58 protein-coding genes and 1 pseudogene (1 of these 59 only partly in view) are annotated in these 57,671 nt (G+C 34.9%); 32 read left to right on the top strand and 27 right to left on the bottom strand.

Annotated elements, in window-relative coordinates; genetic code table 11:
- Positions 1-639: the 5' portion of a hypothetical protein gene (locus tag G600_RS0103745; RefSeq protein WP_027430737.1), read on the bottom strand. 198 nt of this gene lie to the left of the window's left edge; only the first 639 of its 837 coding nucleotides appear in the window; the start codon lies at positions 637-639; its stop codon lies beyond the left edge, outside the window.
- Positions 640-774: 135 nt separating this feature from the next.
- On the opposite strand from G600_RS0103745, the gene der reads away from it, so the two are divergent.
- From der to rsfS, 29 genes are all read left to right on the top strand, one after another.
- Positions 775-2,103 carry a ribosome biogenesis GTPase Der gene (gene der / locus G600_RS0103750; RefSeq protein WP_027430738.1) on the top strand — a complete coding sequence of 443 codons (1,329 nt, stop codon included), beginning with the start codon at positions 775-777 and terminating at the stop codon, positions 2,101-2,103.
- Positions 2,103-2,768, top strand: coding sequence for a glycerol-3-phosphate 1-O-acyltransferase PlsY (gene plsY, locus G600_RS0103755; protein ID WP_027430739.1), 666 nt, complete (start codon positions 2,103-2,105; stop codon positions 2,766-2,768). The genes der and plsY overlap by 1 nt, the downstream gene beginning before the upstream one ends.
- Positions 2,761-3,771, top strand: coding sequence for an NAD(P)H-dependent glycerol-3-phosphate dehydrogenase (locus G600_RS0103760; protein ID WP_027430740.1), 1,011 nt, complete (start codon positions 2,761-2,763; stop codon positions 3,769-3,771). Before plsY ends, G600_RS0103760 begins: the two co-directional genes overlap by 8 nt.
- 145 nt (positions 3,772-3,916) lie before the next feature.
- Positions 3,917-6,400 (top strand): LuxR C-terminal-related transcriptional regulator, encoded by a 2,484-nt coding sequence (locus G600_RS0103765; RefSeq protein WP_027430741.1) that lies wholly within the window; start codon positions 3,917-3,919, stop codon positions 6,398-6,400.
- A gap of 45 nt (positions 6,401-6,445) precedes the next feature.
- Complete coding sequence (rsmD, locus tag G600_RS0103770) at positions 6,446-7,006, top strand: 16S rRNA (guanine(966)-N(2))-methyltransferase RsmD (protein ID WP_027430742.1); 561 nt, start codon at positions 6,446-6,448, stop codon at positions 7,004-7,006.
- A 1-nt stretch (position 7,007) separates the two neighbouring features.
- Positions 7,008-7,496 carry a pantetheine-phosphate adenylyltransferase gene (gene coaD, locus G600_RS0103775; RefSeq protein ID WP_027430743.1) on the top strand — a complete coding sequence of 163 codons (489 nt, stop codon included), beginning with the start codon at positions 7,008-7,010 and terminating at the stop codon, positions 7,494-7,496.
- Positions 7,497-7,512: 16 nt separating this feature from the next.
- Entirely contained in the window at positions 7,513-8,130 is a 618-nt protein-coding gene (locus G600_RS0103780) for a hypothetical protein (RefSeq protein ID WP_027430744.1), read from the top strand.
- Positions 8,131-8,251: 121 nt separating this feature from the next.
- Entirely contained in the window at positions 8,252-9,631 is a 1,380-nt protein-coding gene (locus G600_RS0103785) for an RsmF rRNA methyltransferase first C-terminal domain-containing protein (protein ID WP_027430745.1), read from the top strand.
- 8 nt (positions 9,632-9,639) lie between these two features.
- Complete coding sequence (locus G600_RS0103790; RefSeq protein ID WP_027430746.1) at positions 9,640-10,431, top strand: pseudouridine synthase; 792 nt, start codon at positions 9,640-9,642, stop codon at positions 10,429-10,431.
- A gap of 98 nt (positions 10,432-10,529) precedes the next feature.
- A complete protein-coding gene (locus G600_RS0103795) occupies positions 10,530-11,084 on the top strand; it encodes a hypothetical protein (protein WP_027430747.1) in 555 nt (184 codons plus the stop codon).
- 39 nt (positions 11,085-11,123) lie between these two features.
- Complete coding sequence (locus tag G600_RS13700; protein WP_034245426.1) at positions 11,124-12,161, top strand: RluA family pseudouridine synthase; 1,038 nt, start codon at positions 11,124-11,126, stop codon at positions 12,159-12,161.
- The gene (locus G600_RS0103805) at positions 12,119-12,652 is read left to right on the top strand and encodes a Holliday junction resolvase RecU (RefSeq protein ID WP_027430748.1); all 534 of its coding nucleotides are present in this window, start codon (positions 12,119-12,121) and stop codon (positions 12,650-12,652) included. The genes G600_RS13700 and G600_RS0103805 overlap by 43 nt, the downstream gene beginning before the upstream one ends.
- A 123-nt stretch (positions 12,653-12,775) precedes the next feature.
- Complete coding sequence (locus G600_RS0103810; protein WP_027430749.1) at positions 12,776-13,258, top strand: hypothetical protein; 483 nt, start codon at positions 12,776-12,778, stop codon at positions 13,256-13,258.
- A 205-nt stretch (positions 13,259-13,463) separates the two neighbouring features.
- A complete protein-coding gene (gene hisZ / locus G600_RS13705) occupies positions 13,464-14,675 on the top strand; it encodes an ATP phosphoribosyltransferase regulatory subunit (protein WP_034245428.1) in 1,212 nt (403 codons plus the stop codon).
- Positions 14,676-14,698: 23 nt separating this feature from the next.
- Positions 14,699-15,349, top strand: coding sequence for an ATP phosphoribosyltransferase (gene hisG, locus G600_RS0103820; protein WP_027430750.1), 651 nt, complete (start codon positions 14,699-14,701; stop codon positions 15,347-15,349).
- 90 nt (positions 15,350-15,439) lie between these two features.
- Entirely contained in the window at positions 15,440-16,729 is a 1,290-nt protein-coding gene (hisD, locus tag G600_RS0103825; protein ID WP_027430751.1) for a histidinol dehydrogenase, read from the top strand.
- A 58-nt stretch (positions 16,730-16,787) separates the two neighbouring features.
- Positions 16,788-17,390: an imidazoleglycerol-phosphate dehydratase HisB gene (gene hisB, locus G600_RS0103830; RefSeq protein WP_027430752.1), complete on the top strand. Its 603-nt coding sequence runs from the start codon at positions 16,788-16,790 to the stop codon at positions 17,388-17,390.
- A gap of 86 nt (positions 17,391-17,476) precedes the next feature.
- Complete coding sequence (hisA, locus tag G600_RS0103835; protein ID WP_027430753.1) at positions 17,477-18,568, top strand: 1-(5-phosphoribosyl)-5-[(5-phosphoribosylamino)methylideneamino]imidazole-4-carboxamide isomerase; 1,092 nt, start codon at positions 17,477-17,479, stop codon at positions 18,566-18,568.
- A 90-nt stretch (positions 18,569-18,658) separates the two neighbouring features.
- Positions 18,659-19,915, top strand: coding sequence for a ribonuclease E/G (locus G600_RS0103840; RefSeq protein ID WP_027430754.1), 1,257 nt, complete (start codon positions 18,659-18,661; stop codon positions 19,913-19,915).
- Positions 19,896-20,402, top strand: coding sequence for a phosphatase PAP2 family protein (locus G600_RS13710; protein ID WP_051195348.1), 507 nt, complete (start codon positions 19,896-19,898; stop codon positions 20,400-20,402). Before G600_RS0103840 ends, G600_RS13710 begins: the two co-directional genes overlap by 20 nt.
- A gap of 119 nt (positions 20,403-20,521) precedes the next feature.
- A complete protein-coding gene (locus G600_RS0103850; protein WP_027430755.1) occupies positions 20,522-21,916 on the top strand; it encodes a family 4 glycosyl hydrolase in 1,395 nt (464 codons plus the stop codon).
- Between the two features lie 130 nt (positions 21,917-22,046).
- On the top strand, positions 22,047-22,355 hold the full coding sequence (gene rplU / locus G600_RS0103855) for a 50S ribosomal protein L21 (protein WP_027430756.1): 309 nt from the start codon (positions 22,047-22,049) through the stop codon (positions 22,353-22,355).
- A 20-nt stretch (positions 22,356-22,375) separates the two neighbouring features.
- The gene (locus G600_RS0103860; protein ID WP_027430757.1) at positions 22,376-22,702 is read left to right on the top strand and encodes a ribosomal-processing cysteine protease Prp; all 327 of its coding nucleotides are present in this window, start codon (positions 22,376-22,378) and stop codon (positions 22,700-22,702) included.
- A gap of 5 nt (positions 22,703-22,707) precedes the next feature.
- Positions 22,708-22,992, top strand: a complete 285-nt coding sequence (gene rpmA, locus G600_RS0103865; RefSeq protein ID WP_027430758.1) for a 50S ribosomal protein L27 — start codon at positions 22,708-22,710, stop codon at positions 22,990-22,992.
- A 161-nt stretch (positions 22,993-23,153) separates the two neighbouring features.
- On the top strand, positions 23,154-24,452 hold the full coding sequence (obgE, locus tag G600_RS0103870) for a GTPase ObgE (protein ID WP_027430759.1): 1,299 nt from the start codon (positions 23,154-23,156) through the stop codon (positions 24,450-24,452).
- A 73-nt stretch (positions 24,453-24,525) separates the two neighbouring features.
- Positions 24,526-24,834, top strand: a complete 309-nt coding sequence (yhbY, locus tag G600_RS0103875; protein ID WP_027430760.1) for a ribosome assembly RNA-binding protein YhbY — start codon at positions 24,526-24,528, stop codon at positions 24,832-24,834.
- On the top strand, positions 24,834-25,439 hold the full coding sequence (nadD, locus tag G600_RS0103880; protein ID WP_027430761.1) for a nicotinate-nucleotide adenylyltransferase: 606 nt from the start codon (positions 24,834-24,836) through the stop codon (positions 25,437-25,439). Before yhbY ends, nadD begins: the two co-directional genes overlap by 1 nt.
- Before the next feature lie 17 nt (positions 25,440-25,456).
- The gene (yqeK, locus tag G600_RS0103885) at positions 25,457-26,047 is read left to right on the top strand and encodes a bis(5'-nucleosyl)-tetraphosphatase (symmetrical) YqeK (RefSeq protein WP_027430762.1); all 591 of its coding nucleotides are present in this window, start codon (positions 25,457-25,459) and stop codon (positions 26,045-26,047) included.
- Between the two features lie 45 nt (positions 26,048-26,092).
- Positions 26,093-26,449: a ribosome silencing factor gene (rsfS, locus tag G600_RS0103890; protein WP_027430763.1), complete on the top strand. Its 357-nt coding sequence runs from the start codon at positions 26,093-26,095 to the stop codon at positions 26,447-26,449.
- Between the two features lie 109 nt (positions 26,450-26,558).
- Here the strand turns inward: rsfS and lexA are convergent, their stop codons facing one another.
- Positions 26,559-27,179 carry a transcriptional repressor LexA gene (lexA, locus tag G600_RS0103895; protein ID WP_027430764.1) on the bottom strand — a complete coding sequence of 207 codons (621 nt, stop codon included), beginning with the start codon at positions 27,177-27,179 and terminating at the stop codon, positions 26,559-26,561.
- A gap of 213 nt (positions 27,180-27,392) precedes the next feature.
- On the opposite strand from lexA, the gene G600_RS14940 reads away from it, so the two are divergent.
- From G600_RS14940 to G600_RS0103910, 3 genes are all read left to right on the top strand, one after another.
- Positions 27,393-27,818, top strand: a complete 426-nt coding sequence (locus G600_RS14940; RefSeq protein ID WP_051195349.1) for a LysM peptidoglycan-binding domain-containing protein — start codon at positions 27,393-27,395, stop codon at positions 27,816-27,818.
- Between the two features lie 155 nt (positions 27,819-27,973).
- Positions 27,974-29,122, top strand: a complete 1,149-nt coding sequence (locus G600_RS0103905) for a DEAD/DEAH box helicase (protein WP_027430765.1) — start codon at positions 27,974-27,976, stop codon at positions 29,120-29,122.
- Positions 29,123-29,439: 317 nt separating this feature from the next.
- A complete protein-coding gene (locus G600_RS0103910) occupies positions 29,440-30,492 on the top strand; it encodes a tyrosine-type recombinase/integrase (RefSeq protein WP_027430766.1) in 1,053 nt (350 codons plus the stop codon).
- A gap of 109 nt (positions 30,493-30,601) precedes the next feature.
- On the opposite strand, the gene G600_RS0103915 is transcribed toward G600_RS0103910, so the two are convergent.
- The 25 genes and pseudogenes from G600_RS0103915 to G600_RS0104030 form a co-directional block, all read right to left on the bottom strand.
- Positions 30,602-30,997, bottom strand: coding sequence for a methylglyoxal synthase (locus tag G600_RS0103915; RefSeq protein WP_027430767.1), 396 nt, complete (start codon positions 30,995-30,997; stop codon positions 30,602-30,604).
- A gap of 121 nt (positions 30,998-31,118) precedes the next feature.
- Positions 31,119-32,294, bottom strand: coding sequence for an FtsW/RodA/SpoVE family cell cycle protein (locus G600_RS0103920; protein WP_242826345.1), 1,176 nt, complete (start codon positions 32,292-32,294; stop codon positions 31,119-31,121).
- Positions 32,295-32,305: 11 nt separating this feature from the next.
- Positions 32,306-32,590: a cell division topological specificity factor MinE gene (gene minE, locus G600_RS0103925; RefSeq protein WP_027430769.1), complete on the bottom strand. Its 285-nt coding sequence runs from the start codon at positions 32,588-32,590 to the stop codon at positions 32,306-32,308.
- A gap of 33 nt (positions 32,591-32,623) precedes the next feature.
- Entirely contained in the window at positions 32,624-33,424 is an 801-nt protein-coding gene (minD, locus tag G600_RS0103930; protein WP_027430770.1) for a septum site-determining protein MinD, read from the bottom strand.
- 151 nt (positions 33,425-33,575) lie between these two features.
- Positions 33,576-34,280 carry a septum site-determining protein MinC gene (locus tag G600_RS0103935; RefSeq protein ID WP_027430771.1) on the bottom strand — a complete coding sequence of 235 codons (705 nt, stop codon included), beginning with the start codon at positions 34,278-34,280 and terminating at the stop codon, positions 33,576-33,578.
- Positions 34,281-34,502: 222 nt separating this feature from the next.
- On the bottom strand, positions 34,503-37,253 hold the full coding sequence (locus tag G600_RS0103940) for a penicillin-binding transpeptidase domain-containing protein (protein ID WP_027430772.1): 2,751 nt from the start codon (positions 37,251-37,253) through the stop codon (positions 34,503-34,505).
- On the bottom strand, positions 37,237-37,770 hold the full coding sequence (mreD, locus tag G600_RS0103945) for a rod shape-determining protein MreD (protein WP_027430773.1): 534 nt from the start codon (positions 37,768-37,770) through the stop codon (positions 37,237-37,239). The genes G600_RS0103940 and mreD overlap by 17 nt, the downstream gene beginning before the upstream one ends.
- Before the next feature lie 60 nt (positions 37,771-37,830).
- Entirely contained in the window at positions 37,831-38,679 is an 849-nt protein-coding gene (gene mreC, locus G600_RS0103950) for a rod shape-determining protein MreC (RefSeq protein WP_027430774.1), read from the bottom strand.
- Positions 38,680-38,705: 26 nt separating this feature from the next.
- Positions 38,706-39,719 (bottom strand): rod shape-determining protein, encoded by a 1,014-nt coding sequence (locus tag G600_RS0103955; RefSeq protein ID WP_027430775.1) that lies wholly within the window; start codon positions 39,717-39,719, stop codon positions 38,706-38,708.
- A 42-nt stretch (positions 39,720-39,761) separates the two neighbouring features.
- Positions 39,762-40,445 carry a RadC family protein gene (gene radC / locus G600_RS0103960; RefSeq protein WP_051195350.1) on the bottom strand — a complete coding sequence of 228 codons (684 nt, stop codon included), beginning with the start codon at positions 40,443-40,445 and terminating at the stop codon, positions 39,762-39,764.
- 35 nt (positions 40,446-40,480) lie between these two features.
- Entirely contained in the window at positions 40,481-40,741 is a 261-nt protein-coding gene (locus tag G600_RS0103965) for a DUF4321 domain-containing protein (RefSeq protein ID WP_027430777.1), read from the bottom strand.
- 116 nt (positions 40,742-40,857) lie between these two features.
- Positions 40,858-42,105, bottom strand: coding sequence for a methionine gamma-lyase family protein (locus tag G600_RS0103970; RefSeq protein ID WP_027430778.1), 1,248 nt, complete (start codon positions 42,103-42,105; stop codon positions 40,858-40,860).
- Between the two features lie 52 nt (positions 42,106-42,157).
- Positions 42,158-43,117 (bottom strand): tRNA (adenosine(37)-N6)-dimethylallyltransferase MiaA, encoded by a 960-nt coding sequence (gene miaA / locus G600_RS0103975; protein ID WP_027430779.1) that lies wholly within the window; start codon positions 43,115-43,117, stop codon positions 42,158-42,160.
- 7 nt (positions 43,118-43,124) lie between these two features.
- Positions 43,125-45,086 (bottom strand): DNA mismatch repair endonuclease MutL, encoded by a 1,962-nt coding sequence (mutL, locus tag G600_RS0103980; RefSeq protein WP_027430780.1) that lies wholly within the window; start codon positions 45,084-45,086, stop codon positions 43,125-43,127.
- Between the two features lie 210 nt (positions 45,087-45,296).
- On the bottom strand, positions 45,297-47,951 hold the full coding sequence (gene mutS, locus G600_RS0103985) for a DNA mismatch repair protein MutS (RefSeq protein ID WP_027430781.1): 2,655 nt from the start codon (positions 47,949-47,951) through the stop codon (positions 45,297-45,299).
- A gap of 27 nt (positions 47,952-47,978) precedes the next feature.
- Entirely contained in the window at positions 47,979-49,448 is a 1,470-nt protein-coding gene (gene miaB / locus G600_RS0103990) for a tRNA (N6-isopentenyl adenosine(37)-C2)-methylthiotransferase MiaB (protein WP_034245432.1), read from the bottom strand.
- Between the two features lie 11 nt (positions 49,449-49,459).
- Positions 49,460-50,038 carry a 5-formyltetrahydrofolate cyclo-ligase gene (locus tag G600_RS0103995; protein ID WP_027430783.1) on the bottom strand — a complete coding sequence of 193 codons (579 nt, stop codon included), beginning with the start codon at positions 50,036-50,038 and terminating at the stop codon, positions 49,460-49,462.
- A gap of 186 nt (positions 50,039-50,224) precedes the next feature.
- Positions 50,225-50,491, bottom strand: a complete 267-nt coding sequence (locus G600_RS0104000; RefSeq protein WP_027430784.1) for a DUF896 domain-containing protein — start codon at positions 50,489-50,491, stop codon at positions 50,225-50,227.
- 27 nt (positions 50,492-50,518) lie between these two features.
- Positions 50,519-51,760 (bottom strand): hypothetical protein, encoded by a 1,242-nt coding sequence (locus G600_RS0104005; protein WP_027430785.1) that lies wholly within the window; start codon positions 51,758-51,760, stop codon positions 50,519-50,521.
- Positions 51,761-51,773: 13 nt separating this feature from the next.
- Positions 51,774-52,625 (bottom strand): glutamate 5-kinase, encoded by an 852-nt coding sequence (proB, locus tag G600_RS0104010; RefSeq protein ID WP_027430786.1) that lies wholly within the window; start codon positions 52,623-52,625, stop codon positions 51,774-51,776.
- An 82-nt stretch (positions 52,626-52,707) separates the two neighbouring features.
- On the bottom strand, positions 52,708-54,369 hold the full coding sequence (locus G600_RS0104015) for an NAD(P)/FAD-dependent oxidoreductase (protein ID WP_027430787.1): 1,662 nt from the start codon (positions 54,367-54,369) through the stop codon (positions 52,708-52,710).
- Positions 54,350-55,645 carry an aminoacetone oxidase family FAD-binding enzyme gene (locus tag G600_RS0104020; protein ID WP_027430788.1) on the bottom strand — a complete coding sequence of 432 codons (1,296 nt, stop codon included), beginning with the start codon at positions 55,643-55,645 and terminating at the stop codon, positions 54,350-54,352. The genes G600_RS0104015 and G600_RS0104020 overlap by 20 nt, the downstream gene beginning before the upstream one ends.
- A 47-nt stretch (positions 55,646-55,692) precedes the next feature.
- The gene (cdd, locus tag G600_RS16225; protein WP_330361977.1) at positions 55,693-56,112 is read right to left on the bottom strand and encodes a cytidine deaminase; all 420 of its coding nucleotides are present in this window, start codon (positions 56,110-56,112) and stop codon (positions 55,693-55,695) included.
- A pseudogene (gene ybeY / locus G600_RS16230) lies at positions 56,104-56,610 on the bottom strand (rRNA maturation RNase YbeY); the annotation flags it as partial. The pseudogene ybeY and the gene cdd, both read right to left, overlap by 9 nt.
- A gap of 50 nt (positions 56,611-56,660) precedes the next feature.
- Entirely contained in the window at positions 56,661-57,665 is a 1,005-nt protein-coding gene (locus G600_RS0104030; protein WP_027430789.1) for a PhoH family protein, read from the bottom strand.
- Positions 57,666-57,671 lie beyond the last annotated feature (6 nt).

The following is a 57,671-nucleotide window of genomic DNA, read 5'->3' on the forward strand; positions in this document are numbered from 1 at the left end:
GTTTAAAACAACTGCCATATTAGCAAGCATCTCATCTGTTACAGAATCTGTATTTGTCTGGATTGCAAAATTGTAAATGTAGCCATTAGCTACTGTATAATACTTTGTTGCGTAAACAACCACACCTTCAGTAGTAGTTGAAATGTTATATGTCATAAAATAGGGCTGATCATTAAAGTATTCTATGCCGCTATCTAAAATCTCTTCTTCCTTATATTCTGTCTCTAAATTGGATTCTGATTCGATGTAGGAATCAAATAGACTATTTAAATCACTTTCGGATAAAGTGTTAAAATCGGATAGAGACTCATTTGCCTTAACACCAGTAATTGCAAGTTCATAGGTCATATCTGCATCTACAGCTTCTAAGTAACAATTGTTGGCTATCATAGAAGTCTGGACTTCTGAGGCGTCTGAGGCACCAATTAATTCTAGATAGGAATTGTTATTAGTAGTAGACTGTGTAAAGCAAATCAGCTCACTTGGAACTTCTATCTTTAAATTGATGGCGGAAAATTGTAAGCTCTTCGTGTCTGTATCCGCAAAGCTTGTAACTTTGTTAAAATTTAAGAAGGACACCGTGAAAATTCCAACCATTAAACATGATAAAACTCTTCTTTTTATTTTGTTAAACTTCATCAAAAACCTCCCAGAAATCAACTAGTTTCAATAATCGGTATAATATCATAGACCTTTACAAAAAGCAATTAAACTGATATTATAAATCAGTATATTTACATTAAAAATTTATTAATAAGATTAGGATGAATAATTATGAGTAAACCTATTGTAGCTGTTGTCGGAAGACCTAATGTTGGTAAATCAACATTGTTTAATTGTCTTTGTGGGCAACAGATTTCTATTGTTAAGGATACTCCTGGTGTTACAAGAGATAGAATTTATGCCGAGGTTACTTGGCTTGATAAATCATTTACACTTATTGACACAGGTGGTATCGAACCAGATTCAAAGGATATTATTTTATCCCAGATGAGAGAACAGGCACAGATTGCCATTGATACTGCAGATGTCATTGTATTTATGACAGATGTTAAGCAGGGCTTAGTTGATTCAGATGCTAAGGTGGCAGATATGCTTAGACGTTCACATAAGCCAGTTGTACTTTGTGTTAACAAGGTAGATAACTTTGATAAGCTTATGCCTGATGTCTACGAATTTTATAACCTTGGAATTGGCGATCCAATGCCAATTTCTGCTATTAGTAAGTTAGGTCTTGGTGACCTACTTGATGAGGTTATTAAGCATTTCCCAGAGGATTCTAATACTGAGGAAGAAGATGATAGACCAAAGATTGCCGTTATTGGTAAGCCAAATGTTGGTAAGTCTTCCCTTATTAATAAGCTTATGGGAAAGAACAGAGTTATTGTAAGTAATATAGCTGGTACTACAAGAGATGCTATTGATACAGTAATTAAATACAATAAGAAAGACTATGTATTTATTGATACTGCTGGTCTTAGAAGAAAGAGTAAGATTAAAGAAGATCTTGAACGTTTCTCAATCATTAGAACAGTGGCAGCAGTGGAGCGATGTGATGTGGCTATTTTAGTTATTGATGCAACTGAAGGTGTTACAGAACAGGATGCTAAGATTGCTGGTATTGCCCATGAAAGAGGTAAGGGTGTTATTATTGCCGTTAACAAGTGGGATGCCATTGAGAAGAACGATAAGACAATTTATGAATTTACTAATAAGATTAAAGATACATTGTCATTTATGCCATATGCGGAAATTATGTTTATTTCAGCACTGACAGGACAACGTCTAGCTAAGATTTATGAGTTAGTAGATGAGATCATTGACCATCAGACAATGCGTATACCAACTGGTGTACTTAACGAAATCTTAACAGAGGCTGTTGCTATGAAGCAGCCACCTTCAGATAAGGGTAAGAGACTTAAGATTTATTACATGACTCAGGTTTCTGTTAAACCACCAACCTTTGTTATGTTTGTTAATGACAAAGAATTAACTCATTTCTCATATACAAGATATATTGAGAATAAAATTAGAGAATCCTTCGGTTTTAGAGGAACTCCAGTAAGATTTATCAACAGAGAGCGTAAGGAGAAAGACTTGTAATGTTAGCACGAATATTATGTTTAGTTTTAGGATATCTTTTAGGTTCTATAATCCAGGGCGGATATTGGCTTGGAAGATTTAATCACATTGATATTAGAAAATATGGTAGCGGAAACGCTGGTACAACAAATGTTATGCGTACCTTAGGTAAGAAATATGGCTTCTTAACTTACTTTTTAGACATTTTCAAAGTAATACTTGCAGGAATCATTGTTAACTTCTGCATAGCGCCACATTTTAACGTATCAGAATTATTATTATTCTTATATGCCGGCTTTGGTACAGTACTTGGACACAACTTCCCATTCTATTTAGGCTTCAAGGGTGGTAAGGGTATTGCAGCAACTTCAGGACTTGTAATTGCACTTATACCTTTCCCTCATTATTGCTTTGCATTTACACTTTTTGGACTTATTACATTCCCATTAGTGTTATTTACAACAAAGTATGTAAGCCTTGCATCCCTAATTGGAATTGCTGGTTTCTTTATTGAATTTGTAATTTGGGATTTAGTTGGTTTCCTACCACTAAACGGAACTGAACATGTAGAAAGCTGCATTATAGTATTCTTATTTGCTGCACTTGGCTTTATTAGACATGCGGCTAACATAAAACGACTTATTAATGGAACTGAAAGAAAGATGGGAGAGAAAAAGAATGGCTAAAATCAGTATTATGGGCGCCGGAAGCTGGGGCTTAGGATTATCTATTTTACTAAACAACAATGGACACGAAGTAACAGTTTGGTCTGTATTTGAAGAGGAACTTGATGTATTAAGAAAGAACCACGAGAATACAAAGTGCCTTCCTGGAGTTAAGATTCCAGAGAATATTAAATTTAACGGTAACACTAAGGAAGCAGTAGAATCTGCTGATATCTTAGTGCTTGCAGTTGCATCTCCTTATACAAGATCAACAGCCAAATTACTTGCTCCATATGTTAAAGATGGACAGTATATTGTAAATGTTGGTAAGGGTATTGAAGAAAGCACTCTTATGACTTTATGCGATGTAATAAAGGATGAAATTCCACAGGCTACAGTAGCTGTACTTTCAGGACCAAGCCACGCAGAGGAGGTTGGTAGAGGTATTCCTACAACTTGCGTTATTGGTACTGCAAAGAAGGAGGATGCAATTTTCTTACAGAACATCTTCATGAGTGATGTATTTAGAGTATATATTAGTCCAGATGTGCTAGGAATTTGCCTTGGAGGCTCACTTAAAAATGTTATCGCCCTTGCAGCAGGTATCGCTGATGGCCTTGGCTATGGTGATAATACTAAGGCAGCCCTTATTACTAGAGGTATTGCTGAAATCAGCCGTTTAGGTCTTGCTATGGGAGCTAAGGTTGAGACATTTGCTGGTTTATCAGGTATTGGAGACTTAATCGTTACTTGCGAGAGTATGCATTCTCGTAACAGACGTGCAGGTATCTTAATCGGTAAAGGTTACACAAAAGACCAGGCTATGGAAGAAGTAAAGATGGTGGTAGAAGGCGTTTATTCCGCTAAGGCAGCCCTTTTACTTGCTAAAAAATATAACGTTTCAATGCCAATTGTAGAGCAGATTAACAAGGTGCTCTTTGAAGATATGAATGCTTCTCTTGCAGTTTCTGAGCTTATGCTTAGAGATAAAAAGATCGAAGCAGATAGTATTTCATGGGAATAAAAAAGTAGGTTGTGAAATAGGACTAATGTGTCATTAGTCCTATTTCATTAGGTATAATGGTATAGATTACCCATTTTTTTATACTAAAATTTGGTTTATACTTTTATATATTGGAAGAAATGTTATGAAGAGAGGATAGTTATACATGGCGCATATTAAACAATTACTAAACAGAGCTTATATTTCTAATCGTTTAAAGGATAAGTTAAGCTCATTTGAGCAGTACAGATACAATTTTATCTGTGCGCCAACAGGGTATGGTAAATCTATTGTTTGCCGTACATTTTTTAAGAATTACCCAGGCTACACAATCCTTTGGATTGATGCAGACACATCAAAGGAGATTTTCTGGAACAATCTATGCAATGCTATTAAGCTTGTTAGCCCAACACATGCAGCACAATTTTCTAATTTAGGATTTCCTACAACAGAAGAGGAAGTTAACGAGCTTTGCTCATTAATGTCTAACTTAACTAACGAAAGAGCACAGACAGTTGTTGTTATTGATAACTTTGATAAAGTCTTTGACGATAATCTTGCAACATTCTTTAAGATAAACTACGCTGCGACTACACCAGGTCTAAAGTATGTATTTCTTATACATGAATTACACTATCAAGATATTATCAATTTAATTACTAAGAATGAAATCGGATGTATTGATAAGAGTGACTTAAGCTTCGTGCCTGAGGACATTTATGATTATTTTAGATTAAATGAAATTATAGTTGATATTGAAATTGCTAAAGACATTTACAATAAAACAATTGGTTGGCCATATATTGTAGAACTTTATATGGATCATGATGGAGATAAGGCAAAGACTTCATCAAGAGAGAACCTTGATAATTTTATTGAAACTAACATATGGTATAACTTAGACGATTCACTAAGAGATTTCTTAATTAATCTCTCAGTATTTCATAAATTTACAATTAGCCAGTGCGTTGCACAGACTAAGCTAGATGAAAGAACATGTCTAGAATATTTAAGAAAAGTCTCACTTATAGACTATGATAAATTATCTAGAACTTATAGCTTTAATCCTGTATTTAAGAACTTCATGCAGAAGGTCTTTAAGGAAAAGCCAAAGGATACAATTAAGGAAATTACTATGAGAGCAGCGGATACATACCTCTCTAATAGCGATTTTTTCTATGCAATTAAGCTTTATAATGAGTCTAATGAGTATGGAAAGATTTATACTTGCGATGCAACCCTTAGTAGCCTTTATAGCTATATTATTCGTGAGAATAAGGATATGTTCTTTAATGTTGCCAACCAGTATTGGAAGGTAGACAAGAAGGGAAAGTATGAATTTTCAATTATTATGTGCTTTGCTATGTTCTTATATAACGAGAAGAACACAATGGAGGCCTTAATTAAGGATATTGAAAATGATATCAAGAACGATGTTTTAGTAGATGAGATTCAAAAGAACTCATACCTTGCTGAAATTCAGTATATCAATGCTTTCTTTACTTATAATGATTTTAACAAGATGAATGAGGACTTTAAAAAGGTTACATATCTTACAAAGTCACCTCTAAATCTTATTTCATCACAGTATCCATTCAGTTTTGAAAGCCCTTCTATTATGGCTCTTTACCATAGAAGAATCGGCGGATTAGATGTGGAGATGTTCTCACTTGAGGATTGCGCACCTAATTATTATAGAATTACTAATGGACACGGTAAGGGCTTTGAAGCTTTAATGAAGGCAGAAAGTCTTTACAATAGAGGTGAGATAGATGGTGCTGAAATTCTTTGTCATAAGGTTATTTATATGGCAGATAGTAGGAACCAGCATGATATCTATATTGCAGCTAACTTCCTTATGGCACGTATTTCCATTTATCATGGAGCTAATGATGCCTACAAGGAATACATGAACAATATTGAATTTAGACTTACATCTAATGAAGATGCAGCTAACAACTTATCTAAGATGGTGGATGTGTGCAAGGCATTTATCTATACTGACTTAGATGAGGTTGATAAGATAAGCAACTGGCTAAAAGATGAGAAGAGTATTGAAGATCATGCTAACTTCATTTCCCTTAGTTATGTAAATGTTGCATTGTGTAAATACTTAATTCTTACAGAGGAGTATCATCACTTCCTTGGAATTAGTGGACAGTTAATCGGCTTAAGTAAGTTATTCTCTTACATAGTGCCAAGAATTTACACATACATTTTCCTTGCAATCGCTAATAACGAAACTAATGATTCTGAAAAAGCTAAGAGATTCTTACTTGAGGCTATGGAATTAGCTGTTCATGATAGAATCATTATGCCATTCGTTCAGAACTATTCATACATTGGCGATATGCTTGATGAAATCACAATTAGCAAGACTTTATCACCTTTTGTAAAGAGCATTAATAAGCATGCTAAGAACTATGAAAAGGGTGTTAAGACAGTTAAGAAGGCCGGAAGAATGTTAGCAGATTACGGCCTAACAGTAAGAGAAGCTGATGTTGCAAAGCTTGCCGCACAGCGTCTTACAAACAAAGAAATTGCAGAGCAGTTATTTATTGCAGAAAGTACTGTTAAATCTAATATGAAAGTTATATTTAACAAGTTGGGCATTAATTCAAGAGGCGATTTAAAGAATTTCTTTGAATAATGTCGAGGCCAGATAGCTTTCTAGCGAGAACAAGAAAGGACACATATGAGAGTTATTGCAGGAAGTGCTAGACACCTCCCTCTTAAAACCATTGAGGGACCAGGAACAAGACCTACAACTGATAGAATAAAGGAAACCTTATTTAATATTCTACAATCAGATATCGTAGGATCAAATTTTCTAGACCTCTATTCTGGTAGTGGGGCTATTGGAATCGAGGCTTTAAGCAGAGGTGCTAAAAGTGCTACATTAGTTGAAAATGCAAAAAATGCTTGTGGGGTTATTAAGGACAATTTAGCATTTACAAAATTAGCAGATAAGGCTAACTTAATGGAATGCGATTGTTTATCAGCAATAAATCGTCTTAAGGGCGGTGAAATATTTGACATAGTATTCATGGATCCTCCATACGGAAAGGACTATGAGTTTGAGACATTAAAGGCAATTAAGCAGGCAGGAATAGTTGATGAATATTCAATTATTATTGTTGAAGAGGCCCTTGATGTTGACTTAGACTATGCAGAAGAGCTTGGCTTTGAATTAGTTAGAGCTAAGACTTATAAGACAAATAAGCATTTATTCTTTAAACTAAAGGGAGACAAATAAAGTGAAAAAAGCAATTTATCCGGGCAGCTTTGATCCGGTAACATTAGGTCACTTAGATATTATCGAGCGTTCAGCAAAATTAGTAGACCACCTTATTGTAGGAGTACTAAATAACAAGGCTAAAACACCATTGTTTTCAGTAGATGAACGTGTTAATATGTTAAAAGAAGTAACAAAGCACATTCCAAATGTAGAAGTATTATCATTTAGTGGACTTTTAGTGGAATTTGCTAAAGAACACGAGGTTAATGCTATTATTAGAGGCCTTCGTGCTGTAACAGATTTTGAATACGAACTTGCAATGTCACAGACAAACAAAGTGGCTGCGCCAAGCATTGACACTGTATTCCTTAATACAAGTCTTGAATATGCTTACTTAAGTTCAAGCATTGTAAAAGAGATGGCAATGTATAATGGGGACATCTCAAAATTTGTTCCAGAATATGTTATTGATAAAGTAAATGAAAAATATAATGCATCAAATAATTAGTTGAGGGAGAGAGAGTATGAGCAGAATTGAACAGATGATTAGCGACATTGAAAGTTATATCGACAGCTGTAAGTTCTATGGTTTATCAAAGAACAAGATTATTGTTGATAGAAGTGAAATGGAAGAGATGTTAAAAGAGCTTCGATTAAAGACTCCAGAAGAAGTTAAGAAGTACCAAAAGATTCTTAATAACAAGGATGCCATTATTGCAGATGCAAAGGAACAGGCAGAGGCTATTTTAAGAACAGCACAGGTTCAGACAGAGGAACTTGTTAATGAACACGAGATTATGCAGAGAGCTTACGCTCAGGCTAATGAACTTATTGAGACTGCTACAGCTCAAGCTCAACAAATACTTGATAGCGCAACAGGAGAAGCTAACGACATTAGATACGGCGCAATGCAGTATACAGACGATATGTTAGCTAAGTTACAGTTTATTATTGAACACTCAATTAGAGATAATAAGCAGAAGTATGAGTCATTACTTAATGGCTTAGAAGACGTTTTATCTGTTGTTAATAACAATAGAAACGAATTAAAGGGTGCCACAGATGATACTGCTGAAGTAGCAGCAGAGACAGCTGAGACAAAGGCACAGAAATTAGATGATGAATCTGAAGAAGATTTATAATATTTTATAAGACATTATAATACATATACTAAAGCGATTGCTAAGCTATGAGCTTTGGTATATGTATTTTTTTGAAGAAAATGTATTTCTATTTTTTAGCAGTAATTTAAAGGAGTAGCTTATGAATTTACCAGAGAAATATCTAGCTTCCATGAAGGAAATGCTAGGCGATGATTTTGAAAGCTATCTTAACAGTTTTGATGACACAAGACTTTATGGTTTAAGAGTTAATAATTTAAAAATTTCCACAGAGGATTTCTTAAAGATTTCCCCATTTAAACTAAAGCCAATTCCTTGGATTGAAAATGGCTTTTATTATGAAGAAGATGACAAACCAGCAAAGCATCCATATTACTTTGCAGGTCTTTACTATATACAGGAGCCAAGTGCTATGACTCCAGCTAACGTCTTACCTATAAACAAGGGCGACGTGGTTTTTGATATGTGTGCAGCCCCTGGTGGTAAGTCCACTGAACTTGCTGCAAAGCTTGATAATACTGGCTTACTTATTACTAACGACATTAGTAATTCAAGAACTAAGGCTCTTTTAAAAAATGTAGAAGTTAACGGAGACAATAAAATCTGCGTCTTAAATGAAGATCCTAAGCAAATTAAGGATAGATTCTCTGAGTTCTTCGATAAGATTTTAATTGATGCCCCATGTTCTGGTGAAGGTATGTTTAGAAAGGACAACAAGCTAATTAAAGCTTGGGAAAAGACAGGTCCTGAAGTTTATGCTGAAATTCAAAGAAGCGTTATTATGTCAGGTGCAGAAATGCTAAAGCCAGGCGGAATGATGCTTTATTCAACATGTACTTTTAGTAAGCTTGAAGATGAAGAGACAATTAAGTATCTCTTAACTAATAGAGATGACTTTGAACTTGTAGATATTAAGCCATACGAAGGCTTTTCACACGGCTTTGAGGAAAGTGATTCTGACAAGGAAATGAACATTTCTAAGACTGTAAGAATTTTCCCTCACAAGATGGAAGGGGAAGGTCATTTCGTGGCTTTACTTAAGAAGAAGGGCGAACTTGACCCTGATAATAATATACATTTTGTAAATCCAGGCTTTAATAATAAGGTTCCAAAGGAAGTTACTGATTTCCTTGATTCCTTTAACTTTGACTACGATAGCAAATATATCAATATCCGCGGTACATACTGTTATCTCGTTTCAAAGTATATGCAGGAGGAGAAGGGCCTTCGTATTATTAGAAATGGCTTACTTCTTGGTGAAATTAAGAAGAATAGATTTGAACCTAGCCAGGCTCTTGCTATGGCCCTTAAATTAAAGGATTATCCAAATGTAATTGATTTGGATGTAAATGATGAAAGAGTCGTTAAGTACTTAAAGGGTGAAACTCTTGACTGCGACGACTTTACAGATGTTAAAAACGGCTGGGTATTAATTGGCGTTTCTGGTTACCCTCTTGGTTGGGGTAAGTTTAACAACGGCCAGGTTAAGAATAAATACCTTGCAGGTTGGAGATGGATGTAGGAGATTATATGTTAGTAAGACTAGATAAACACTTGGTGGAAGCTTCTGTGGGAACAAGAAGTCAGGTAAAAGAGCTTATTAAGAAGGGCAGAATTTCTGTTAATGGCAACAATAAGCTAAAAGCTGAATTAAAAATTGATAACGAGAAGGATAAGATTTTCTTTGATGGGCAAGAAATAATTCTAAAAAGATTTGAGTATTTCATGCTTAATAAGCCGGCAGGAGTAATTTCAGCAAGTAGAGATAAAAATGCAAAAACAGTAGTGGACTTAATTGTAAATAAAACAAGAGCAGATCTTTTCCCTATTGGAAGACTAGATAAGGACACTCACGGTCTTGTAATTATCTCAAATGATGGAGAGCTAGCCCACAAGATGTTATCTCCAAAAAAGCATGTAGAAAAAACTTACTTTTTAAAGGCGAGAGGCGAGATAAAAACTGAAGTCGTAGATACATTTTTAAAAGGAATAGTTTTAAAGGACTCTTCAAAAGAAGAGGGCAGCTTTAAAACCCTTCCAGCTAGGCTTGAAATCCTAGAAACAACAAGCGAAGCCCTTGATTATGTGGACGAAGATAGTAGAGAAGAACGCCACTACGAGGGCAAGCTTACCGCTTGTAGGATAACAATTAAAGAGGGCAAGTACCATCAGATTAAGAAAATGTTTAGAGCAGTGGAGTCTGAAGTCCTTTATTTACAAAGAGTTTCCATGGGAAATTTAGAGTTAGACCCTAGCTTAGCAGAAGGCGAATATAGGGAATTAACAGAAAAAGAATTAGAGGATTTAAAGGCATTGGTTTAGGCCTTAGTTTAAGCGCAAGTTTAGGCTTTAACCTAGGCTTTCTTTAACTTGATATAAAGCGGGCTTTAACTAAAATTTAGAACTAAGGGGATGTAATAATGGAAAAGGGACAAAAAGGATATATTGATCATAAGAAGAAGCTAAATTTAGGGATTTGTATTGGCTTTGTTTTTGTAATAATTTTACTATATGTTATTGGTTTATTAGTGTTTAAAACAAGAAATAACTACTGTACTTTAGTGGCTGTAATCTTAGTTTTACCCTTTGCAAAATTCTTAGTTAACCTAATAATATGCTTTAGAGCTAAGGCTATAGATAAGGATTTTTATGAAAAAATAAGAGCTACAAATTACCCACATACGGATTTTGATTTAATACTATCTAATAAGCAAAACCCTGTATCCATCGAGGCTCTAGCCCTTGATAATAACACTCTTTATCTTTATACAAGAGAGAAAATTGATGAGAATTTCCTAAGAACTAACATAAAGGACTTCTTGTCTAATGTTAAGATTGATGCAAATGTAAACTTTATATCTAGTGAAGAAAAATTCATAAAAGAACTTAAGAGCTTAAATCTTAAGAATAGAGATGAAAAGGAAATCGCTAGAACTAAGTATTTAGAGAAGCAAATTTTAAATATGTGCGTGTAATGCGTAACATTTTTATTAATAAATTTACAAGGAAGAACTATGAAAGAAATAATTATAAGTAATAAGAACGCTAACCAAAGGCTAGATAAATACTTATGCAAGTATTTATCCAATGCGCCTCTTAGCTTTATTTATAAAATGCTTAGAAAAAAGAATATTACTCTTAATGGTAAAAAAAGTGATGGCAAAGATCTCCTAAAAAAAGACGATGTCATTAAAATCTTTTTCTCAGAGGAAACTCTAGAAAAATTTACAAAGGGTGAAGATAGCGGTAAAGATAACAAAATTTCTAGCTACTATAATAAGATTTATAAGGACTTAAAGGTGATATATGAGGATGAAGATTACATTTTCATAGACAAACCAGTAGGCCTTCTTACTCAAAAAGCTAAGAATGATGATGTTTCTTTAAATGAGCTTCTTATTGCTTATTTAATTAAGAATGGTAATCTTAAAATAGAGGATTTAGATACCTTTAAACCTAGTGTTTGTAATAGACTTGATAGAAACACTTCAGGAATTGTAGCCTGCGGTAAAACTATTAAGGGTTTACAGGAATTATCAAAGGGCTTTAAAGATAGAACTTTTGATAAATACTATATTACTGTGGTTTCTGGCGTATTAACCAAGTCTGAAACTATATCTGCTAAATTAACTAAGGATAATAAGTTAAATAAAGTAACTGTAAATAATATAAACAGTAAAGCTACTGACAATTACGATGCAAACACAGAATATATAAAGACAAAGTATACTCCAATTGACAATAATGGAGAACTAACTCTTTTAAAGGTTAAGCTAATTACTGGTAAAACGCACCAGATTCGAGCTCATTTAGCTTCAATTAATCACCCACTTATTGGAGATTATAAGTATGGGGATAATAAGTTAAATGATTATTTTAAGAAAAAATATCAGTTATCTAGTCAGTTACTTACAGCCTATGAACTTAAATGCAACTTAAATAATAATGACTATACTATAAAGAGTGAAATACCAAAACTCTTTTTATCTATACTTAAAGGAGAGGGATTATGGGAACCTGGAATTCAAGAGGACTTAGAGGAGAAGCACTAGAAGAATTCATTAATATATCCATTGATAAATATAAGGAAAAAGGCCTTGCTTTGATTCAAAAAATACCTACACCAATTAAGCCTGTGAAAATGGATCAAAATACAAGACAGATAACTCTAGCCTATTTTGATCAAAAAAGTACAGTAGATTATATCGGTATAGTTCAAGGTATTCCTATTTGTTTTGATGCTAAAGAATGTCAAACAGATACTTTTCCCCTAGCTAACATCCATCAGCATCAGATTGACTTTATGAGAGATTTTGAAAAGCAGGATGGCATTTCCTTTATAATTCTTTATTTTAGTCATAAAAATGAATTCTATTACCTTCCCTTTAGAGATATCCTTTACTTCTGGGAAAGAATGGAAAAGGGAGGCAGAAAAAGCTTCACCTATGACGAAGTTGATAAAACTTATAAGATTGGACAGGCAAATGGCGTAATTGTGCATTTTTTAGAGGCTATTAATATTGACTTAACCTCTAGAAATTAGTTACAATCTTAAAAGAAGTGCTCGCATTAGATGCGGCTTTGCCGCGGCTCGCACACGAGTAGTGATTTGCTACGCAAATAACTACAAGAAAATGTAGCAATACTAAATAAAGGAGTTTTATTAATGAAGGGTTTTAAAAACATTTTCTTAAAGCTAATGGTTTTAGTTCTTGTTTCAACTACAATCCTAAACCTTACTAGCTGCAAGAAAGATACTAGCAAACTGCCAACTAATGATCATATCGTCATGATGACAGCTACTAATAGTAATATTGGTAACTATGATCCAGATGATGATTACTGGGAATACTCTTCTTGGACAGTTTATTATGATGGAGTAGTAGAATATACTGCTAATTACAATGTCTCAGGTCTCTTAGCAGATGATATGTATGATTTAACTGATGAGAATTTAAAGACACTCTACACACTTCTTACAGAAATGGATGAATTTGAAGATTGTGAAGTAACTGAAGAATACGGCAATTCATGGTATATCACTTATTTTGATGTGAAAGGAAATTTGGTCGATTCCTTTACTGGTGATATATCCGGCAAGGATTGTCTTACAGATATACAAGATATTCTTGAAAGCTCAATAAAATAAACTACAAAGCCACTTCCAAAGCACTACCATGTGACTTAGGAGGTGGCTTTTTTACTTAGATTGCTAGCATTTTAATTGACAAGAAAAGGATTATTATATATAATCATTTTATCTTAGTAGCAAATTAGCACAGTAAAACTTTACTGTATTAAATCATTAGAATTTTAATAAGATATTAATAATAATAAAGAAAGTTGAGGATACTATGAAGAAAGATTTATTACATACACCGGAAGGTTTTAGAGATATTTATAATGGCGAATGCAATCAAAAGAAGATACTTGAAACTAGTCTTCATCAGGTTTGCCTCTCTTATGGATATAACGATATTGAAACACCAAGTATGGAGTTCTTTGATGTTTTTAATAAGGAAAGGGGCTCAATTCCATCTAATGAGATGTTTAAGCTCTTTGATAAATATGGTAACACTTTAGTTCTTAGACCGGATTTTACTCCATCTATTTCTAGACTTGCAGCTAAGTACTTTGAGGAGCACAGCCTTCCAATTAAGCTTTGCTATCAGGGTAATACTTTTATTAACGATAACAAGTACTATCAGGGTAGATTAAAGGAGAACACAGTTATTGGCGCTGAGCTTATTGATGATTCTTCAATTGAGGCGGATTTAGAAGTTTTAAGCATGCTTGTTGAATGTATGAAAGCCTCAGGCCTTAAGGAGTTCCAGGTAGAAGTGGGAAATGTTGCATTTTACAACGGATTACTTAACGAAGCAGGAATTTCTGGGGAAGTAGCAGAAGAGCTTACAACTTTAATTAGAGAGAAGAACTACTTTGGTGAGGAGGAATTGCTAAATTCCCTAAACATTAAAGAGGATATAAAGAAGATTTTACTTGAACTTCCACAGCTTTTTGGTTCTGTGGAAATTCTTGATAGAGCAAAGAGCCTTACAACTAATAAGGACTGTCTTGAGGCAATTAAGAGATTAGAAGATCTCTACGAATTATTAAAGATTTCAGGCTATGATAACTACATTAGCTTTGATTTAGGCTCACTTTCAATCCATTCTTACTACACTGGCATTATTTTCTCAGCCTATACTTTTGGCACAGGCCAAGCAGTAGCAACAGGTGGTAGATACGACAAGTTAATGGGCCAGTTTGGTTCAGATAAGGCATCAATTGGTTTCTCCCTTGTAATTGATAGACTCATGGCTGCTATTGACAGACAGGGCCTTGAGTTTACTGGAAATTACTCTGGTACACTTATTTGCTACAAGGAAGCAGCCCTTAAAAAAGCCCTTGAAAAGGCCAATGCTCTAAGAGCAGACGGTCAAAGAGTATGCCTTATTAAGGATTGCGGTAAAGATCTTGAAACTTATAAGTCTTACGCAAAGAATTCATATTTGCTAGATGTTATTATGATTGATGAAAATGGATGCGAAAACCTTTGTAAATAGATTAAATCAGAAAGGAATTATTTATGAGATATATAACAGTAGCCCTTGCTAAGGGTAGATTAGCTAAGAAAGCCTTAGAGATTTTTGAAAATGTTGGCGTTACCTGTGAGGAAATGAAGGACGAGAAAACTAGAAAGCTTATCTTTACTAACGAAGATATTGCCTTTAAGTTCTTCCTTGCAAAGCCATCAGATGTGCCAACCTATGTAGAATACGGTGCAGCAGACATCGGTATTGTAGGTAAGGATACAATCCTTGAAGAGCAAAGAAACCTTTATGAGGTTTATGATTTAAACATTGGAAAATGTAAAATGTGCGTCTGCGGTCCTGCATCCGCTCGTGAAAAGCTACAGCATCACGAACTTATTAGAGTAGCCTCAAAGTATCCTAATATTGCAAAGGATTACTTCTACAATAAGAAGCACCAGACAGTAGAGATTATTAAGCTTAATGGTTCTGTTGAGCTTGCACCTATTGTTGGTTTATCAGAAGTTATTGTAGATATTGTTGAGACAGGTGCAACTCTTCGTGAAAACGGTCTTGAAGTATTAGAAGAAATCGCTCCTTTATCAGCTAGAATCGTAGTAAATCAGGTTAGCATGAAGATGGAGAACGAGCGTATTAATAAATTCATAAATGATATTAAGAATTATCTTGCAGAAAGCCAGAATTAAAGCATATTATAGTCTTAGGATTATGATTTAATATAAAATTGTAATTTAGGATTATGATTTAATTTTGGATTATAGTAATAGGAGGAAGTTATGAGAATCGTAGAATTAAATGAGAATACAAAAAATGATATATTAAATAATCTTTTAAAGAGAAGTCCAAGTAACTACGGTAAGTTTGAGGATGCCGTAGCTGAGATTTTACTTAATGTAAAGGTTAAAAAGGATGAAGCAGTATTTAGTTATACTAAGCAATTCGATAAGGCAAATATTAATGCAGACAATGTATTAGTTACTAAGGAAGAAATCGCTGCTGCCTATAAGGAAGTAGATGAGGAATTAGTAGCAGTTATTAGAAAAGCCTTAGTTAATATTAAGGACTATCACGAAAAGCAGAAGCAGTACAGCTGGTTTGATTCAAAGCCAGATGGCACAATTCTAGGTCAGAAGGTTACTGCATTAGAGCGTGTTGGTGTTTATGTACCAGGTGGTAAGGCAGCTTATCCATCTTCAGTTTTAATGAATGTAATGCCAGCTAAGGTTGCTGGAGTTGATGAAATCATTATGTGTACTCCTTGCGATAGCGAAGGTAAGGTTTATCCTACAACTTTAGTTGCCGCTAATGAAGCAGGGGTTGATAAGATTTTTAAGGTTGGTGGAGCTCAGGCTATTGCAGCTATGGCTTACGGAACACAGTCAATTCCAAAGGTTGATAAGATTGTGGGACCTGGTAACATTTTCGTAGCTCTTGCAAAAAAGGCTGTCTTTGGCTATGTAAGTATCGACTCCGTTGCAGGCCCATCAGAGATCTTAGTTATTGCTGATGAAAGCGCTAATCCTCGTTTCGTGGCAGCAGACCTCTTATCACAGGCAGAACATGATGAAATGGCTTCAGCTATATTAATTACAACTTCAAAAGAAGTAGCCCAAAAAGTTTCAAAAGAAGTAGATGGCTTTGTAGCTGAGCTTAACCGTAAGGAAATCATTCAGAAATCTCTTGATAACTACGGATATATCTTACTTGCAAATACTTTAGATGAAGCTATAGCTGTAGCTAATGAAATCGCCTCAGAGCACTTAGAAATCGTAACAAAGAATCCATTTGATACTATGACTAAGATTAGAAACGCAGGTGCAATCTTCCTTGGAGAGTACTCATCAGAACCTCTTGGAGACTATTTTGCAGGTCCAAACCACGTACTTCCAACTAATGGAACAGCTAAGTTCTTCTCAGCTTTATCAGTGGATGACTTTATTAAGAAATCAAGCATTATTTCTTACTCTAAGGAAGCCCTTGAAAATGTACACCTAGACATTGAGAAATTCGCAACAGCAGAACACTTAACAGCTCATGCAAATTCTATAAAGGTAAGATTTGAATAGGATTTAAATAAGATTCGATAGGATTTAAAATACGTGATTTTAAATATAGGAGGGAAATATGGCAAATAATCAATCTGCTAGAACTGCAACAATTAATAGAAAGACTAGCGAAACAGACATCAGCCTCTATCTTAATTTAGATGGCAAAGGAAATGCAGACGTGGATACTGGCATTGGATTTTTTGATCACATGCTTAAAAGCTTTGCAAAGCACGGCCTCTTTGACTTAAAAGTAAGAGTTCAGGGAGACTTAATCGTTGATTGCCATCACACCATTGAGGATGTGGGAATTGTCTTAGGAGAAGCTATAAAGAAGGCCCTTGGAGACAAGGTAGGCATTAAAAGATACGGTAATTTCTTCCTTCCAATGGATGAGACTTTAATTCTTTGCGCCATCGATTTATCAAATCGCCCATATTTAGTCTTTGAATCAGAGTTTAAGAGCGATTCAGTTGGTTATTTTGATACACAGATGGTTAAGGAGTTCTTCTATGCAATTTCTTACTCAGCTAGTATGAACCTCCACCTAAAGAAGATGTGGGGAGAGAACGACCACCACATTATTGAGGCTATGTTTAAGGCCTTTGCAAAAGCCCTTGATGAGGCGGTTTCAAAGGATAGCCGTATAACTAATGTATTATCTACTAAGGGAAGCTTGTAATTATAAGTTAATTTATAAAGTTATTACTTTAGCGTTACGAACTACTTAGTATTACTAAATAAATAAAATATAGCGAGGATTTTAAAATGAGATTATACCCAGCAATAGATATTAAGGATGGCAAATGTGTCCGCCTAAAGAAGGGCCTTTTTAATGAGGTCACAGTTTATTCTGATAAGCCTTACACAATTGCTAAGGAATTTGAGAAGGCTGGTGCAAAATTTATACATGTTGTTGACCTTGATGGTGCCTTAAAGGGCTATAGAGTCAATGCCAAGGCTATTAAGGAAATCGTTGATAGCGTTAGTATTCCTGTAGAGCTTGGTGGTGGCGTTAGAAGCCTTGAAAACATCAAGGAAGTGCTTGATTTAGGAGTTTACAGAGTTATCATTGGTACTAAGGCTGTAGAAAATCCTGAATTTATTAGAGAGGCCATCAAAGAATTTGGCCCTAATAGAATCGTAGTTGGAGTAGATGCAAAGGACGGTCTTGTTGCTATTGAAGGCTGGGAGAAGTTATCTGATCAGACAGCCCTTAGCCTATGCCTTTCAATGAAGGAGATGGGTGTTGAGAATATCGTCTACACTGACATTTCAAAGGATGGCATGCTTGTAGGTCCTAATGTAGAGCAGACTAAGCTTTTATCTGACAAGACTGGTATTAACATTATCGCTTCCGGCGGTATGTCTTGTATGGAGGATTTAGAAAATGTATCTAATGCCGGCATCCATGGAGCAATCATTGGAAAAGCTATCTATGAAAAAAGAATTGACCTTGCCAAGGCTGTGGCAAAGTATGAGTCTTTTGATGCATTTTCAAAGGAAAGCAAAAAGGAAGTAATTAGTAACTTAAACTGGTCAGATTGTAAGCTTGATGATAAGGGCTTAATTCCAGTAGTAGTGCAGGATTACGTCAATAACGAGGTCTTAATGCTTGCCTATATGAACGAGGAGGCCTTTAATAAGACTTTAGAGACTGGCCTTATGACTTACTATTCAAGAAGCCGTGATGAGCTCTGGACTAAGGGTCTAACATCAGGTCACCTTCAGTATGTAAGTTCTCTTGATATTGACTGCGATTACGACACAATTCTTGCTAAGGTAAGACAGGTTGGAGCAGCTTGCCACACTGGAAATAAGTCTTGTTTTTACAGAAACTTCTTTATAAGAAATATTTAATAAAATTTTAGGGACTTCCCTTTAATTGCAATAAAATATGAGTTATAATACCATCTAGAGTAAATTTATTTAAATCTAGGTGGTATTTTTATGTCTACTAAATTAATTATTACTAGTTACAATAATAAATTAATCAGTGCGAAATACGTAGATGATGAGATTAAGAGTCTAACGGTGTGCGACAATGAGCATAACATCTCCGATATTTTTATTGGTCGTGTGGAAAATGTTGTAAAGTCCATTAACGCTTGCTTTATTGAATTTAGCAATAAGCAGAAGGGCTATTATGCATTTTCAGAAAACAAAGATCACATCTTTTTAAATAATAAGAATAACGACTTGCCAAACATCGGGGACAAGATTCTAGTTCAGGTAAAGAATCCACCTCATAAGACAAAGCCTCACACGCTTAGTTCTAAGCTTGAGATTCCTTATAAATATCTGGTTTTATCAAGGGACGTAAATGGGGTTTTAGTTTCAAAAAAGATTAAGAATGATGAAAATGTTTCTAACTGGGCAGCTAGTCTAGCCTATGAACTAAAGCTTATGAATGAAGAGCTAGTTAGGGAACTTGGGGCTGACTTTAAGGACACAAGATCTAAGCTTAGTTACGGCTTTATTATTAGATCTAATGCGGTTAATGCAAATCTTACGGAGCTAATGGATGAGGCGAAACATTTGCATAATACTTATAAGGAAATCCTAAAGATAGCAATACATGGTCTTTTTTATACAAAAGTTTATGAGTCGCTACCTAGCTACATTACTGAGGTTAACCACTTAGTGGCAGAAGAAGATTTTGAACTTGTGACGGATAATAAAGAGGCTTTCAGCCTTATTAAGAATAACTGCAATCTATCTGATACAAGACTTCGCTTTTATGAGGATAGGCTGCTGCCACTATATAGCTTATATTCTATAAAACACAATATTGATGAGGCCTTAAGGCGTCAGGTTTGGTTAAAATCTGGTGCATACCTTGTAATTGAGGAGACGGAAGCCTTAACGGTGGTGGATGTTAACTCTGGTAAATTTGTTCCAAAAAAGGGTAAGGACAAAGATTTATCAAATTATAATGTTAATATTGAGGCTGCGAGGGCTACTCTTACTCAGTTAAGATTAAGAAATATCTCCGGCATTATTATTGTTGATTTTATTAATATGAAGGATGAGTCCCTAAATGAGGACTTATTAAAATACCTTAAAAAGGAAGCTAAAGACGATGAAGTGGGGGTAAGAATCGTCGATATGACTAAGCTTGGGCTTGTGGAAATTACAAGAACTAAGCAGGGTCAAACATTAAAAGAAAGAATGGGACTAGAAAGAAATGAAGAATTACGAGACTAACTACAAGAAAATTACTGATTATTTTGACAAGCATGAAGGGGCAAAGAAAGCGCTTATATTCCTATATCGATTTTTGATTATACCTTTTGTAATCGCTTACTTTTTCCTTTTGTTTAATTCTATTTATACAAAGGCTTCTTATCTTGTGATTGCAAAGCTTATTATTGTGCCTGCTACAACTTTTGTGGTGATTTCAATTTTAAGACTTGCCCTTGATGCTAGAAGACCTTACGAAATCTATGACATTAAGCCAATTATTGAGAAGAAAAAGAAGAGACAATCAATGCCAAGTAGACATGTGCTTAGTGCCACACTTATTGCAGGCTGCGCTATGTATATTAACCTATTTCTTGGTATTGCCTTAATTATACTTACAGTTATTATGGCCATTACAAGAGTTTTGGCAGGGGTACATTTTGTAAAGGATGTAATCGTAGCAATTATTATTGGAATTCTAAGTTCTTATTTAGGGCTTTGGATTTTATAAATGGCAGGCTTATTAGCTAGTTGCTTATATTAGCGCTGCGAAAAATTTTAGCTTTTTTAATTTAGATAAAAGCTAAACTTTAATTACTTACTTAGGATTACTTGAATAAGGGGGATTTTATGAAAAATGTGAAAATTGCCTATATTGGCGGTGGCTCAAAGCTTTGGGCAAGAGTGTTTATGTACGACTTAGCTCTAGTAAAGGATTTTACTGGAGAAATCGGCCTCTACGATATTGATTTAGAGGCTGCAAAAAGAAACAAGGAAATTGGTGCAAGAATTAATGAATCTAAGGATTGTATTAACAAATGGGATTATAAGATTTATGAAAATCTTAAGGACTGCCTAAAGGGTGCTGATTTTGTAGTGATTTCTATACTTCCTGGTACTTTTAATGAGATGCGATCAGATGTACATTTGCCTGAAAAATATGGAATCTATCAGTCTGTAGGGGATACGGCGGGTCCTGGTGGCGTACTTCGTGCTATGCGAACAGTGCCTATTTATGAGGGCTTTGCAAAGGCTATTAAAGAGATTTGTCCAAAGGCTTGGGTTATTAATTTTACTAATCCAATGACAATTTGCACAAAGACTCTTTATGATGTTTTCCCTAAAATCAAGGCTTTTGGTTGCTGTCATGAGGTTTTCCATACACAGGACTTCCTATGTGACGTTTTAAAAGAAGCTAAGGGAATTCGCCCAAATAGAGACGAAATCTACACTGAAGTTTCTGGCATTAATCACTTTACTTGGATTAGCTCTGCAAAGTACAAGGACATGGAGATTATGGACTATCTTGATGATTTTATTAAAAAGCACTTTGATGAGGGCCACTACGAGCATGGGGATGCAAACCAGTATAAGACTGACCCTTTTGCCTATGCTAATAAGGTGAAAATGGATCTCTATAGAAGATATAAGACTCTAGGGGCAGCAGGAGACCGCCATCTAGTTGAATTTGTAAACAATAACTGGTATCTAAAGAATAAAGAATGCGTGGATAGCTGGAAATTTGCCCTAACAAGCATTGACTTTAGAATTAATCAGGCCAATGAAAAGATTGAGGAATCAATTAAGATTGCTAAGGGTGAGCATCCAATTGAGGTTAAGAAGTCTAGCGAAGAGGCCGTAGATATTATGAGTGCAATTCTTGGCTACGGCAAAAAGATTAGTAATGTAAACCTAATTAATGAGGGACAGATGCCACAATTAAAGCTTGGAGCAGTAGTAGAGACTAATGCTATATTTACTCATGATAGCGTTAGACCAATTATGGCAAAGCCTTTAAACAACTCAGTAATTAGCCTTGTGGAGCGTGCCTCTGAAAATGTAGAGACTTTATATGAGGGCATTAAAAATCGTGACTTTAAAACAATCTTTGCTTCCTTTATGAATCAGGGACTTTGTTCTAATCTTGATTTGGCTTCTGGTAAGGATTTATTTAAGGAAATGTGCCTTAATACCTCTAAATATTTAGAAGAATACTATAATTTAGAAGAATTAAAGTTATTGTAAAGAAAATATGTTGACATACCACTATATTTGATATATATTATTATAGTATGCCGCTCAGTTAGGATACAAGTGGATTTTTCTTTATGAATATCCCTCCAAAACTGGCGAGTAATTTATTAGGAGGTGCCATATGTACGCAATTATCGCAACAGGTGGTAAGCAGTATACAGTTTCTGAAGGTGACGTAATCAACGTTGAGAAGCTTTCAGTTAACGCTGGTGATACTGTAACATTTGACCAGGTTCTTTTCGTTAACAACGGTGAGGCTAAGGTTGGCGAGCCAACAGTAGCAGGTGCTACAGTTACTGCTTCAGTTATTGAAGAAGGTAAAGAAGCTAAGGTCGTAGTTTACAAGTACAAGAGAAAGACTGGATATCACAAGAAGAATGGTCACAGACAGCCATTTACTAAGGTTAAGATCGAAAAGATCAATGCTTAATTAGTTGAGGGTGTTTATCCATGACTTTAGTAGACTTATACAGAGATGGTAAATCTCAGGAGATTGTAGGTTTTAAGGTTTCTGGACATGCTGGTTTTGCCGATGCAGGTGAAGATATAGTTTGTGCAGCAATTTCAACACTTACAATTAATACAGTAAATTCCATTGAGGCATTTACTACTGATAAATTCGATTTAAATACTGATGAAGACGGTGCTTTAATTGAATTAAAGATGTCCTCTATCAGTAATGAGACAAGAATTTTATTACAGGCATTTGAGTTAGGTATGAATTCAATAGCTAGTGACAATGCCCAATACTTATTGATTAATATCAAGGAGGTGTAATGACTATGATGAATTTGAACCTTCAGTACTTCGCTCATAAAAAGGGTGTTGGTTCTACAAAGAACGGTAGAGATTCAGAATCTAAGAGATTAGGTGCTAAGAGAGCTGATGGACAGTTTGTTTTAGCTGGTAATATTCTTTACAGACAGCGCGGAACTAAGATTCATCCAGGTGTTAACGTAGGTCGTGGTAACGATGATACATTATTCGCACTTGTTGATGGACGTGTTAAGTTCGAAAGAAAGGGTAGAGATAAGAAGCAGGTTTCTGTTTACCCAGTTGCTGAATAATATTATTATTAGAAGCGTAAGTAAAGTGGCTCCAAGTCTTCGGATTTGGAGCTTTTTATTTGATTTTATACATTTGATATATTGTTTGTAACGTGGTATTTTTATATCAGGTTTTAAGCCAGTAAGCATTCTTATTAATTGAATGCACGTGGAGGTTATATATGTTTGCTGACAGAGTTAGAATCTTCATCAAATCAGGTAAGGGTGGCGATGGTCACGTTTCTTTTAGACGTGAGTTATACGTTCCTGCCGGCGGACCAGATGGTGGTAACGGCGGCCATGGTGGAGACATTATTTTTCAAGTTGACAAGGGTTTAAATACTCTTGGTGATTTCAGACACAATGCTAAATACGTGGCTGAAAGTGGTCAAGAAGGTGGAAAGAAAAGATGTACTGGAAAGGACGGAGAGAATTTAGTAATCAAGGTTCCAGAAGGTACTGTAATATATGATGACGCATCAGGCAAGGTAATTGCTGATATGTCAGGCGATAATCAATGTGAGACTATTCTTAGAGGTGGTCGTGGTGGTAAGGGTAATATGAATTACGCAACTGCTACAATGCAGGCTCCTCAGTACGCTCAGCCAGGTCAGGATGCCCAGGAATTATGGGTAAGACTTGAGCTTAAGTGTATTGCCGATGTAGGTTTAGTAGGTTTCCCTAATGTAGGTAAGTCTACATTCCTTTCAAGAGTAACTAATGCTAGACCAAAGATTGCTAATTACCATTTCACAACTCTTAATCCAAACCTTGGTGTTGTTGATGTAGAGGGTGGTCGTGGTTTTGTAATCGCTGATATTCCTGGACTTATTGAAGGCGCTTCAGAGGGTGTTGGTTTAGGTCATGAGTTCTTACGTCACATTGAAAGAACTAAGGTTATTATTCACATCGTAGATGCTGCATCTACTGAAGGACGTGATCCTATTGCTGATATTAAGGCAATCAATAAGGAATTAGAGAACTACAATCCAGATCTTTTAAAGCGTCCACAGGTTATTGCTGCTAATAAGATTGATGTTATCTTTGATGATGGTGAGAATGACCCAATCAAGACTTTAAAGGATGAATTCGAACCAGCAGGTATTAAGGTATATCCTATGTCTGCAGTAACTGGTAAGGGTGTTAAGGACCTTCTCTGGGCTGTTAGAGAATTACTTGATAACTTCAAGGATGAACCAGTTGTCTTTGAAAGAGAAATCTCTGAAGAAGAAATGTTTGATAATCCTAATGAAGCATTTGAAGTATACTTTAATGAAGAAGAGAATATGTACATCATTGAAGGCCCACGTATTGATAAGATGCTTGGTTATACTAACCTTGAATCTGAAAAGGGCTTCGACTTCTTCCAGAAGTTTATGAAGACAAGCGGCGCTATTGATAAGTTAGAGGAATTAGGTATTGAAGAAGGCGAGACTGTAAGAGTCGGCGATTACCTACAATTTGATTATTATAGAGCTTAAGTAAATAATACATTTTTAATAGACTATATTTAAATTAGGAGGATTAGCTAAGATTAGCTTAGTTAAAATGATTATGACAAGTAAACAAAGAGCTTACCTTAAAGGTCTTGCTATGAATATCGATCCTATTTTCCAGTTTGGTAAGAATAGCCTTACACCTGAGAATACAGCAGCTATTGCTGAAGCCCTTGAAAAGCGTGAATTAATTAAGATTCATGTTCTTCAAAACTGTGCAGATGACCCTAAGGCCATTGCAGCTATTGTTGCTGAAAGAACTAGATCTGAAGTTGTTCAGGTTATTGGAAAGAAGATTGTTCTTTACAAGGAATCTAAGGATCACAAAAAAATTGAGCTTCCAAAGGCAAGAAAAGAGGCAAAATAATGGCAACTGATAATGTTATTGGTATAATGGGTGGAACTTTTAATCCAATTCATCTTGGACATCTTGAATTAATTAAGGCTGCACATGAGCAGTTTAATCTTGATAAGATTTTAGTTATGCCTAGCGGCACACCAGTTTATAAGAATCAATCTGAAATTGTGGATGCAAAGCACCGTTGCAATATGGTAGAGCTTGCAATTAAGGATTATGATTATATGGAATTATCTACTATCGAAATTGATAGAAAGGGTAATACTTATACCGCTGATACATTACGAGAAATTGCCTCAGATTACGATAAGATTTATTTTATTATCGGGGCAGATTCTTTATTTGCCATAACTGATTGGTATAAGCCTCAGTACATTTGCGCACATTGCCATCTATTATGTGCCAACAGAGATGAATATGAGGTGGAAGAGCTTAATCGTCAAAAGAAATTATTAGTTTCTAAATACGATGCTAAAATTGACTTTATAAAATGTGATTCTATTCCTTTTAGTTCAACAGAAATCAGAAATAGAGTTAAGGAAAACAAATCGATTACTGATATGGTTGGTCGCGAAGTTGAAAATTACATTAAAGATAACAACTTGTATATTTAGACTAGATTGGAGTATAAATGAATAATGCTTATATCGAAGAAATCAGAAACAAAGTAGAAATAGCACTTGAAAAGGATCCTATGCGTTTTAAACATTCTATAGGAGTTGCAGATACAGCAGCTTGCCTTGCTATGCGCTATAACTCTGACATGGAGAAGGCTTATATCACAGGCTTATTACATGATTGCGCAAAATGTGTAGATGACGATTTAAAGATAAAAGAGTGCAGGGAGGCTAATCTAAGTGTTAGTCAGACTGAGCTTGAAAGCCCTTATTTATTGCACTCTAAACTTGGTGCACTTTATGCTAGAACTAAATACGGAATAGATAATCCAGAGATATGCTCTGCCATTGAATTTCATACTACAGGAAAGCCTAATATGTCTTTACTAGAAAAGATTGTATTTATTGCTGACTACATCGAACCTTATAGAAATAAGGCTTGGGATGTGGATATTATTAGAGGCCTTGCCTTTGAAGATATTAATGAAGCAGTATATTTTTGCTTAAAGGACACACTAGAATATCTTGAAAGCAAGAATAAGACAATTGATGTAATGACAAGCAAAGCTTATGCTTTCTATGCTAGTAATAGAGTGGAAGATTAATAGTAACTTATATGAGTTAAATTAGAGAATAAAAGAGAGGTAATTATGAGTTCAAATAGTTCTAAAGAAATGGCTAAAATCGCTGCTAATGCCTTAGCTGATAAGAAGGCTAGCGATGTAAAAATCATTGATATAAGTAATGTTTCTGTAATTGCTGATTACTTTGTAATTGGTAGTGCCACAAACATCAACCAGGTTCAGGCTTTAGTTGATAATGTAGAAGAACAGATGCATTTAGCTAACTACAAGGACCCAAGAGTTGAAGGTCATGGTAATTCAACATGGGTTTTAATGGATTTTGATGATATTATCGTTCACGTATTCTCAGAAGAGGATAGAGCTTTCTATAATCTTGAGAGAATTTGGAAGGACGGTAAGGAATTAGATCCTGCTAGTTTATAATTCTTGATAAATTTAATATGAATAAAAAAGAGACTATTTAGTAATACTAAATAGTCTCTTTTAAGTTACAAAACAATCTAAAGAATAAACAATTAATAATCAATGATCATTAAACGATATTCATTCTAATAAGGCCAATTACTTTACCAAGAATTTCGCAATCATCAACAATAATTGGATCCATAAAATCATTCTCTGGCTGAAGTCTTATATGGCCGTTCTCCTTATAAAATCTCTTAACTGTAGCAGAATCATCTACTAAAGCAACAACAACTTCTCCATTAGCAGCTGTGCTTTGCTTCTTAACAATAATCTGATCCCCTTCATAGATTCCCATATTAACCATACTTTCACCCTTAACTGTGAGCATAAATGTCTCTTCGTTAGGCAAATATTCAGATGGAATAGGGAAGTAGTTAGATACATTCTCAACAGCAAGTAATGGCTGACCTGCAGCTACCTGTCCAAGAATTGGAACGTTAACAACCTCACGTCTAACTAAATTAAAATTGTCATCAATGATCTCAATAGTTCTTGATTTAGATGGGTCTCGTCTAATATATCCGTTCTTCTCTAATGTCTCTAAATGAGCATGTACTGATGATGTTGACTTTAAATTAACCGCAGCACATATATCACGTACTGAAGGTGGATATCCCTTATTAAGTATCTGGCTCTTGATATACTCAAGTATCTCTGTCTGCTTAGCAGTTATTCTCCCATATGCCATAATAAGCCTCCTATCTAATAGTTTTCATTAATCTTTTAAATAATTGTATCACACGTTCATAAAAATTACAAACAGAAATTCGGAAAAAATGTTCGAAATTTTTGTTCGAATTTTATTGACAAACGACTGTTCGAATAATATAATCCAATTATAGAACAGCAGAACAGTTGTTCCAAACAAGCGTTTTAATCAATCTAAATGGGGGTTAAATTTATGAATATGACAAGAAGAAACTTAAAGGAAATTAGACCTAATAATTATATCAATAATAGAGAGGCAGTATTATCGAAAAGAACTATAGAAAGAAGAAAGAAAAGAGCTAGAAGATTAAGAACTATCTTTGGTATTAAGCTTTCTTTAATATCCTTTGCTGTTCTTATGATAACTGTTGTTACTATCGTAGCATTTTTTAATATCAATGCTAAGGCTTCAGAAACTAATGAAGCTAAGATGACAACTAAGTACTATACAAGCATTGAAATTAAGAACGATGATACTTTATGGAATCTTGAAGATCAGTATAATAATGGCAATGAAAGCAAGAAAAACTACATTAACAACATTATGGAACTCAACAACCTAAACTCAGAGACAATTTATTCTGGTGAGAATTTAATTGTATATTACTACGGGAATTGATTACTAGGAGAATTAGATAGAGTTTATTAATTGATTATGTATCCTTAATCTGCTTAAATTCTAGTATTCTTAAGCCTTTGCTAGCCTTTGTTATATGGACTTTTCCCTAGGGGATTGATATAATAAACTAGATAAAATTATAAGAAGGTTATAGTATGAAATTCAACGAAATTAAAGAAATCAATGAGCATATTGTTAGCTATTTAAATAGCAATAAGATTACTGATATGACAGCTGTCCAGGCACAGTCATTTAAACACATTTACAACAACAAGGATATGATTATTTGCTCTAATACAGCTACAGGTAAGACTTTAGCATATCTTTTACCTATAATTGCTAGATTAGACGTTAAATCTAACAATATACAGGCCTTAATTTTAGCACCTACTGGAGAACTTGCTTCTCAGATTGCAAAGGTTGCTAATGAGCTTTTAGAGTATGATGAGAAGCTTAATGCACAGTTTGTAGTGGGAGAGGCTAATATTAAGCGTCAGATTGAGCATTTAAAGAAGATGAAACCTGCTATTTTAGTTGCTACACCAGCTAGAGCGCTAGAACTTATTTCTTCTAAAAAGATTAAGGTTCATGAGGTAAAGACTTTTGTACTTGATGAATCAGATAGACTTCTTAATAAGACTTTTGAGACTACAATTAAGAATATTCGTAAGTCTTTAATGAAGAGAACACAGGTTTTATTACTTTCTGCAAGCATTAATAAGAAAACTAAGAATGAAGCTAAGGAGCTTTGCTTTAACCCAATTTATCTAGACATTAATGCCAATACAGCCAATGAATCTCAGGTACCTAAAACTATTAAACATTTTTACTTTTTCTCAGATCGTAGAGAAAGAATTGAGAATTTGAGAAAAATCATTAAGGCTGCAAAACCAGAGAAATGCATTATTTTCATTAATACAAAGTATGATCTAGATGAAAGCTACCAGAAGCTTCAATATCATAATTACAATGTAGCTTGTTTATCAAGCAATCAGGATTCACTTCAAAAGAAGAACACAATTGAAGGCTTTAAAACTGGTAAATACAACATTTTAATTGCAACAGACATTGCAGCACGAGGTTTACAGATTGATAATATAGATACAGTTATTAATGTTAATCTACCAGAGGAGAATGAAGAATACATCCATAGAGCTGGAAGATGTGGCCGTAATGGCAATAAGGGCACATGCATATCTATAATTACAGAGAATGAAGTCTCTAAAATTAAAAAGTATCAGAAGGCTTTTAACATAAACTTTATTGCAAAGAAATTATATCAAGGTAAGATTGTTGCAAAGTAATTATAAATAAACTAATTACTGATGAGGTGATTACAGATTTAAATTACGAAATAATATAAAAGAAAGATTAGCTGGTAAATGAAGATCAGGATATGAATTATCCTGGAATCTAGATTTTATCAGCTTTTTCCTTTATTTTACTTGCAATAAGAACTGAGCTTTGATATAATTATTTTAAGGGGTTAACTTCGTTAAACTGGACTTTAGCGAATAGATAACTATGAAGATAACTAGTGCTCTTTTCTGTATTTAAGCCTGAAATATTAATTTAACAGCTAATTTTATATAGATTCTAATTAGATTTAAAGGAGGTTTTTATGGCTACTAATAAGAATTACGTTGAGCAAATGAATAATAAATATGCAAAGCAATTAAAGGGTCTTTTAGATGAGATGCCAGACTTTTGTGTTGAATATTTTGATAGCTTAGAATTTAATAAGCAGGCAAGAACTAAGATTGCATATGCTCTTGATATTAAAGGCTTCTTTAAATATTTAATTGACGATACAAAGAAATTTGCAAATTATGATATAAAGGATTTTAGGGTTGAAGATCTTGATAAGATAACTGGTCAGGACATTTCTAATTACCTTAGATATATTAAATCCTACAATAGACACGGCAAAGATGTTTCAAACTCAGCTTCCTCAGCTAAGAGAAAGCTCTGCGCCCTACGCCGCTTCTACAACTACTACTTCCGATATGAGTTTATTAAGACTAATCCAAGCCTTAAAGTAGACATGCCTGTAATCCACGACAAACCAATTGTTCGAATGGAGCCAAACGAGGTTGCAGAGTTCCTTGATAACGTGGAATCAGGTAATAAATTAACTAAGAACCAGCTTGCTAAACATGAAAAGCTAAAGACAAGAGATTTAGCTCTTCTTACTCTCATGCTTGGCACAGGAATCCGTGTATCTGAGTGTGTTGGCTTAGATATAGACGATGTAGATTTTGACAATGACAGAATCCACATTTACCGAAAAGGTGGCGCTGAAAGCTTTGTTTACTTTGGTGATGAGGCTAGAGAAGCTCTCCTTGATTATATGGAGGAAAGAAAGCAATTAACTCCTAAGGAGGGCCATGAAAATGCACTGTTTATCTCAAGTAAGAACAGTCGCCTCTGCGTCCGTTCTGTGGAGCTTCTTGTAAAGAAGTACTCTCGTACTGTTACAACAGTAAAGCATATTACTCCTCATAAACTTAGAAGTACTTACGGTACAAACCTATACCAGGAAAGCGGCGATATTTACCTCGTAGCGGACGTTTTAGGCCATAAGGACGTAAATACTACACGTAAGCATTATGCAGACCTTATTGACGAAAATAAACGTGCTGCAAGAAATATGGTAAGATTACGTAAAGAATAAAAGGATTGCAACTATTTAGTATAACTAAATAGTTGCATTGAGCAGTGTGTGCATTCCAAAACTTAAAAAGCTTGCTAGTCTCCTAGCAAGCTTTAATTTTAATATTCTCTTATTGATAAATCTGTCTCCATTCCATATCACCTCGTTCAAGTGACTTAATAAGCAACTCTGCTGTTGCAAGATTAGTTGCTAAAGGAATGTTATACATATCGCACAATTCGCATATATTATTAGGATCTGGTTCATGCATTAAAGGACCTTCTACTTCTCTTAAGAAAATAACTAAGTCCAACTGATTATGTTCTATCTGAGAACATAGCTGCTGATCACCACCTAAGTGTCCAGCTAAAAATTTATGAACCGAAAGGTTAGTAGCTTCTTCTATTAATCTTCCCGTTGTACCTGTCGCAAATAACTGATTCTTATTTAAGATTCCCTTATATGCAATACAAAAATTCTGCATTAACTTTTTCTTGGAATTGTGTGCTATTAATCCAATATTCATACTACTACCTCATGACTTTTTATTTTATATACATTATACCAATTTTTTAAAGATATTTCATCCCTAAATTTAAAATTATACATTAATTTGTAATTAAAAAATTATTGATGTTCAATTAATATTAACCTTTAAAGTCTGGGGCAAATAAATCCTCGTCTCTTTCTACCTTAGTATGTAAGCCGATATTAAGTACTATACCCATTGATGTAAATACCGTAATAAGCGATGTAATACCACAACTAAAGAAAGGAAGTGGAATACCTGTATTAGGCAAAATCCAAGTAACAACACCTATATTAAAGAAGGACTGGAAACCTATATAGGCAGCTACACCGCAGCAAATCAGTCGCCCGGCGAAATTTTGCGCTTTCACAGCCGTAATTAGGCACTCTGCCACTATGGCAAAAATTAAGAATATAGTAAATGCCGAACCTACAAATCCAAGTTCCTCACCGATAACAGCAAAAATAAAGTCATTTTGTGCCTCGGCGATATAGCCTGCATTTTTTAAAGAAGAAGAATCATCATTATTTAAGCCCTTACCCGTTAGCTGACCCGAGCCAATAGCCTGAACAGCATAATACTGCTGATATGTATCATCATCAGAGCCATCGTCCTCGTCATCATCGTCTGTTGAGTAGTTACTATCGATGAAAGTCATAATACGATTTCTTTGGTACTTCTTTAAAATTACCTGATTCTCATCAAGAATAATATAGGCAAGTAAGACCACAATTACTGGAATGACAACCATTAAGATCTTACCAATCATCTTATACTCAAGACCCGCACAGTAAATGATAACAACACAAATTACAAAGGTAAGAAGTGTTGTAGAAAGGTCAGGCTGAGCCAAAATAAGTAAGAGCTGGAAACCTACTGTAACTGCTAAAACTCCTAAGAATTTAAATGTATTAAGTCTATCCTTATACATAGAAATCAACTTAGAAAGCACTAAAATTAATATCAACTTTGTAAACTCTGAAGGCTGCACTGAAAATCCACCAAAAGAAATCCATCTTTGCGCACCCTTAGCGCTTGAACCAACAAGCTTTACAGCAAGTAAAAGGATTGTTGATATAGCATACCAAAGCCAATAATATTTTAATATCCAATTGTAATCAATAAATGATATTACTATCATCATAACAAAAGACAGAAGCATACCAACGCCCTGTCTTAATGTATATGCCGAATTCGCACTATTAACAATTAATATTGCGTAAACGCATGTTATTATAATTAAAGCTACAAGTCTGAAATTATAAGATCGAAGTTGATATTTTTTAAAAATCATAAATATACCTCTTATTTAACTTCTCTTGAGCCGCCTCTCATATCCTTAATTGGAATATTGGCAAATAAAGTTGGAACATTACCAGCATCGCCCTCAAGTGGTGTTGAAGTAATCTGAATATCCAAACCATCTGTATCAATATCCATATATTTAGATATAACTGCAATAATTTCGTTTTTGATTTTTTCCATTGTCTCTGGAGAACAGTTAGTTCTATCAGAAACTAATAAAAACTGTAATCTATCCTTAGCGACTTCAGAAGATCCTTTTTTCTTAAATAAATCTAATAAACTCATAATATTCCCTCCCACTATTATTTTTTAAAGTAATTACTTCTTGAATGCTGAAACCAACTTCTTAAAGAAACCACTCTGCTTAGTAAGGTCAAGGAAAGGAACCTGCTCACCTAAAATTCTCTTACAAATATTAAGATAAGCCTGACCTGGTAATGATTCATCACCCACAAGTGGCTGTCCCTTGTTAGTAGCAACAACAATGCTCTCATCATCTGGAACTGCACCAATTAAATTAAGGTGTAAAATATCATTAACATCATCGATTGACATCATATCTCCATTTTTAACCATGTCAACTCTTATTCTGTTTACAATTAAATCTTCCTTATTTCTTAAACCATTAGCATCTAATAATCCAACAATTCTATCAGCATCACGAATAGCAGAAATCTCAGGTGTTGTTACAACTAAAGCTCTATCTGCACCAACTATAGCATTCTTAAAGCCCTGTTCAATACCAGCAGGACAATCAAGAATAATATAATCGAAATTCTCTGGATCCTTCTTAATCTCATCTAACACCTTAAGCATCTGCTCAGGTGTTACAGCATCCTTATCTCTTGTCTGTGCTGTTGGTAAAAGGTAAAGATTAGGACATCTCTTATCACTAATCATAGCCTTTCTTGCGGATACGCTACCTTCAGCAACATCTACTAAATTATAAACAATTCTATTCTCCAAACCTAATACAACGTCAAGATTTCTAAGTCCTGTATCTGTATCAATCATAACAACTTTCTTGCCTAATTTTGCAAGTCCTGTACCTACATTAGCAGTTGTAGTAGTTTTACCTACACCACCCTTACCTGATGTAACAACGATAACTTCGCTCATTTTATTATTTCCTCCCTAGAAAATTATTAAAAATTAATCTGTGTAACTTTTCACACGCCCCTCTAAAAGCTAAAATGTTCAATTAACCACAAACTTAACATATATAATTATGTATGAAAATCCGCTATTTTTCAAGCATTTTATCTATTTTTTAAAGATTAATATCAGCTAAAACGTCCTGGGAAAAGTCCTCAATATAAATGTTATTATCATAAACATAAGCAATCTTTGGCTCTATTGTTGCCTCATCTTTTCTGAATCTTCTCTTAGGACTAGGTTCAGAATCCTGACTTCTAGCAATAATATCACCAATCTGAATCTGCATAGGCTTCATTTCAAGCGCATATACAAAAGCATTAGAATTATCATTACAACCAGCTGTAATATAACCCTTTAAACTACCAAGAATAACAACATTGTCACCTGCAATAACCTTACCGCCTGGATTAACATCCCCTAAAATGACGGCACTGCCTTCTGTCTCAAAAACCTGTCCGGAACGAAGTGTTCCCTTATAGAAATGACAAGGCTTATCAATAGAATTAAGTCTTGATGCAATCTGTGATTCCACAATTTCATCAATTTTATCTTCCATAACTCTTGTTTGGTTATTGTTGATGACACAAAGAATGTTTAAATCAGAAACCTTGTTAATAACTTCAATAAGTTCGTTTTCTTCTCTTGAACTAAGGTTTCTACCTTCAAATGTTAAAGCTAAATTAGCATCATTAAAGAACTTAGCAGAAGCCTCAAACTTCTCCTCAAGCTTCTTCTTTAATTCTAAAAATGCGCAGTCCTTATCTAGAACTACAGTGATACCCTTCTTTCCACCTTTAATAATTACTGAATTATCCAATGTCTCACCTCATAAATCATATTAGATCAAAACGATAACAAATGCGTCAAATCAAAGCAAAATAACTGTTATCAATAAATCCCCACAATTAAATATTATATTCTAAAAACCATTAAATAACCATAGATTTTTAAAATAATTAAGAAAAAAAATTATAAATTAGCCAGTTACCCAGCTAATTTATAATCTTTTAAAGTTTTATATATTTTATACTTCGTATGTTTACTCCACTCCATAGTAACACTTATAAATCTCAGCCGATAAAGCAATGGCATTGGATGAAGTATAACCATTTTGAATTGTAACTGCCACGCAAACCTCCGGATTATCATAAGGTGCATAACTTATCATCTGAGCGTGGTCAGGAGAAGTTGTCTTTTCCTGCGCTGTACCAGTTTTCGCAGCAATCTTTAGGTTAAGTGCATTAACCGCTGAATAAGTAGAACCAGCAAGCTGCATACCAGTATGAACTGCATCCCAAATACTTGAATCAAGCTCAACCTGGTTGTTAACCTCTGCTGAATTGTCCTCGATTACATTTCCATCAGAATCTGTAATCTTATCAATTAAAGTTAAATTATAAACAGTACCAGATGTTGCAAGAGTTGTTACATAACGAGCAAGATTTAGAGTTGAATACTTATGAGTACCCTGTCCAATTGCAGATGCAATAGCATTAGTTGTTGAAGCCTGTGGTGTACCCTCTTCAATCTCAACACCCACCGTTGTTGAAAGACCTAACATATCTGAGTAGTTTTGTAAAATGCTTGTGCCATAGGTACTGTTGTAAGATCCATTTTTCATAGCAAGCTGATAGCCTACATTATAGAAATAAACGTTACATGAATCTCTAATTGCTGTTGTTACTGTTTCAGTACCATGTCCTGAAGTTCTCCAACACTTAGGAGATGGAGTAACCAAATCAAAAGAACCAGAACAATAAAAGCCTGTTGATGATGAAATAATTCCTGTGCTAAGACCTGCTATAGCTGAACAAGGCTTATAAGTAGAACCTGGCGCAATAAAAGACTGAGTCGCTCTATTAAGAAGCGGACTAGCATTATCTGAAACCAACTGACTATAGTAAGTCGCATCAATAGAACCAGATAACTTGTTGTTATCATAACTTGGATAAGAAACCAAAGCTAGGATATCACCAGAGTTTGGATCTGTTACTACTGCTGAACCAGAACAAGGCTCAAGCGCTAACTCACCTGGTGTAATAATCTTATTAGTGATTACATAATTTATAAATTCATAAGCACCCATGCTACCGTTTACAAGCTCTGTGTACTTTGAATTCTCAGCATTAGGATCAAGATAACCCTGCTCATATAAAAGAATGCAGAGCTGTGAACCTGAAACTGAGCCATCCTCTATAAGGTATTTGTAGATTTTCTTAAAAAATGAAGAATCTGTATCAAGTGCAGAAATGATATAGTCAACTAAAACATCGTAGGACTCCTGTAAAGAAGTATACTGCTCATCTGTAAGAGATGACATATCAATCCAGTTTTGAGAAATACCATATGTAAGGAGTGTCTGTAAACTTACAGTACTATCCGTACCTGTCCAGTTTGCATAAGTCTCATCTGATGTGTCTACATTTGAAGTATCAAAGATACCCTCAGTTTTAAGTAAGGTGTAAATGTACCAAATGTAAACCTGCTGTTCAGAAGTCAAAGAACTATATCCTGTATTACCAGAAGCCAATTCCTCCTTAACCCAGCCAAGAACTTCACTCTTCTTAGCTAAGAAAGACTGATAAACGCTTTGAGCTACCGAACTATCTGAACTTGCTATCTGGCTTAAAGACAACAAATTGTTATCAATAAATGCATAATAAACCTCTTGTGCTGTAATATAAATATCTTCTACATCACCGTCAGAGTCATAAGTATATTTTGTAGAGCCAGATGTAAGGTGGCTTGCAAGAATTGTTACAAGCTCATCTTCAATATCATCATAGATAGTCTTTTGAAGATTTACATCAATAGTCAAATATACATCGTAACCTGCTGTTGCCTCTTCCTCTGAAATAACCTCAGTAATTCGGCCAACAGTATCAACATAAACTGTCTGAGAACCCTTAGTACCAGCTAAAACGCTTTCCATAGAAGACTCAATACCAGACTTACCAACTACATCATTACTTTCATAAGAATCTCCAAGCTCTTCTAGCTCTGAAGAAGAAACCGTACCTGTGTAGCCAAGAATCTGTGACATATATTTTCCATAAGTGTATCTTCTAATATACTTCTCTTCTACTTGAACACCTACTAATTCTCCAGAATTTTCTAAAATAGCTGCCATAGTGGCGTCTGAAACTTCATTAGCAATTGTAAAAGATAAGTATCTATTATATGAATTAGCTGACATATAACGTCTTAAATTTACAATCATTAAAGCATGCTCAACTGAGTAGTCATCAAGAGAAACAGCGTATTTATCAAGATAATAATTAAATAATTCCTCTGCCGAAACGTCCCTTTGTTCATCAGTTAATTCTGCAATACTACTAACACCGTAGCTATCTCTAATAAATCTTAAAAGTGTAGTTGACTCAATATTATAAGAGTATGTGCCATTTTCATAAATGATTGGAAAATCGTTAGAATATGTATCACCATTCTCTTCAATAATATTTAAAGTCTCATCTATACTTTTATTAATTGTAGCATTTTTAACATCGTTACTAGAATATGTACCGCTATCACTAATTGTTACAGCGTACGCTAAATCGTTATAAGCAAGCAATACACCATTCTTATCAAAAATTCTACCTCTAGTTGCAGTTACACTCATCTTCTTTTGAATGGAACTATTAAGATTAGTAGCATAACTTGATCCATTCATAATCTGTAAACTAAACAATCTGTTTACAAGAACACAAATTAAAATAATAAAGATTAAAACTATAGGAAAGATTCTTGATTTAATAATACTTAAAATATAATCAAATACTTCCTTCATCGAAATTCACGCCCCTTTTCTTTGTTTTAACAGTGTCTAGTTTGTCATTTATATAAGCTAATAATTTATACAAAATTAAAGTACAAAGGCAAGTATAAACCACTTCTGGTATTATAATTCGCGAAATGAAAAATCCAGCATTTAATCTATTATGTAACAAGAAGTTACCAATATAACATAAAAATTCATAGACAAAATCAAAAACCAAGACCATAGCCATTGGGATTAAGATTTCGTATTTTTCATATTTCTCATAGAAAAATCCTGCATAATAACCAATATAAACAAAGCACAAAGCAGTAAATCCAAATAAGCTAGAGAAATATAAATCATACATAACTCCAGCAAAGAATCCAACAAACATACCTTCGTTTCTTCCCTTTAAGAAACCAAAAATGATTGGTAAAATAATAAGAAAATTCGGTACTATATTTGCAACTGCGATTACTCTACCAACTGACACTTGTAATAAATAAAAAATAACTATTAATACAAGTTCACAAACTTTTCTTTTCATATGTCCACCTCATGCAAAATAGGGAAAGACTATAAAAGCCTTCCCCTTTTAAAGTACAAATTAATCCGTAGTTGTTTTTAAATCAGTAATAACTAAAACTTCCTGTAAGTTATTAAAATCAACTGCAGGTATTAAATAACCTGACTGAGTTAGGTTATTTGAGTCAGCTGTTACATTTGTTGCATATCCAATTAATATACCTTGCAAATATTTATCGCTAACGTTTGATGTAACGATCTTATCGCCATCATTAACTGTAACATCACTTGCAAAATATCCAAGATGTACCATGCCAGAATCCATAAGTTCCACATCACCCTGAACTATACAAGTTTCGTTAGTATCAATAATCATGCCACTCACATAACTATTATCTTCAACAATAGTCTTTACAATAGCGTAATTAGATCCCACCTCAGTTACAATTCCAACTAAACCACCGCTAGCAACTACGTTCATATCTACTTGAATTCCATCATCTGATCCCTTATCTATAGTAAGTGAAGAATACCAGTTATCTGATGAAATACCAATAACATTAGCACCTACTTTTGAATATTGAGAATACTGATTATCAAGTTCATAAAGTTCTCTTAGTCTGTCTAATTCATATGTCTCTTGCTTAAGTAAATTGTTCTCTTCTGTCAATGCATCAACTTGACTTTGTAATTCTTCATTCTTTTCCAAAACATCAGAAATTTCCTGTAGGTTATCAAGCTTATCAGAAACCCAAAGTCCTAAATTGTTCATACCCTTTTGTAAAGGAACGACAACATAAGAAACTGCAGTCTGTAAAGGCTTTGTTAGGGAATCCGTAAAAAAGGAAGTTCCAATAAAGAATAAACAAATAACAGTTAAGCCAATAAGAATATATTTAGATGTAAGAAAAGATTCAAATTTCTTTCTCATATACCTTATTACCTCGTTTCTTATATTTACTCAAAAGTTCTATCCTGAGGAGTATAAGGAATCTTAGCAAAATCAGGATTTGTTACAACTCCCATAAGACCTCTAACAACAGATTCTGAAGGATTTTCTACTATTGTAACATTAAGATTTGTCTCGCTCTTAATGAAATCCTCTAAATTATTAATCATAGATGTACCACCTGTGAAATATACGCCATCCTTAATAATATCAGCAGCAAGTTCTGGTGGAGTTCTCTCTAAGATAACTTTTATTGAATCCATAATTGAGTGAAGCGGATCAACAATAGCATCATAGATAACATCTGAAGAAATCTGAACGCTTACTGGAAGACCTGATAAAATGTTACGACCAAAGCCAGGAGCAAACTTCTCCTCTGTCTTAACCGCACTACCAAGTTCCTTCTTTAAACCTTCAGCAGTCTTAGAACCAATTACTAAATTATAAGCCTTTCTTACTGCAGAAATAATGCACTCATCAAGCTTATTGCCACCAATCTTAACTGACTTAGAAATTACAATACCACCAAGAGATAATACTGAAATTTCTGTTGTCTCAGCACCGATGTTAACAACCATAACACCCTTTGACTTTGTAACGTCAATACCTGCACCGATTGCATCAGCTACTGGCTTGTCTACTACGAATACGTTCTTAGCCTTAACCTTAGACTCTACTACTAATTCATAGAAAGCTCTCTTCTCAACTTCTGTAACATCAGTTGGTACTGCTATATAAAATTCTGTATTACCAGTTTTCTTTTCCTTATTAATCTTCTCATAGAAACTATAAAGAAGTGTCTGCATATTCTCGATGTCAGCGATTACGCCAAACTTAACTGGGAAAGAAACCTCAATATTCTCAGGTGTCTTCTCATACATCTCGTATGCTTCATCACCAAAAGCTAATAATTCGTTCTTATTAACAATGGCGATAATGTTCTTCTCATTAAGAATCTCGTTATCCTTAGTGCACATTTTAAAATTACTTGTTCCAATATCAATTCCGTATACGTTAGACATGTCGTATTCCTTTCCTTTCGGTTATAAAACCCTTTCCTTTAATTAAAAAATCCCAATAGCCTTGAGACTAACATAGGTATTGTCACCTATAACAATATGGTCAGTTAAATTAACTCCAAGAATTTTACCAGCCTCATAAATCTCTTTAGTCACATTAATGTCTGCCTTGCTAGGTGTAGGATCTCCACTTGGATGATTATGGATTAACATAATCTGTACAGCCCCGCTTTTAAGTGCCTTAATGAAAATGTCTCTCGTATCTATTAAGGAACTATTAACCGTGCCAACTGTCAAGACCATATCTTTAATTAAACAGCACTTACTATCTAATAAAACAAGAATTAGATGCTCCTGCTGTAAATGTCTTAAATCCTGCATATAAAACTTAGCCACCGTCTCAGACCTAGAAAAATCTAACTTCTCATTGGCCTTTAACTTAGCTAGTCTCTTTGAAAGCTCTATTATAGATTTAATCTGAATAGCCTTAACTCTACCAATGCCCTTTATCTTAACTAAATCATCAATTTCAAGAGAAGCAAGGCCAACTAAGCCTTTATTTCCCGCTGTATCATATAATAACTTAGCTAAGTCTAGCACCTTAATCTTACCAACTCCCGTTCGTAAAATCACTGCTAAAATCTCCACATCCGTTAAAGTCTCTATTCCATATCTTAAAGCCTTCTCATAAGGCATCAATTCAATGTCAATGCCCCCGTTGTTAAACATACTATTCATGTAATTAAATTACAGAATACCCCGTCTTAAATAACCTTAAAAACGATAATTGCAAGAATAATGCCAATAATACTTGCAACTGTCAGTTTAATCTGAAGAGCAATAGTAAAAATTATAACCCCTAAATCAATAGTAGTTAAATTTCCATCTACTGTTCCAATTGTTTGTCCGTAGCTTAGCCAAGAAATTCCAGGAACCCCTTTTGCAGCTTCAGCTACCAAACCGCCAAGTACTATCCCAATAATAATAAACAGTAACAATAACCAGCCATTTTTATACTTAGCCATTATATCCCCCTCTTTAGAATAATTTTCTTGATTACAAAATCACTTAAAATTATAGCACAGAACTATTTTAGCATAAATAGGGGGATTTTCAAGCACAATACTAATTTAAAACTTATTTAAATGTTAAAAAGACCAGCCTTAAACATCTCATTAGCACTCATCATAATACCAAGTTTAGCATGATACCATGTTAAGCCACCCTGGAAAAATACAAGGTATGGTTCCTTTAGTGGGCCATCTGCACTAAGCTCAATAGATGAACCCTGAACGAAAGCGCCGGCAGCCATAATAACATCTGAATCATAACCTGGCATTGCCCATGGCTCTGGTGTTAAGAAGCTATCTACTGGAGCAGCCATCTGAATACCCTTACAGAAAGCAAGTAAGCCCTCCTTAGAACCAAGCTCTACATTCTGAATAATATCATATCTATCTTCGCTTGCTGTCGGTCTACACTTAAAGCCTGCCTTCTCGTAAACATTTGCAGCAAAAATCGCACCTTTAAGAGCGCCTGCTACTACTGTTGGAGCAAGGAATAAGCCCTGATAGAAGCTTTGATTAAGAGTAAGGGAAGCACCAACTTCCTTACCAAGGCCAGGACTAGTTAATCTGTAAGCTGCCTGCTCGATGCATTCCTTCTTACCAACGATATAACCGCCACAAGGAGCAAGTCCGCCACCTGGGTTCTTAATTAAAGAACCAACGCACATATCAGCTCCAACCTCAGTTGGCTCAATCTCTTCTACAAATTCACCATAACAGTTATCTACCATACAAATAACTTCTGGCTTAATAGACTTAATAAAGCTAATAAGCTCGCCGATTTGCTCAACAGATAATGTAGGTCTTGTAGCATAGCCCTTTGAACGCTGAATTGTAACTAACTTAGTCTTTTCATTAATTGCGGCCTTAATTCCATCAAAATCAAAACTACCATCCTCAAGTAAATCCACCTGTCTATAGCTAATGCCGTATTCAGCAAGACTTCCCTTAGATTCTCTAATACCAATGATTTCATCCATAGTATCGTAAGGCTTTCCAACAGGTGATAAAAGCTCATCCCCTGGACGAAGCTGGGAAGCTAGTGCTACATTTAATGCATGTGTACCGCAAGTAATCTGTGGTCTTACAAGAGCATCTTCTGCTTTGAAAATGTCAGCATAAATCTCCTCTAATGTATCTCTACCTAAGTCATTATAGCCATAACCTGTTGTTCCAGATAAATGTGCCTCTGAAACCTTTGCCTTTTGCATAGCGCTAATAACCTTTAACTGGTTAAATTCTGCAACCTTATCGATTTTCTCAAATCTAGCCTTTAAATCATTCTCTACACTTTCGCAAAAGTCATAGACCTTTGGGTCGATGTTAAATTCATTACAATATGCTAATTTCACGATATTCCTCCAACTAATGCTTTTAAATTAATTCTCTATTCTTAATTTCAAGCATCATAAAATCAATTATTCTACTAAAGTCGTAATCAAGCTTTCCAATATCTACCCAAAGACAGTCCTTCTCTCGTCTAAACCAAGTAAGCTGTCTCTTTGCAAACCTTCTTGTATCACGCTTGATTATTTCCTTAGCTTCCTCCAAAGAATACTTGCCATCTAAATAGTCAAGAATCTCTTTGTAACCTATGCCCTGCATAGACACAAGGTCTTTAGTGTACCCCATTTTAGCTAATTTTTCAACTTCACTAACAAGGCCATCTAAAAACATCTTGTCCACTCTTTTATCAATTCTTTCATAAAGAGCATCTCTATCATCATTTAATACGAAGTAAACATAATTAAAAGGAGAAGTCCTCTGCTTTTGAGTCTCATTATGCTTAGAGAAAAGCTCCCCTGTCTGATGAAAATACTCCAAAGCCCTAGCAACTCTCTTTACATTATTAGCATGTATACTAGCCGCAGACTCTTTATCCACCTCATCTAACTTAGCGTGTAGAGCTTCATTTCCATAAGTCTTAGCATATTCATATAAAGAATTTCTATACTCGCTATTATCATCCTCAGTCTTTGTAAACTCCACATCATATAAAAGAGCCTGCACATAAAAGCCAGTACCACCAACTACAATAGGAATCTTTCCTTCATGTCTGATTTCTTCAATCGCCTTTAGAGCCATTTCCTTAAAAACCATAACATTAAACTCATCCTTAGGATCAAGACAGTCAATTAAGTAATGCTTAACTCCCTCCATCTCTTCCTTTGTAATCTTTGCAGTACCAATATCCATGCCCCTATAAACCTGCATAGAATCAGCACTAATAATAGAACCGTTAATGGCCTTTGCAAGCTTTATAGAACTAGAAGTTTTACCAACCGCTGTTGGTCCAGATATAATTATTAAAGGTTGTTTGTCTTTATTTTCCATAAATTTATTAACCTACTATTCTCTTAAACTTTCTTTCAATATCATACTTAGTCATAATAATCAAAGTTGGTCTGCCATGAGGACAATTGTAAGGATTATCAAGAGTCATAAGCTCTGCCATAAGCTCCTCCACCTCATTAATAGACAACTTATTATTACCCTTAACCGCCGCTTTACAAGACATGGTCGCCACTCTATCCGTAAAAATTTCTGCCTCACCAGACTTATAATCCTCAGTTAAATTATCCAAAATCTCTATAAAAAGCGCCTTATAATCAAGAGTTGGAAGGCCTGCAGGAATTCCTGTAAGCTTATATTCATTGCCACCAAACTCCTCAATTTCATAGCCCAAGTCCTTAAAGCGCTTCATATTTTCTTTTAATAACTCCTCTTCTCTCATGTTAAGAGTAAGAATAACCGGAGGCATAATCATCTGTGAAGACATTTCCTTTTCATGCAAATGTTTCATAAAACGCTCATATAGCACCTTCTCGTGAGCTGCGTGCTGATCCATCATATAAAACTTATCCCCCAGCTCAAATAACCAGTAAGTCTCAAAGAGCTGGCCAATAATCCTATACTTTGGCTTATTAGTCTGGGCTAATAATTTATCATCAAAAATGGACATCTGCTCTGAAGTCTTTAGCTTATCATTAACAGCCTCATACTCCTTTAAATCCTCTTTAATCATTTCATTAGAACGCTTGATTTCAAAAGGCTCAGGAAGTCTTTCCTTATTAATATTAGGCTTAACCTGATTTTCAATCTCTGCAGCAGATACCTTATCGATTCTTCTCTCCTGATAGTTTGAAGCAAGATTTGAGGAATTATGATTTGAAACACCGTTAGAATTTCCAATTCCACGAAAACTAGCCATACCAAATTTAACTTCAGTATCCTTCTTATCATGCTGATTTAGGCTAGCAGCCACAGTCCTTTCTTCCTTCTCACTATTAGGGCCCACAGGAACATTTGCTGCAAGCTCCTGAGCCTTTAGGCAAGAAAGCACGCTTGCATATACAAAATTATAGACATAATCATTGTTTGCAAAGCGAAGCTCCATCTTTGAAGGATGCACATTTACATCAATAATTTCAGAATTAATTGTAAAATGTATCGCTGTAAATGGATAATTCTTTGGCATTACAAAGCCCTTATAGGCATCCTCAATGGCCTTATTAATAATGTTACTTTTAATGTAACGGCCGTTGATGTAATAATTCTCGTAACTTCTATTACCTCTACAAATAAAAGGCTTACAAATAAAACCCTTCATGGAAATATCCATGGTCTTTGCATTAATTTCATAAAGATTTGCAGTAATTTCCCTACCATAAACACTATAAATAATGTCCTTTAAATTAGTGTTACCAGAAGTGTGCAATTTATTGTTATTATTAGCAATAAATCTAAAAGAAACATCTGGATGTGAAAGGGCTAGGTACTGCATAAGAGAGTTAATATAGCCCCCTTCTGTGTTGGCAGATTTTAAAAATTTACGACGAACTGGAGTATTGTAAAATAAATTTCTTACAACAATTGTTGTACCATCAGGGGCGCCAACCTCCTCTAGACTTTTCTCCTTACCGCCTTCTATTACGTAACGATAGCCATTTAGCTTATCCTTAGTCTTAGTAATTAATTCCACCTGAGCCACCGCTGCAATACTTGCAAGGGCCTCACCTCTAAAGCCAAGAGAAGATACGCTAATTAAATCTTCAATAGACTTTATCTTACTTGTGGCATGTCTAAGAAAGGCCGTTGGAATCTCATCTCCGTTAATACCACTGCCGTTATCAGTTACTCTTATAAAACTAATTCCGCCTTCTTTAATTTCTACTGTAATTGCGCTTGCTCCGGCATCGATAGCATTTTCAACAAGCTCCTTAACAATAGACTGAGGTCTATCAACTACTTCACCAGCTGCAATCTTGTTAATTGTAGCCTGATCTAGCATCTTAATTGGCATATTATCCCTCCCAACTTTAGCCTTAATTTATGTCTTTTTTAGTAAAGCGGACATTCGGAATCCGCTTCGCTACTTCCTCATGAACGCAGTGGCACTTTGTGCCACCTGTCAGAAGGGGCTTTAACCCCTTCTGACACTAGTAAGCTTTATACCCCCGCTTAAAGCTTACGCTTTTGAAGCGGGGGATTGCTTACACTGCGTTCAAAAATTCTACCATCTATTCTTTAACTTGCCCTGTAGCTTGTAGAGCTCATTAAGGGCATCAATAGGTGTCATATTAGTTATATCAAGATTTCTTAAATCATCTAAAATGTCATTATCTGGAACCGCATCAAATAGTGTCATCTGTCTTACATCAAGGTCAGACACGCTCTTATACTCTTCTCCAATCTTAGAGCTTTGCTTTGAATACTGAGCAATATCCTTAGCCTTCATGGAAATGTCTGCATTGCTAAGTTCAAGTACTAATTCCTTAGCTCTATCAAGTACTGTTTCAGGAACTCCTGCAAGTCTTGCCACCTGAATACCATAACTCTTATCCGCGCCGCCCTTTACAATCTTTCTAAGGAATACTATATCATCTCCCTTTTCCTTAACGGCAATGCAAAGATTCTTAACACCTGCTAGAGACCCTTCAAGTTCAGTAAGCTCATGATAATGAGTTGCAAAAAGTGTCTTAGCACCTAGAATCTTAGTATTAGCAATGTGCTCAACTACAGCCCAAGCAATACTTAGTCCATCAAAGGTAGAAGTACCACGGCCAATCTCATCTAGAATAATAAGACTGTTTTTAGTAGCATTTCGTAAAATGTTGGCAACCTCTGTCATCTCCACCATGAAGGTAGACTGTCCACTAGCCAAATCATCTGATGCACCAACTCTTGTAAAGATTCTATCTACTAGGCAAATGTTAGCAGAACTTGCAGGTACAAAAGAACCAGTTTGTGCAAGCAAGCAAATAAGAGCTGTCTGTCTCATATATGTAGACTTACCAGCCATATTAGGACCCGTTATAATTGCCACTCTATTGGCGTTATTATCAAGATATGTATCATTTGAAACAAACATATCTCCTGAAATCATCTTCTCAACCACTGGATGTCTACCATCCTTAATATCAATGATTCCCTTTTCATTAATTCTAGGTCTTGTAAAGTTATTATTTACTGCAACCACTGATAGAGAAGCAAATACATCAATCATTGCCACTGCTCTTGCAGTCTTTTGAATACGTAAAACCTCTCCTGCAATCTTATCTCTAACCTCAACAAATAAGTCATATTCTAGAGAATACAGCTTATCTTCAGCCCCAAGAATCATATCTTCAAGCTTCTTTAACTCATCCATTGTATAACGCTCAGCATTAGTTAAAGTCTGCTTTCTAACCCAGTTATCAGGAACTAAAGACTTAAAGGAATTAGTAACCTCTAAGTAATAACCAAAAACCTTATTGTATTTAATACGTAAGTTCTTAATGCCTGTTGCCTCACGTTCACGCTCTTCTATAGCTGAAAGCATATCCTTACCGTTAATCTTCGCATTTTTTAACTCATCAACTTCAGCAGAATAGCCATCCTTAATAAGTCCACCATCACGCATAGCAATTGGTGGATCATCAATAATAGCTGCTGAAATTAAATTGTATAAATCAGACAAATCATCTAATTCATTAAAATATTCTTTGAATAAATCAGACTTAAATCCTCCAATAATTCTCTTAATATGAGGTAACATTTCCAAAGAATTCTTAAAAGCAATTAAGTCTCTTGGATTAGCTGAATGACAACTAATCTTAGTCATGATTCGCTCTAAATCATAGATAGGATTTAGATATTCTCTAAGCTCTTCCCTATCAATGGCATGATTATTAAGCTCCTCAATAGCATCCTGTCTTCTAATAATTTCTTCTTTATTAATAAGAGGCTGCTCAATTAAAAGTCGAAGGGATCTAGCACCCATTGCAGTCTTAGTCTTATCAAGTACCCAAAGAAGAGAACCCTTCTTTTGCTTCTCTCTCATGGTCTCAACCAATTCAAGGTTTCTTCTTGATGAAGAATCGATAAGCATATATTTTCCTGTAGTATAAGGAACTAGATTAGTAATATGTGAAAGCTCTGTCTTTTGAGTCTCTTTTAGGTAGACAAGAAGGGAGCCTGCAGCATTAATTCCAACAGTTAAGTCAGCAAGACCAAGACCTGTAAGGTCAGTCACATGAAAATGTTCCTCTATGGTTCTCTTTGCTGTATCATCATCAAAATACCAATTATCAAGAGTTGATACAGAAATATTTAACTTATCACAAACTGTATTAATATCAATTCCTGACATTAAAAAATACTCATTAATAATGATTTCTGATGGAGTAAATTTATTAATTTCATCAATTAAAGCAGAGCCAGTTGTTAGCTCTGTTACAAAGAATTCTCCTGTAGAATAATCTACTAAAGACACTCCTAATTTCTCACCAAGATAAAAAATACTCATAGTGTAATTATTCTTAGTTTCATCAAGAGCACTAGATTCAATATTAGTACCAGGCGTTACAACCCTGATAACCTCTCGCTTAACAAGACCCTTTGCAGTTTTAGGATCTTCTACCTGTTCACCAATGGCCACCTTGTGACCATTAGCTACAAGTCTATTAATATAGCCTTCGGCAGCATGGAAAGGGATACCACACATAGGTGCCCTTTCCTCCTGTCCGCAATCTTTTCCTGTAAGAGTTAACTCAAGCTCTTTTGATACCTGAATGGCATCGTCAAAAAACATTTCATAGAAATCGCCTAATCGATAAAAAAGAATACAATCCTTATATTCTTCCTTAGTCTTTAGATATTGTTGCATCATCGGTGAATATTCAGCCATTTCTTCTCCTCCATTTTTTATTTGTGCTTAAACTAACTCGCCCATGTAATAAAAGCCCTTGCATTCCACAAGTTTAACATCCACAAGGGAACCAATTAAGGATGCATCTCCCTTAAAGTGAACTAAGATGTTATTAGTCATACGGCCTGTTACCATGCCCTCTTCGTGATCATCAAGTCCTTCAACAAGTACTCTTGCTGTCTGGCCTTCAAATCTCTTACTGTTCTTATGACAAACTTCATCTACCACTTCAAGTAAGCGGTTAAATCTATCCTTAACCACATCCTCTGGCACCTGTTCTTCAAACTTGGCAGCAGGTGTACCTGTTCTTTTTGAGTAAATAAATGTGTAAGCACTGTCGTAATTTGCCTTACGTACCACGTCAAGAGTTTCAAGGAAATCTTCTTCTGTCTCACCTGGGAAACCAACAATAATATCAGTTGTAAATGAAACATTAGGAAGCTTAGCTCTAATTCTATCAATTAATGATAAATACTCTTCCTTAGTGTAACGTCTGTTCATCTTCTTTAGAAGTCTTGTACTACCACTCTGCACTGGCATATGGAAGTGGTTACAAATCTTAGTAGATTTTGAACAGACTTCAATAACATCATCACCAAAATCAGATGGGTATGGTGTCATAAATCTAATTCTCTCTAAACCTTCAATCTTATCAATTTCAGCTAAAAGGTTTGCAAATGTAACATCATCATCAAGTCCCTTGCCATATGAGTTTACATTTTGTCCAAGAAGCATAACTTCCTTAACGCCATCTGCTACAAGGTGCTCGATTTCTCTTACAATTTCCTTAGGTTCACGACTCTTTTCTCTACCACGAACATAAGGCACGATACAATAAGTACAGAACTTATCGCAGCCATACATAATATTAACGCCAGACTTAAATGGGAACTTTCTCTCTACAGGTAAATTTTCTACAATTTCATTAGTATCCTGTCTAATGTCAACAACCTGCTTATTAGTTGTGATTCTTTCATAAATAAGCTGTGCTAACTCATAGATATTAAATGTACCAAATACAATATCTACAAATCTATATGACTTCTTAATCTTTTCAACTACCTCTGGCTCCTGCATCATACAACCGCAAAGAGCAATAAGCATATGAGGCTTCTTTCTCTTTAAGCCACGTAACTGACCTAATCTACCATAAACTCTTAAGTTGGCATTCTCTCTAACTGTACATGTATTATATAAAACAAAATCGGCCTTAGTTTCATCATCTGTTTCCACAAAGCCAATTTCCTTTAAAATTCCTAGTAATTTCTCTGAGTCTCTTGCATTCATCTGGCAACCAAATGTATTAATGCAAGCGTAAAGTGGTCTGCCAAGTCTATTCTTTAAATCCATAATATACTCTTGGCACTTTCCAATATATTCTATCTGAACTGAAAGCTCTTCGCTGCTTTCAACTGCTTCCTTAATTTTCTGAACTGGTTTAATCTTATCTAATTCCTTTTTAATTTCCGTATTCATAAAAATATCCTTTACTTACAATTTATTATTTCTTTTTCAGTAATAACCTTGTCTACATCTATATCAAATTCATTTGCTATTAATTCATCTACAAGCTGAAATTCAAAACTAAGGGCAACTTTTAAAAGCTTAGGATTAACTCTTGCATTAAATCTGTCATAAAATCCGCCGCCATAACCTAACCTATGTCCTTTTTTATCAAAAGAAAGACCGGGCATTATAATGCAAAAGCTATCATCAATACTAGCTTCATCAAGCTCTTCTAAATTTAGTTTTGGCTCTAAAATCTTCATGCACCCTGGCTCTAAATCTTCTAAGCTATTTATCTTAAAAAATCTCATAAGTCCCTGGCCTAAATCCACTACACGAGGCACATATACATTAACGCCTGCCTCAAAAAATTTTAGAATTAATTTTCTTGTATCAACTTCCACATTAGTACTTACATAGATAAGTACATTTTTTACAAAAGCCAATTCCTCTAATTTAAAGAGATTGTCCGCTATTCTATCGCTTAAACTAGCTAATTCTTTTTTTGAAAATGTGTTTCTTCTTTCTTTAATTAACTTCCTTAGCTCTGTCTTTTCCATGTTCTAGTTACCTATTCTTAGTCCAAATCCCTAGCCTAAATTCTAAATTGTCAAGACTCGCTCGCGAGTCTTGCGCGCCGGATTCGGGTCTGCTTCAGCAGACAAATTCCTGTCCGAATCCGTGCGCATCCTCGCGGAGCGTTTAACTCAGTCGGAGCTTGTACTCCGACTGAGTTAAGTCCAAACTTAGTTACCGTTTTTCTTAGCTTCTTCTAATTCTTTCTTGGCCTTTAATTTCATCTTCTCATCATGTCTTTCCTTAACATCAATAATGCTGCCATCAGGATTTTGAATCTTAATTGTCTCAAGAGAACCTCTTAAATTCTCGCGGAAAATCTTAACATATTCTTTTCTTAATTTATCCTGCTCTTCTTTTTCAGCAGTTGTTAAGCCTTCAGCCTTAGACTTTCTATAGAGTTCATTAATTCTATCAAGTCTTTCCTGCATATTCATAAAACTACTTCCTTTCTATCTTAAAAACTAAAGTGTAAAAATAAGCAAATTATTTCCTGTGGAAATACAGTACTTATAGTCTGCCTTTGTTGTAAAAACCTTAGTATGTATATCTGGGAATCGAACTACTTCAATGTAGTTTGAGCCCTCATTAAAAAATGGAATCTTGTGCTTCTTTCTAGATAAAACCAAAAGGTCATTCTCTACAAATTTCACATAGACATCTGCTCCAAACTTTGCCTCAATCTTTTGGTTATTTAGATTAAGCATAGTAGTTTGAGTCTTAGCTCTGCTTATCATATATGGTGTGTCGTTAATGATGTAGGTATAACTTAAGTCCGTGCTTTTATAAACGTCATTATTAAGACGTACCTGCTTTACATCATTTTCATAATCATAAAAAACGATCTTCTCTGAATGATATTCAGCGGAGAACTTAGAATAAACCACCTTACCCTCAGTTATCTTAATGTATGGGAAAGTGGAATCCTTCTTTGCAACATCAAGTCTTTCCATGCTAACATTGGCCCCGTTAAGGGAATTCTCTGAAATAAACTGTCTAATATTAACAATTCCAATAATCTCAGTCTCTGGTGTTATCTGCTCGTTAGTTTCAAACTCGTCCACCACGTCTGCCTCATCCACTAAGGCATAAGAACTTATTAAAATGTCCTTCTTCTTATTGTCATTCTTAAATTGCTCAAAAGTCTTGCTTGCTCCAAGTTTAACCACGCAATTATTACCACTAATTGGAATAATTCTCTCAACACCTAAAACTCCCACTAGAGAATTCTCAATAGGAATGTCTCTGTCTTGATTTGTCTCATGAAGAATTATTCTCTTGAATTTACTAGTCTTTCTATCAATCTGCTCAATCAATAGATAATTTCCATCAATTGCAAAGATAAGAAGTCTATCCTCTATGTCTGATTTATTCATAGAAAATTTGTAACTTTTAGAAATCTCATCATTATCGAATTGATATTTATAAAGAATTACCCAAAAGCTTTCTGCAGTCTCTTCCTCAAGGGAAACAAAGTATATATAGTTTGGATCCTTACTTGCATAAGAAATCTCTCCAAACAAATACTTCTTAATTCCTGCACCAATTTCAAAACGTTCATTAGTTGACGCATTAAGCAAAAACATCTTCTTAGACCTAAATCGATTGCTAAAAATCGACTCGTCATTCTGAGTTTGAAGTAACAATTCGCCAGCTAGGGGTATATATTTACTTTCTTCGGCATTCTTAATAAGCTGAATATCCATATATCCTCCGAAATTAATCGATTAGTGAATTAAGGTTGAAATTCTCAATCTTGTTGCTCTTAAAAATTGTACCAACACTTTCACCCTTTAAAACTCTATTAATATTTTCAATGTCATTACCATTAGTAATAACCATATCTGCACCTGAATAAGTAGCAATCTTAGCAGCCACAAGCTTAGCTGCCATGCCCCCTGTACCGACACTACTCTTTGAGCTGTCCTTACCCATATCAAGGGTCGTATCATCTAGTGTATCTACGCACTCAATAAATTTAGCATCTGGATTAGAATTAGGATCATCTGTATATAATCCGTCAATATCTGATAAAAGAATTAGCAAATCAGCCCCAATAATAGCTGAAACAATTGCTGATAATCTATCATTATCTCCAAATGTATTAAGCTGTTCAATCTCATATGTTGAAATTGTATCATTCTCATTAACTATAGGAATTGCATGTAGTTTTAATAATTCGTCAAATGTATTTCTAGCATTCAATCTATTAGTCTTATTAAGGACTGTGTTCTTTGTCATTAAAACCTGTGCTGCTAAAGAATTATATTCAGCAAAAATCTTCTGATAAACCATCATAAGCCTAGCTTGACCAATTGCTGCACAAGCCTGCTTAACCGGTAACTCCGACGGCTTACAATCAAGACCAATAGCATTTCTTCCTACTGCAATAGCACCAGAAGACACTAAAACTACGTCTCTACCTGAATTCTTAATATCCACCAAAGTTCTTACCAACTTCTCAATCTTTAATAGGTTTAATCTGTCTGTGTTCTCATGCATAAGTGATGAGGAACCTATCTTAATAACTATTCTTTTTTTGCCTTTAATTGCTTCTCGTAAATTCTCCATATAGTCACCTTTAGCCCTAAAAAATCCTTGCAAAACCTAAAGTTTCACAAGGATTAATTTTACTATATTTCCTAAAAAAAGTCTAGTTTATAAAGCTCTTGGCAATTGCCTCGCAAGCCTTCATTCCATCTACTGCCGCACTAGTTATACCGCCTGCATAACCAGCACCCTCACCACATGGTATTAGACCCTTAATATTTATTGAATAATAATCATCATTTCTTAAAATCTTAACGGGCGATGAAGTTCTTGATTCCACGCCTAATAGTAGTGTTTCCTCGTTATCATAGCCCTTAATAAACTTATCAAAACCATGAATTCCTTCAGTTAATGAACTTGTTATAAATTCTGGTAAAACTTCTCTTAAATTTGAAAGCTTATAATCCCCCTTAGTATTAGGCATTACCTTACCAAGACTAGTTGACTTGACACCCTTATCAAAATCTCCAAAGGTCTGTACAGGAATCTTACCTTCACCTTCTCTATAAGCAGCAGCCTCAAGTTTTCTCTGAAATTTCATACCATCAAGTACATTTTCACCAAAATCCTTAGGAGTTACGGTTACAATAATTGCAGAGTTTGCATTCTCACCCGCACGGCTTGAATAGCTCATTCCGTTAACGGCAAGCTCTCCCTCCTCACTTGATGCATTAACCACATAGCCGCCTGGGCACATACAGAAGGAATAAACTCCTCTCTCCTCGCCGCTAGCATGAGTCTTATAAGTCACCTTATAATCTGCAGTTGGAAGCTTATAATTTGGATTATCAAGGGCAGCCCCGTAAGCATTTCTATTAATAAGTTCCTGCTTGTGCTCTACTCTAACGCCCACAGCAAAAGGCTTTGCAGTCATCATAATGCCTAGCTTATCAAGCATTTCAAAGGTATCTCTTGCACTATGTCCAATAGCTAGGATTACCTTTCTAGCTGTTTTTGTAAAAATTTTACCTGTAGTTAAATCCTTAATCTCTAGGGAGTCTATCTCCTTTTCCCCACTTGGATTAGCCTTTAAATTAATAGTCTCAAGCTTTGATGCAAAATGTATCTCTCCGCCATTAGCCTTAATCTCTTCTCTAATACTTACAATGACCTTTGCTAGGACATCTGTTCCAATATGTGGCTTATTAACATAAAGAATCTCCGGATTTGCCCCGTGTTCTACAAAGGTATTAAGAACATAACTAATCCTTCCGGTACTCTCATGAATACTTGAATTTAATTTACCATCTGAAAATGTACCAGCCCCGCCTTCGCCAAACTGTACATTACAGTTTATATCAAGCTTTTCACCTGACCAAAAGCCATTAACCTTTTCCTGTCTTTTTGAGATTTCAAGACCTCTCTCATAGACAATAGGTCTAAGGCCCATTCTAGATAAATTAAGGGCTGCAAAAATTCCTGCAGGACCAAAACCTATAATAACAGGTCTTTCCTCTTCACTAATTTCACGTCCCTTAGTGCTTGTATCTAACTGATAAATTATTTTTTTAGATAGAGTCACATTCTTATCTCTAGTTCTTTTTAATATATCCTTAAAGCTCTTTCCCTTAACACTTAAGACATTGACGCTATAAAGATAGATAATCTCTGGCTTATGTCTTGAGTCAATAGAACGCTTTAAAATCTCATATTTAATATCTTCCTTGCCTAAATTAAGGGCCTTTCTAATCTTTTTTTCAATTAAATCAAGGCCGTCATTTGGCTTACATTTAATATTAGATATTCTAATTACTTCCTGTTCCACTATATTCTCCTATTATCTTTTTAGATAGCTTGTGAGCCGATGAAAAAGCCCACTGTAAATTGTAGCCACCGCACATGCCATCTACATCTACAATCTCGCCACAAAAATATAGACCTGGATATTTCTTTGACTCTAAGTCGTTTGTTAACTCGCTAAATAAAACTCCACCCTGTAAAACTTGAGCGAAGTTCTCTCCCTTAGAATCTATAATTTCAAGACTGGTATTTTTAAGGGCCTTGCAAATCTTATCAATATCCTTAGAAGTTAAATTACTAGCCTTTATATCTAGGTCCACATTAATATTCTTTAAAATAAATTCCATTAATTTATGATTAATAAAGCCATCAAAAAGTTCTCTTAAAAATTTAGTTTGTCCATTTTTTACAATAAGAGAAACATTTTCAAAAAGCTCCTCTTTAGTAAAATCTGGTGTAATATCAAGGCTTGCATACACCTTCCTTTTATCGTTCAAGGCAGCAGTCGCATATCTACTTACCTGAAAAATAGGGATTCCCGAAATACCATAATCTGCATACTGAATCTCACCTGTATCAGAGGCAATTTCCTTACCATCCACAAGAATTGTAACCTTACCAAGAGCTCTTACTCCCTTAGCTAGCTTAATAAACTTATTGTCTGCCTTTAGTGCTACTAGGGCTGGTAGAAATTTTTTGTATTTAATGGACATGTCCTTTAGGAATTCTTCCTGATTAGACTTTCTTTTATTATCTATACTTGCATTAGTTCCTGTAGCAATTATAAGCTTCTTTGCCTTAATGGTGATTGGAAAGCTTGCCTCCTGCTTTTTAGAAGTATCCTCCATATTTTCAAGGCAGTTTACAAGGAAATAATCTCCTTCCTTTTTAAAGGACTTAAAACTGCAATTAAGGAACTGCTTAACTTTCTTACTTTCTATATCAAGTCTTAAGGCATTAACCACGCTAAGAGCTGTCTCAGATCTAGGATAGACATAGCCATCTCTAACTTTAGTTAAAACTCCAAGCTCCTTAAAGTAATTAATAACTTCCTTGTTATCAAACTCCTTAATTATGGCAAAGGCCTTATCTCTATCTTCATTTTGATAGTTTTCTTCATTAAGATTTAGATTTGTGAAATTACATTTTCCATTGCCAGTTTGTAAAAGCTTAGCACCAAGCTTATTGTTAGCCTCAACCACTGCGCACTTAAGGCCTGTAGTTGATAAAAGGCTAGCCGCAAAAAGCCCTGAAGCTCCCGCTCCCACTATTAGGCAATCATATTCAAAAAAATCTTTCATAATCAATCCTTATATCTCTTAGTTTTACTTATTCTTCCTATACAATCTTATAGTTTAAAGGAAAATGCTAACAAATCCCCTAAGCTATATCTTTTTATTTCCTTATCCACTTCCACAAGGCAAATTGCATTCTCATTCATAAATTCAGACATTACCTGTCTACAAATGCCGCATGGATAAGCCGCACCCTTCTTTGAAACTACTGCAATCTTTACAAACTTTTTCTCGCCAGTAGATACGGCCTTAAAAATTGCTGTTCGCTCTGCGCAATTTGTAGCGCCATAAGATGCATTTTCAATATTAGCTCCTGTAAAAATCTTGCCATCTTCTGTTAAAAGAGCAGCTCCCACAGGGAACTTCGAGTATGGAGAATAAGAAAACTTCATTGCCTTCTTAGCCTCTTTAATTAAGGCCTCATCTTCCTTTGTGGCCTTAGTAATCATCTTTATATCCTTATCTCTTGTAATATCAAGACGAGCTAGGACATCTTCCTGCTTTCCTTCCATCTCCTTAGCCTCAGGCTCAGTCATGTGATCATAGCCAAATAAATGCATCATGCTATGGGCCACAAGAAAGGCAAGTTCTCTAAGGGGAGAATGACCATACTTGTCGGCCTGCTCATAAACCTTCTCAATTGAAACCACAATGTCCCCTAGCATAAGCTCGTCAGTTTCAGGATTAAAGTAGTCCTCGTGATTCTCCTCTAAAAACTTCTTTATGCTCTTAAAGTCTCCCGGCTCCACGTAGTTAAGGCCTGGGAAAGAAAGTACATCTGTTGCTGAATCTACATCTCTATACTGCTTATTAATTTCATGAATTTCCTCATTATCTGTAATTGTTACATTAAGTTCTGCCTTATAAGGACATTTTACATAATCAATAGCCTCAATAATAACTGATCTAATAACGTCTTCGTAGTTAAAATCAAATTTCTTATCTGTATTATATTCAATGTAAATTCCCATAAATATACCTCTCAATTCTTCCTTAGGCTCTTGGCCTTTTATTTACCTTTTTATTTTTTAAAAGCTCTATTCTTTGGGGCTTTTTTCTTCTTTTCTAACTTCTCTTCATAGTTTTCATAAGCCTTTACAATCTTTTGAACAAGAGGATGTCTTACAACGTCCTTATTAGTTAGTTTTGCAAATGCAATGCCATCCACTCTAGACAAGACCTTAATTGCCACTTCTAAACCAGACTGTGTATTAAAAGGTAAATCCTTCTGAGTCATATCACCTGTTACAACTACCTTACTTCCAAAACCAATTCTTGTAAGGAACATCTTCATCTGGGCTGGTGTTGTATTCTGTGCTTCATCAAGGATAATAAAGGCATTATCAAGAGTTCTACCTCTCATGTAGGCAAGAGGTGCAACCTCAATAAGCCCCTTCTCCATATTAGCTGTAAAGCTCTCAGCTCCCATAATCTGATAAAGAGCATCATAAAGTGGTCTAAGATAAGGATCAACCTTACTTTGTAAGTCACCTGGCAAGAATCCAAGCTTTTCGCCCGCTTCAATTGCAGGTCTTGTTAAAATAATTCTATTAACCTCATTGTTCTTAAAAGCCGTAATGGCCATTGCCATAGCAAGATATGTCTTACCTGTACCTGCAGGACCGATACCAAAAGTAACCATGTTATCTCTAATCATATCAACATATTCTTTCTGACCTAGTGTCTTTGGCTTAATTGGTCTACCTGCAATAGTTCTTGCAATGGTATCTGAATCTATCTCAAGCATCATATCTGATTGCTTATTCTCTAAAACTAAAGAAAGGGCATAATCAACATTTTGTCTAGTTATCTGATTGCCCCTATTATTAAGTGTAACTAAGTTATTAAGAACCTCAACAGCGCTTCTAACATTAGTTTCCTCACCTATTACTTTTACATTCTCATCTCTTGCGATAATATCAACGTGCAATGTTCTCTCAATCGCCTGTACATATTCATCAAACTGTCCAAATACATTAACCGCAGCACTAGCTGGGATATTAATCATCTTTTCTAATTCGCTCATCTACTA

This window comes from Lachnospira multipara ATCC 19207, from assembly GCF_000424105.1.
GTDB classification, from domain to species: Bacteria; Bacillota; Clostridia; order Lachnospirales; family Lachnospiraceae; genus Lachnospira; species Lachnospira multipara.

Excerpts from the sequence above, each read along its gene's own strand:
- G600_RS0103765 (WP_027430741.1), top strand. The coding sequence starts at position 3,917 with ATGGCGCATATTAAACAATTACTAAACAGAGCTTATATTTCTAATCGT.
- G600_RS0103850 (WP_027430755.1), top strand. The coding sequence starts at position 20,522 with ATGAAAAATGTGAAAATTGCCTATATTGGCGGTGGCTCAAAGCTTTGG.
- G600_RS0104020 (WP_027430788.1), bottom strand. The coding sequence starts at position 55,645 with ATGAAAGATTTTTTTGAATATGATTGCCTAATAGTGGGAGCGGGAGCT.
- G600_RS0103955 (WP_027430775.1), bottom strand. The coding sequence starts at position 39,719 with ATGTCTAACGTATACGGAATTGATATTGGAACAAGTAATTTTAAAATG.
- miaB (WP_034245432.1), bottom strand. The coding sequence starts at position 49,448 with ATGAATACGGAAATTAAAAAGGAATTAGATAAGATTAAACCAGTTCAG.
- G600_RS0104005 (WP_027430785.1), bottom strand. The coding sequence starts at position 51,760 with ATGGATATTCAGCTTATTAAGAATGCCGAAGAAAGTAAATATATACCC.
- G600_RS0103790 (WP_027430746.1), top strand. The coding sequence starts at position 9,640 with ATGTTAGTAAGACTAGATAAACACTTGGTGGAAGCTTCTGTGGGAACA.
- minE (WP_027430769.1), bottom strand. The coding sequence starts at position 32,590 with ATGAGTTTATTAGATTTATTTAAGAAAAAAGGATCTTCTGAAGTCGCT.
- yhbY (WP_027430760.1), top strand. The coding sequence starts at position 24,526 with ATGACAAGTAAACAAAGAGCTTACCTTAAAGGTCTTGCTATGAATATC.
- G600_RS0103995 (WP_027430783.1), bottom strand. The coding sequence starts at position 50,038 with ATGGAAAAGACAGAGCTAAGGAAGTTAATTAAAGAAAGAAGAAACACA.
- G600_RS0103840 (WP_027430754.1), top strand. The coding sequence starts at position 18,659 with ATGTCTACTAAATTAATTATTACTAGTTACAATAATAAATTAATCAGT.
- G600_RS13700 (WP_034245426.1), top strand. The coding sequence starts at position 11,124 with ATGAAAGAAATAATTATAAGTAATAAGAACGCTAACCAAAGGCTAGAT.
- rplU (WP_027430756.1), top strand. The coding sequence starts at position 22,047 with ATGTACGCAATTATCGCAACAGGTGGTAAGCAGTATACAGTTTCTGAA.
- G600_RS0103780 (WP_027430744.1), top strand. The coding sequence starts at position 7,513 with ATGAGCAGAATTGAACAGATGATTAGCGACATTGAAAGTTATATCGAC.
- G600_RS0103860 (WP_027430757.1), top strand. The coding sequence starts at position 22,376 with ATGACTTTAGTAGACTTATACAGAGATGGTAAATCTCAGGAGATTGTA.
- mreD (WP_027430773.1), bottom strand. The coding sequence starts at position 37,770 with ATGAAAAGAAAAGTTTGTGAACTTGTATTAATAGTTATTTTTTATTTA.
- mutL (WP_027430780.1), bottom strand. The coding sequence starts at position 45,086 with ATGCCAATTAAGATGCTAGATCAGGCTACAATTAACAAGATTGCAGCT.
- rsmD (WP_027430742.1), top strand. The coding sequence starts at position 6,446 with ATGAGAGTTATTGCAGGAAGTGCTAGACACCTCCCTCTTAAAACCATT.
- rsfS (WP_027430763.1), top strand. The coding sequence starts at position 26,093 with ATGAGTTCAAATAGTTCTAAAGAAATGGCTAAAATCGCTGCTAATGCC.
- hisZ (WP_034245428.1), top strand. The coding sequence starts at position 13,464 with ATGAAGAAAGATTTATTACATACACCGGAAGGTTTTAGAGATATTTAT.
- G600_RS0103910 (WP_027430766.1), top strand. The coding sequence starts at position 29,440 with ATGGCTACTAATAAGAATTACGTTGAGCAAATGAATAATAAATATGCA.
- mutS (WP_027430781.1), bottom strand. The coding sequence starts at position 47,951 with ATGGCTGAATATTCACCGATGATGCAACAATATCTAAAGACTAAGGAA.
- G600_RS0103810 (WP_027430749.1), top strand. The coding sequence starts at position 12,776 with ATGAAGGGTTTTAAAAACATTTTCTTAAAGCTAATGGTTTTAGTTCTT.
- G600_RS0103785 (WP_027430745.1), top strand. The coding sequence starts at position 8,252 with ATGAATTTACCAGAGAAATATCTAGCTTCCATGAAGGAAATGCTAGGC.
- mreC (WP_027430774.1), bottom strand. The coding sequence starts at position 38,679 with ATGAGAAAGAAATTTGAATCTTTTCTTACATCTAAATATATTCTTATT.
- hisG (WP_027430750.1), top strand. The coding sequence starts at position 14,699 with ATGAGATATATAACAGTAGCCCTTGCTAAGGGTAGATTAGCTAAGAAA.
- G600_RS0103940 (WP_027430772.1), bottom strand. The coding sequence starts at position 37,253 with ATGAAGGAAGTATTTGATTATATTTTAAGTATTATTAAATCAAGAATC.
- G600_RS0103760 (WP_027430740.1), top strand. The coding sequence starts at position 2,761 with ATGGCTAAAATCAGTATTATGGGCGCCGGAAGCTGGGGCTTAGGATTA.
- G600_RS0103805 (WP_027430748.1), top strand. The coding sequence starts at position 12,119 with ATGGGAACCTGGAATTCAAGAGGACTTAGAGGAGAAGCACTAGAAGAA.
- yqeK (WP_027430762.1), top strand. The coding sequence starts at position 25,457 with ATGAATAATGCTTATATCGAAGAAATCAGAAACAAAGTAGAAATAGCA.
- G600_RS14940 (WP_051195349.1), top strand. The coding sequence starts at position 27,393 with ATGAATATGACAAGAAGAAACTTAAAGGAAATTAGACCTAATAATTAT.
- hisA (WP_027430753.1), top strand. The coding sequence starts at position 17,477 with ATGAGATTATACCCAGCAATAGATATTAAGGATGGCAAATGTGTCCGC.
- rpmA (WP_027430758.1), top strand. The coding sequence starts at position 22,708 with ATGATGAATTTGAACCTTCAGTACTTCGCTCATAAAAAGGGTGTTGGT.
- plsY (WP_027430739.1), top strand. The coding sequence starts at position 2,103 with ATGTTAGCACGAATATTATGTTTAGTTTTAGGATATCTTTTAGGTTCT.
- G600_RS0103920 (WP_242826345.1), bottom strand. The coding sequence starts at position 32,294 with ATGATTTTTAAAAAATATCAACTTCGATCTTATAATTTCAGACTTGTA.
- nadD (WP_027430761.1), top strand. The coding sequence starts at position 24,834 with ATGGCAACTGATAATGTTATTGGTATAATGGGTGGAACTTTTAATCCA.
- G600_RS0103905 (WP_027430765.1), top strand. The coding sequence starts at position 27,974 with ATGAAATTCAACGAAATTAAAGAAATCAATGAGCATATTGTTAGCTAT.
- G600_RS0103915 (WP_027430767.1), bottom strand. The coding sequence starts at position 30,997 with ATGAATATTGGATTAATAGCACACAATTCCAAGAAAAAGTTAATGCAG.
- minD (WP_027430770.1), bottom strand. The coding sequence starts at position 33,424 with ATGAGCGAAGTTATCGTTGTTACATCAGGTAAGGGTGGTGTAGGTAAA.
- G600_RS0103795 (WP_027430747.1), top strand. The coding sequence starts at position 10,530 with ATGGAAAAGGGACAAAAAGGATATATTGATCATAAGAAGAAGCTAAAT.
- hisB (WP_027430752.1), top strand. The coding sequence starts at position 16,788 with ATGGCAAATAATCAATCTGCTAGAACTGCAACAATTAATAGAAAGACT.
- lexA (WP_027430764.1), bottom strand. The coding sequence starts at position 27,179 with ATGGCATATGGGAGAATAACTGCTAAGCAGACAGAGATACTTGAGTAT.
- G600_RS0104030 (WP_027430789.1), bottom strand. The coding sequence starts at position 57,665 with ATGAGCGAATTAGAAAAGATGATTAATATCCCAGCTAGTGCTGCGGTT.
- hisD (WP_027430751.1), top strand. The coding sequence starts at position 15,440 with ATGAGAATCGTAGAATTAAATGAGAATACAAAAAATGATATATTAAAT.
- radC (WP_051195350.1), bottom strand. The coding sequence starts at position 40,445 with ATGTTTAACAACGGGGGCATTGACATTGAATTGATGCCTTATGAGAAG.
- obgE (WP_027430759.1), top strand. The coding sequence starts at position 23,154 with ATGTTTGCTGACAGAGTTAGAATCTTCATCAAATCAGGTAAGGGTGGC.
- proB (WP_027430786.1), bottom strand. The coding sequence starts at position 52,625 with ATGGAGAATTTACGAGAAGCAATTAAAGGCAAAAAAAGAATAGTTATT.
- G600_RS13710 (WP_051195348.1), top strand. The coding sequence starts at position 19,896 with ATGAAGAATTACGAGACTAACTACAAGAAAATTACTGATTATTTTGAC.
- der (WP_027430738.1), top strand. The coding sequence starts at position 775 with ATGAGTAAACCTATTGTAGCTGTTGTCGGAAGACCTAATGTTGGTAAA.
- G600_RS0103965 (WP_027430777.1), bottom strand. The coding sequence starts at position 40,741 with ATGGCTAAGTATAAAAATGGCTGGTTATTGTTACTGTTTATTATTATT.
- miaA (WP_027430779.1), bottom strand. The coding sequence starts at position 43,117 with ATGGAAAATAAAGACAAACAACCTTTAATAATTATATCTGGACCAACA.
- G600_RS0104000 (WP_027430784.1), bottom strand. The coding sequence starts at position 50,491 with ATGAATATGCAGGAAAGACTTGATAGAATTAATGAACTCTATAGAAAG.